This is a genomic window from Candidatus Nitrotoga sp. BS (assembly GCF_927797785.1).
Lineage (GTDB): Bacteria > Pseudomonadota > Gammaproteobacteria > Burkholderiales > Gallionellaceae > Nitrotoga.
On record NZ_CAKMLL010000103.1, the window covers coordinates 1 to 52,941 of the forward strand.

Annotated in this window: 44 protein-coding genes, 5 tRNA genes and 1 pseudogene; 12 read left to right on the forward strand and 38 right to left on the reverse strand. The window is 47.9% G+C overall.

Annotated elements, in window-relative coordinates; translation table 11 throughout:
* Nucleotides 1-189: 189 nt before the first annotated feature.
* The 3 genes from MJ769_RS12565 (at nt 190) to purT (ending at nt 3,842) form a co-directional block, all read left to right on the forward strand.
* A complete protein-coding gene (locus tag MJ769_RS12565) occupies nt 190-393 on the forward strand; it encodes a hypothetical protein (protein ID WP_239237490.1) in 204 nt (67 codons plus the stop codon).
* Nucleotides 394-633: 240 nt separating this feature from the next.
* Nucleotides 634-2,424 (forward strand): DUF262 domain-containing protein, encoded by a 1,791-nt coding sequence (locus MJ769_RS12570; protein ID WP_239237491.1) that lies wholly within the window; start codon nt 634-636, stop codon nt 2,422-2,424.
* A 206-nt stretch (nt 2,425-2,630) separates the two neighbouring features.
* Nucleotides 2,631-3,842, forward strand: a complete 1,212-nt coding sequence (gene purT / locus MJ769_RS12575; RefSeq protein ID WP_239237492.1) for a formate-dependent phosphoribosylglycinamide formyltransferase — start codon at nt 2,631-2,633, stop codon at nt 3,840-3,842.
* A 128-nt stretch (nt 3,843-3,970) separates the two neighbouring features.
* Here the strand turns inward: purT and MJ769_RS12580 are convergent, their stop codons facing one another.
* Nucleotides 3,971-6,844, reverse strand: coding sequence for an aconitate hydratase (locus tag MJ769_RS12580; protein ID WP_239237493.1), 2,874 nt, complete (start codon nt 6,842-6,844; stop codon nt 3,971-3,973).
* A gap of 385 nt (nt 6,845-7,229) precedes the next feature.
* Here MJ769_RS12580 and MJ769_RS12585 point away from each other — a divergent pair.
* Nucleotides 7,230-7,631: pseudogene (locus MJ769_RS12585) on the forward strand (helix-turn-helix domain-containing protein); the annotation flags it as partial.
* A gap of 626 nt (nt 7,632-8,257) precedes the next feature.
* Here the strand turns inward: MJ769_RS12585 and MJ769_RS12590 are convergent.
* The 14 genes from MJ769_RS12590 to MJ769_RS12655 all read right to left on the reverse strand — a co-directional run bounded on the left by MJ769_RS12590 (nt 8,258) and on the right by MJ769_RS12655 (nt 20,475).
* Nucleotides 8,258-9,193, reverse strand: a complete 936-nt coding sequence (locus MJ769_RS12590) for a hypothetical protein (RefSeq protein ID WP_239237494.1) — start codon at nt 9,191-9,193, stop codon at nt 8,258-8,260.
* A 50-nt stretch (nt 9,194-9,243) separates the two neighbouring features.
* Nucleotides 9,244-10,770 carry a TIR domain-containing protein gene (locus tag MJ769_RS12595; protein ID WP_239237495.1) on the reverse strand — a complete coding sequence of 509 codons (1,527 nt, stop codon included), beginning with the start codon at nt 10,768-10,770 and terminating at the stop codon, nt 9,244-9,246.
* A gap of 233 nt (nt 10,771-11,003) precedes the next feature.
* The gene (locus MJ769_RS12600) at nt 11,004-11,327 is read right to left on the reverse strand and encodes a type II toxin-antitoxin system PemK/MazF family toxin (protein WP_239237496.1); all 324 of its coding nucleotides are present in this window, start codon (nt 11,325-11,327) and stop codon (nt 11,004-11,006) included.
* Complete coding sequence (locus tag MJ769_RS12605) at nt 11,324-11,542, reverse strand: antitoxin MazE family protein (RefSeq protein ID WP_239237497.1); 219 nt, start codon at nt 11,540-11,542, stop codon at nt 11,324-11,326. The genes MJ769_RS12600 and MJ769_RS12605 overlap by 4 nt, the downstream gene beginning before the upstream one ends.
* 252 nt (nt 11,543-11,794) lie before the next feature.
* Nucleotides 11,795-13,042 (reverse strand): TIGR03862 family flavoprotein, encoded by a 1,248-nt coding sequence (locus tag MJ769_RS12610; RefSeq protein WP_239237498.1) that lies wholly within the window; start codon nt 13,040-13,042, stop codon nt 11,795-11,797.
* A complete protein-coding gene (locus MJ769_RS12615; RefSeq protein WP_239237499.1) occupies nt 13,032-13,217 on the reverse strand; it encodes a tautomerase family protein in 186 nt (61 codons plus the stop codon). Before MJ769_RS12615 ends, MJ769_RS12610 begins: the two co-directional genes overlap by 11 nt.
* A gap of 219 nt (nt 13,218-13,436) precedes the next feature.
* Nucleotides 13,437-13,793, reverse strand: coding sequence for an FKBP-type peptidyl-prolyl cis-trans isomerase (locus MJ769_RS12620; RefSeq protein ID WP_239237500.1), 357 nt, complete (start codon nt 13,791-13,793; stop codon nt 13,437-13,439).
* Nucleotides 13,794-13,850: 57 nt separating this feature from the next.
* A complete protein-coding gene (gene folD, locus MJ769_RS12625; protein WP_239237501.1) occupies nt 13,851-14,708 on the reverse strand; it encodes a bifunctional methylenetetrahydrofolate dehydrogenase/methenyltetrahydrofolate cyclohydrolase FolD in 858 nt (285 codons plus the stop codon).
* Between the two features lie 246 nt (nt 14,709-14,954).
* Nucleotides 14,955-16,982, reverse strand: a complete 2,028-nt coding sequence (locus MJ769_RS12630) for a sodium-translocating pyrophosphatase (RefSeq protein ID WP_239237502.1) — start codon at nt 16,980-16,982, stop codon at nt 14,955-14,957.
* Nucleotides 16,983-17,003: 21 nt separating this feature from the next.
* Entirely contained in the window at nt 17,004-18,263 is a 1,260-nt protein-coding gene (locus tag MJ769_RS12635; protein ID WP_239237503.1) for a 6-phosphofructokinase, read from the reverse strand.
* 252 nt (nt 18,264-18,515) lie between these two features.
* On the reverse strand, nt 18,516-18,845 hold the full coding sequence (locus MJ769_RS12640) for a type I restriction endonuclease (RefSeq protein ID WP_239237504.1): 330 nt from the start codon (nt 18,843-18,845) through the stop codon (nt 18,516-18,518).
* A gap of 546 nt (nt 18,846-19,391) precedes the next feature.
* Nucleotides 19,392-19,712 (reverse strand): hypothetical protein, encoded by a 321-nt coding sequence (locus MJ769_RS12645; RefSeq protein WP_239237505.1) that lies wholly within the window; start codon nt 19,710-19,712, stop codon nt 19,392-19,394.
* Nucleotides 19,713-19,808: 96 nt separating this feature from the next.
* Nucleotides 19,809-20,057 (reverse strand): hypothetical protein, encoded by a 249-nt coding sequence (locus MJ769_RS12650; protein ID WP_239237506.1) that lies wholly within the window; start codon nt 20,055-20,057, stop codon nt 19,809-19,811.
* Entirely contained in the window at nt 20,044-20,475 is a 432-nt protein-coding gene (locus tag MJ769_RS12655) for a putative toxin-antitoxin system toxin component, PIN family (protein WP_239237507.1), read from the reverse strand. The genes MJ769_RS12650 and MJ769_RS12655 overlap by 14 nt, the downstream gene beginning before the upstream one ends.
* Nucleotides 20,476-20,507: 32 nt before the next feature.
* Here MJ769_RS12655 and MJ769_RS12660 point away from each other — a divergent pair, with 32 nt between their 5' ends.
* Nucleotides 20,508-20,651, forward strand: coding sequence for a hypothetical protein (locus tag MJ769_RS12660; protein WP_239237508.1), 144 nt, complete (start codon nt 20,508-20,510; stop codon nt 20,649-20,651).
* 124 nt (nt 20,652-20,775) lie between these two features.
* Here the strand turns inward: MJ769_RS12660 and MJ769_RS12665 are convergent, their stop codons facing one another.
* The 9 genes from MJ769_RS12665 to MJ769_RS12705 all read right to left on the reverse strand — a co-directional run bounded on the left by MJ769_RS12665 (nt 20,776) and on the right by MJ769_RS12705 (nt 26,777).
* A complete protein-coding gene (locus MJ769_RS12665) occupies nt 20,776-22,026 on the reverse strand; it encodes a hypothetical protein (protein WP_239237509.1) in 1,251 nt (416 codons plus the stop codon).
* A 140-nt stretch (nt 22,027-22,166) separates the two neighbouring features.
* On the reverse strand, nt 22,167-22,691 hold the full coding sequence (locus MJ769_RS12670; protein WP_239237510.1) for a gamma carbonic anhydrase family protein: 525 nt from the start codon (nt 22,689-22,691) through the stop codon (nt 22,167-22,169).
* 3 nt (nt 22,692-22,694) lie between these two features.
* Nucleotides 22,695-23,096 carry a GlcG/HbpS family heme-binding protein gene (locus MJ769_RS12675; protein WP_239237511.1) on the reverse strand — a complete coding sequence of 134 codons (402 nt, stop codon included), beginning with the start codon at nt 23,094-23,096 and terminating at the stop codon, nt 22,695-22,697.
* Nucleotides 23,093-23,779 (reverse strand): adenylate kinase, encoded by a 687-nt coding sequence (gene adk, locus MJ769_RS12680; RefSeq protein WP_239237512.1) that lies wholly within the window; start codon nt 23,777-23,779, stop codon nt 23,093-23,095. Before adk ends, MJ769_RS12675 begins: the two co-directional genes overlap by 4 nt.
* Nucleotides 23,776-24,570 carry a 3-deoxy-manno-octulosonate cytidylyltransferase gene (kdsB, locus tag MJ769_RS12685; protein WP_445083098.1) on the reverse strand — a complete coding sequence of 265 codons (795 nt, stop codon included), beginning with the start codon at nt 24,568-24,570 and terminating at the stop codon, nt 23,776-23,778. Before kdsB ends, adk begins: the two co-directional genes overlap by 4 nt.
* The gene (locus MJ769_RS12690; RefSeq protein WP_239237514.1) at nt 24,570-24,758 is read right to left on the reverse strand and encodes a Trm112 family protein; all 189 of its coding nucleotides are present in this window, start codon (nt 24,756-24,758) and stop codon (nt 24,570-24,572) included. Before MJ769_RS12690 ends, kdsB begins: the two co-directional genes overlap by 1 nt.
* On the reverse strand, nt 24,739-25,731 hold the full coding sequence (gene lpxK / locus MJ769_RS12695) for a tetraacyldisaccharide 4'-kinase (protein ID WP_239237515.1): 993 nt from the start codon (nt 25,729-25,731) through the stop codon (nt 24,739-24,741). Before lpxK ends, MJ769_RS12690 begins: the two co-directional genes overlap by 20 nt.
* Before the next feature lie 20 nt (nt 25,732-25,751).
* The gene (locus tag MJ769_RS12700; RefSeq protein ID WP_239237516.1) at nt 25,752-26,165 is read right to left on the reverse strand and encodes an ExbD/TolR family protein; all 414 of its coding nucleotides are present in this window, start codon (nt 26,163-26,165) and stop codon (nt 25,752-25,754) included.
* Nucleotides 26,166-26,168: 3 nt separating this feature from the next.
* Nucleotides 26,169-26,777, reverse strand: a complete 609-nt coding sequence (locus tag MJ769_RS12705; protein WP_239237517.1) for a MotA/TolQ/ExbB proton channel family protein — start codon at nt 26,775-26,777, stop codon at nt 26,169-26,171.
* 293 nt (nt 26,778-27,070) lie between these two features.
* On the opposite strand from MJ769_RS12705, the gene xseA reads away from it, so the two are divergent.
* From xseA to rpmG, 3 genes are all read left to right on the forward strand, one after another.
* Nucleotides 27,071-28,432 (forward strand): exodeoxyribonuclease VII large subunit, encoded by a 1,362-nt coding sequence (gene xseA, locus MJ769_RS12710; protein WP_239237518.1) that lies wholly within the window; start codon nt 27,071-27,073, stop codon nt 28,430-28,432.
* A 168-nt stretch (nt 28,433-28,600) separates the two neighbouring features.
* Nucleotides 28,601-28,837, forward strand: a complete 237-nt coding sequence (gene rpmB / locus MJ769_RS12715) for a 50S ribosomal protein L28 (protein ID WP_239237519.1) — start codon at nt 28,601-28,603, stop codon at nt 28,835-28,837.
* A 13-nt stretch (nt 28,838-28,850) separates the two neighbouring features.
* The gene (gene rpmG, locus MJ769_RS12720; RefSeq protein ID WP_239237520.1) at nt 28,851-29,006 is read left to right on the forward strand and encodes a 50S ribosomal protein L33; all 156 of its coding nucleotides are present in this window, start codon (nt 28,851-28,853) and stop codon (nt 29,004-29,006) included.
* A 238-nt stretch (nt 29,007-29,244) separates the two neighbouring features.
* On the opposite strand, the gene MJ769_RS12725 is transcribed toward rpmG, so the two are convergent.
* The 4 genes from MJ769_RS12725 to MJ769_RS12740 form a co-directional block, all read right to left on the reverse strand.
* Nucleotides 29,245-30,411, reverse strand: a complete 1,167-nt coding sequence (locus tag MJ769_RS12725) for a DesA family fatty acid desaturase (protein WP_239237521.1) — start codon at nt 30,409-30,411, stop codon at nt 29,245-29,247.
* Nucleotides 30,412-30,476: 65 nt separating this feature from the next.
* Nucleotides 30,477-30,827: a SpoIIAA family protein gene (locus tag MJ769_RS12730; RefSeq protein WP_239237522.1), complete on the reverse strand. Its 351-nt coding sequence runs from the start codon at nt 30,825-30,827 to the stop codon at nt 30,477-30,479.
* A 21-nt stretch (nt 30,828-30,848) separates the two neighbouring features.
* Nucleotides 30,849-31,697: a DMT family transporter gene (locus MJ769_RS12735; protein ID WP_239237523.1), complete on the reverse strand. Its 849-nt coding sequence runs from the start codon at nt 31,695-31,697 to the stop codon at nt 30,849-30,851.
* Nucleotides 31,698-31,833: 136 nt separating this feature from the next.
* The gene (locus MJ769_RS12740; RefSeq protein ID WP_239237524.1) at nt 31,834-32,943 is read right to left on the reverse strand and encodes an aromatic ring-hydroxylating oxygenase subunit alpha; all 1,110 of its coding nucleotides are present in this window, start codon (nt 32,941-32,943) and stop codon (nt 31,834-31,836) included.
* A 650-nt stretch (nt 32,944-33,593) separates the two neighbouring features.
* Between MJ769_RS12740 and MJ769_RS12745 the strand changes: the two genes are divergently transcribed.
* Nucleotides 33,594-34,238, forward strand: a complete 645-nt coding sequence (locus MJ769_RS12745) for a DUF4254 domain-containing protein (protein ID WP_239237525.1) — start codon at nt 33,594-33,596, stop codon at nt 34,236-34,238.
* A gap of 46 nt (nt 34,239-34,284) precedes the next feature.
* Here MJ769_RS12745 and MJ769_RS12750 read toward each other — a convergent pair whose 3' ends face one another.
* The 8 genes from MJ769_RS12750 to MJ769_RS12785 form a co-directional block, all read right to left on the reverse strand.
* The gene (locus tag MJ769_RS12750; protein WP_239237526.1) at nt 34,285-36,594 is read right to left on the reverse strand and encodes a DUF5672 family protein; all 2,310 of its coding nucleotides are present in this window, start codon (nt 36,592-36,594) and stop codon (nt 34,285-34,287) included.
* Between the two features lie 136 nt (nt 36,595-36,730).
* A complete protein-coding gene (locus MJ769_RS12755) occupies nt 36,731-37,618 on the reverse strand; it encodes a cytochrome c (RefSeq protein WP_239237527.1) in 888 nt (295 codons plus the stop codon).
* A gap of 478 nt (nt 37,619-38,096) precedes the next feature.
* Nucleotides 38,097-39,080 carry a lytic murein transglycosylase B gene (gene mltB / locus MJ769_RS12760; RefSeq protein ID WP_239237528.1) on the reverse strand — a complete coding sequence of 328 codons (984 nt, stop codon included), beginning with the start codon at nt 39,078-39,080 and terminating at the stop codon, nt 38,097-38,099.
* 439 nt (nt 39,081-39,519) lie between these two features.
* A complete protein-coding gene (locus tag MJ769_RS12765; protein ID WP_239237529.1) occupies nt 39,520-43,392 on the reverse strand; it encodes a translocation/assembly module TamB domain-containing protein in 3,873 nt (1,290 codons plus the stop codon).
* Nucleotides 43,389-45,188 (reverse strand): autotransporter assembly complex protein TamA, encoded by a 1,800-nt coding sequence (locus MJ769_RS12770; RefSeq protein ID WP_239237530.1) that lies wholly within the window; start codon nt 45,186-45,188, stop codon nt 43,389-43,391. Before MJ769_RS12770 ends, MJ769_RS12765 begins: the two co-directional genes overlap by 4 nt.
* 552 nt (nt 45,189-45,740) lie before the next feature.
* Nucleotides 45,741-45,817, reverse strand: a tRNA-Pro gene (locus tag MJ769_RS12775).
* A 70-nt stretch (nt 45,818-45,887) separates the two neighbouring features.
* Nucleotides 45,888-45,961: transfer RNA gene (locus MJ769_RS12780), tRNA-Cys, on the reverse strand.
* Nucleotides 45,962-46,016: 55 nt separating this feature from the next.
* Nucleotides 46,017-46,092: transfer RNA gene (locus MJ769_RS12785), tRNA-Gly, on the reverse strand.
* A gap of 187 nt (nt 46,093-46,279) precedes the next feature.
* Between MJ769_RS12785 and MJ769_RS12790 the strand changes: the two genes are divergently transcribed.
* Together MJ769_RS12790 and MJ769_RS12795 are read left to right on the forward strand one after the other, a co-directional pair.
* Nucleotides 46,280-46,368, forward strand: a tRNA-Leu gene (locus MJ769_RS12790).
* Nucleotides 46,369-46,932: 564 nt separating this feature from the next.
* On the forward strand, nt 46,933-48,921 hold the full coding sequence (locus tag MJ769_RS12795) for a UvrD-helicase domain-containing protein (RefSeq protein ID WP_239237531.1): 1,989 nt from the start codon (nt 46,933-46,935) through the stop codon (nt 48,919-48,921).
* A gap of 94 nt (nt 48,922-49,015) precedes the next feature.
* On the opposite strand, the gene rlmB is transcribed toward MJ769_RS12795, so the two are convergent.
* Nucleotides 49,016-49,753, reverse strand: coding sequence for a 23S rRNA (guanosine(2251)-2'-O)-methyltransferase RlmB (rlmB, locus tag MJ769_RS12800; protein ID WP_239237532.1), 738 nt, complete (start codon nt 49,751-49,753; stop codon nt 49,016-49,018).
* Nucleotides 49,746-51,989 (reverse strand): ribonuclease R, encoded by a 2,244-nt coding sequence (rnr, locus tag MJ769_RS12805; RefSeq protein WP_239237533.1) that lies wholly within the window; start codon nt 51,987-51,989, stop codon nt 49,746-49,748. Before rnr ends, rlmB begins: the two co-directional genes overlap by 8 nt.
* Before the next feature lie 61 nt (nt 51,990-52,050).
* Here rnr and MJ769_RS12810 point away from each other — a divergent pair.
* Nucleotides 52,051-52,135, forward strand: a tRNA-Leu gene (locus tag MJ769_RS12810).
* The last annotated feature ends 806 nt before the right edge of the window (nt 52,136-52,941 follow it).

Sequence of the window (52,941 nt, forward strand, 5' to 3'; positions counted from 1 at the left end):
CGTCAATCATGGCTTCCAGCGATTTGACCATTCATTTAACCGGACAGCAGTGATTGATAAACCAAGAAAAGAGGTATAGGACAGTCATCTTAACGCTCATTTCATGATTGAGACGTTTGAGCATTAAAGACTTTACAACACACTTTCAACAGCATTTATAGTGGCCGGATCGAAACTATTGCAACCGATATGCTGATCAAGCTTGAGCTGCATACTGACCGGCAAGCATGCCGATGGCGCTATGGCAGCGGTTACAAAGTTGCTAAGGCCACAAATCGCAAGTACCACTCAGTCACGATTGATAACGGCCATGAGTTTGCCGAGCATAATGAATTGCTTAAAAATTGGAGATGGATGTGTACTTTCCTCATCCCTACTTTTCCTGGGGGATGAACGAAACTATCAATTAGTTGTTACGGCATTACTTCCCCAAAGGCACTTTGTTTGAAATCGTTACGGAAATAGAAGTGTAAGCGGCAGTCACTGCGCTCAATCATTGCCCTAGGAAAATATTGGGATTTAGATCGTCTTTCGAGGTATTCTTTAACAAAACCAAACGCTATGCCGCGTCAGCAAAGGCGGTTGCACTTCAAAGTTAAATCCAATCCGTCAAACATTAAAAAGGTTCTTGTAATGGCTTATCAAACACCCATCACCATTAAAAGCGCAATTGATCATATCAAAAAGCGTCATTATGTACTGCCATCAATTCAGCGTGAGTTTGTTTGGGATACAGATCAAATAGAGACTCTATTTGATTCATTAATGCGCGACTACCCAATAAGCACTTTCTTATTTTGGAAGGTAGATAAGAGCAAGATCAAAGACTTTCAGTTCTATGAGTTCTTGAAAAACTATCACGAGAAAGATAGTCGCCACAATCGTAAAGCAGATCTATCGAATGATGAAGACATCATTGCATTGCTTGATGGCCAGCAGAGAATGACTTCAATGTATGTAGCATTGACTGGTTCGTATTCGAAGAAAATTCCTTATTACCGATGGGAAAGCCCGAATGCGTTTCCTGCAAAAAAGCTATATTTAAACTTACTAAAGCCATCAGATGAGCTCGAAATAGAATACGATTTTAAATTCCTCACTAATATAGAAGCAGAGAAGAAAGACGGTTACTTTTGGTTTGAGTGTGGAAAAATGCTGGAAATCACGGACATGAGTAAGACATCCATGTATTTGATGAAAAACAAGCTTATGGACACCTCAGTCTATACGGAGAAAGAATCAGAATTTGCTATTAATACCTTAAATGAGTTCTTCAATGTCATTCACCAAAAAGGCACCATCAGCTACTACCTGGAGGAAGGTGAAGAGCTCGATAAAGTACTGCAAATATTTATCCGCATTAACAGTGGTGGTACCAAATTAAGCTATTCCGACTTGTTGCTCTCAATAGCAACAGCCCAATGGAAAGATAAAGATGCTCGCGAAGTTATCCATGAATTTGTTGATGAGATTAACAAAATAGGTGACGGGTTTTCATTCAACAAAGATATCGTGTTGAAATCTTGTTTAGTACTTGCAGATTTTGATGTGAAGTTCAAAGTAGATAACTTCACTAAAGAAAACATGATTGTCATTGAAAATAATTGGGAGCATAGCTCTGCGGCTATGCGGGCCGCAATCGAATTGGTTGCAAAGCTTGGCTATAACCGTGACAACCTTGCTGCTATGAATACTATTATTCCAATTGCATACTTTATTTATAAAAATGGATTCGAACAGAGTGTTTTGCATGCTGCTCAGCGAGAAAATGATCGAAAGGCAGTAAAGGAGTGGTTGGCTCGCGTACTATTAAAAGGTACGTTTGGTGGTCAGCCAGATTCAATCTATCCCAAGATGCGCGACCTCGTTAATGAGAATTTGGGTAAGTTTCCTTTGCAGGAAACCATAGCTCATTATCGCGGCAGTCGAAAATCAATTAGCTTTAGTGAAGACGACATTGAAAATATACTTGATCTGCGATATGGCAACGCAAAAACATATTGCGCACTCACGCTCTTGTACCCTGGTTTAAATTACAATTTTAAATATCATCAGGATCACATTCATCCGCAGTCCTTTTTCAATAAGAAGAATCTGCGCAACTTACACTTAGCGGAAGAACAAGTAGATGCCTATTTAAATGCCTGCAACGCCTTGCCAAACTTGCAACTGCTACAGGCCACTCAAAATATTGAGAAAAATGACAAGCATTTCAAAGAGTGGTTAACGCTTGCATATCCATCTCAATCTGATCGGGAAAGTTTCCTGTTGCAGCACTATGTAAATACGGGTGGTTCTCTTGCGTTTGAAGATTTTATCAATTTTGTGGCTACTCGCCGCAAAGCTCTCAAATCGCAGTTTATAAATTTACTTCAAGTGTCCACCGCTCATATGGATAATGAGGTCGAAAAATCAGCACAATAATGACCCAGCAAGAGCTAAAAAATATTTCTGGGGTGCAGCTACTGCCTTGCGGGGTACCAATATGGGCCTTTCGATTAGCCAGACCATGAGAAGCGGTACGAGGCAGACATTTCAACGCTCGTTTGAACGATTGAGTCGGTTGAGCTTTAAAGACTTTACAATATACTTTTACAAATACCCTTTATGAATATGAACTCGTATCCATTATGAAAAAACAACTCACTGTCGGTACCCCACTTAGTCCCTCCGCTACCAAAGTTATGTTGCTGGGCAGCGGCGAGCTCGGTAAGGAAGTTATCATCGCGCTGCAACGCTTGGGTGTGGAGACGATTGCCGTGGATCGTTATGCCAATGCTCCGGGACATCAGGTGGCACATCGTGCACATGTCATCAACATGACGGATGCGGGGGCATTGCGTGATCTGGTCGAACTGGAACAGCCGCATCTCATCGTGCCCGAGATCGAAGCGATTGCCACCGACATGCTGGTCGAGATTGAGCGGGAGGGATTGGCGCGGGTTATTCCCACTGCACGCGCCGCTCAACTCACCATGCACCGTGAGGGAATTCGCCGGCTTGCGGCAGAAACCCTTGGTCTACCCACCTCTCCCTATGCTTTCGCCAGCAGTCTGGAAGCGTTACGTGCGGCGATCGATGACGGGATCGGCTATCCCTGCGTGGTAAAACCGGTGATGTCTTCCTCCGGCAAGGGGCAGTCTAAAATCGACAGCGCGGCAGAGGTGGAGCAGGCGTGGAATGATGCCGCCAGCGGTAGCCGTGTGAACCAGGGACGGGTAATCGTCGAGGGTTTTATTAATTTTGAATATGAAATAACCCAGCTCACTGTGCGTGCGATGGGCTGCAATGGCGAAGTTGAAACGCATTTCTGTGAACCGATCGGGCATGTACAAATTAATGGTGATTATGTTGAAAGCTGGCAGCCGCAGGCTATGTCTGAGCTGGCTTTAAGGCGCACACGCGATATTTCCAGGAAAGTTACGGACAATCTCGGGGGCTTGGGCATCTTTGGGGTCGAGCTGTTCGTCAATGGCGATGATGTGTGGTTCAGTGAAGTCAGCCCGCGTCCGCATGACACCGGCATGGTAACGATGTGTACCCAGGTGCAGAGTGAGTTTGAGCTGCATGCTCGCGCCATACTTGGCTTGCCTGTAAGCACCGCTATGCGTGCACCGGGGGCGAGTGCAGTGATCTATGGACAAATGGAAGAAACGGCTATCGCTTTTACGGGTGTCGATGAAGCGCTGCGGGTTCCACAAAGTGATTTACGCTTGTTTGGTAAACCGGAATCGTTTTCCAAACGGCGCATGGGCGTGGCGTTGGCAAACGGAATCGATACCAACGAAGCGAGAATGCGCGCCAAGCTGGCCGCCAGCAAAGTGGTGCCAGTCAAGCTTTAGTATTGTCATTCCCGTCTAATCCGAAACAGCTTTGATTAGGCTAGTTGAAAGGGCGGATTCAGGTGATTAAAACGCTCTGAACCCGCCCTGACATGAAACATTTTTATTGTTGCAATCAAGCGTTGGCGTTACTGACTTACCAGCTCGCGCAGTACATAAGGCAAAATGCCGCCGTGGAGGTAGTAATCAACTTCAACGGGCGTGTCGATCCGCAGCAGTAACGCAACTTCTTGCGTGTTGCCGTCTTGGCGCTTGATGGTGAGCATTACATCCTGTTGTGGCTTAATGGAATTTGCGATGCCGGTGAGATCGAAAGTTTCTTCGCCGGTCAGTTTGAGTGTGGCCACGCTGTCATTCCCCTTGAACTGCAAAGGCAGCACGCCCATACCCACCAGATTGCTGCGATGGATGCGTTCAAAGCTCTTGGCCACGACCGCTTTTACGCCGAGCAGTTGCGTGCCTTTCGCCGCCCAATCCCGAGATGAGCCCGTGCCATATTCTTCACCGGCAAAAACCACTGTGGGCGTGCCATCCGCAATGTATTTCATCGCGGCGTCGTAGATTGCTGACTGTTCGCCGTTGTAAAGTGTGTAGCCACCTTCCACGCGACTGCCGTCGGCATTGGGAGGCAGCATCAGATTCTTGATGCGCACGTTGGCGAAAGTGCCGCGTATCATGACTTCATGATTGCCGCGTCGTGCGCCGTAACTGTTGAAATCCTTGATGGCCACGCTTTTGCTTTGCAGGTATTTGCCAGCCGGGGTGGTCGCTTTAAAGCTGCCAGCAGGGCTGATGTGATCGGTGGTCACTGAGTCACCAAAAATGCCCAGCGGTTTGGCATTGCGGATATCGGAAGCACTACCGACAGTCATGCCAAAGTCGTCGAAATAGGGTGGATGCGCAATGTAGGTGGAGTCGTCCCAGTGGTACTGGTTGCCGGTAGGGGCGGCAATGGCATTCCAAAGTGGCAGGTCTCGTGTAAGGTCACTATATAGCTTGCGATACACTTTTGGGTCGGCGGCAAATTTCATGGCTGCGTGGATTTCTGCACTGCTTGGCCAGATATCTTTCAAATAGACTGGCTGATTGTTGCGGCCCATGCCAAGCGGCTCACTATCCAGATTAATATTTACTTTGCCCGCCAGCGCGAAGGCAACTACCAGCGGTGGGCTGGCGAGGAAATTGGCCTTGACGTTGGCGTGGACGCGTGCTTCAAAATTTCGGTTACCAGACAAGACTGCTGCGGCGATCAGATCGTTAGCGAGTATGGCATCTTCGATTTGTGCTCTCAGAGGGCCGGAATTGCCGATACAAGTGGTGCAACCATAGCCCACCAAGCGGAAGCCAAGTTGTTCCAGATGGGGTAGTAGACCAGAATGGGTCAGGTAATCCGTCACCACGCGCGAGCCTGGGGCGAGCGATGTTTTGATATGTGGTTGCACGCGCAGGCCCGCTTCCACCGCTTTTTTCGCCAGCAAACCTGCCGCCAGCATCACACCGGGGTTGGAGGTGTTGGTACAGGAAGTGATGGCCGCTATTAATACATCACCATGGTGGAGCTGCACTGCCGGCAGCATCTTACCGGTTGTTTCGCAGCGCACGCTGGGTGTCGGGTGGTTGTCCATCATCTCGATTTCAGACACGGTGTTGGTGTTGCTTTGTTTGCCGTTGCCAGTGGGTGCAGATGCCTGATCCTGCAGGCCGCCACCAATGATCGGTACACAAACGTCATCGCTCAGATCAGGCAAATCGGTAATATAAGTTTTTCCCAGATTTTCAGCGAGCTGGTTGAAGCCATTCTCTGCTACCGACTTGCTGAACAAGGTATTGAAATTTTCTTTCATCTCGGAGAGCGGTACGCGATCCTGCGGCCGTTTTGGCCCGGCCAGAGAAGGCTGGATACTGTTTAAATCCAGCTCTACCACACTGCTGTAATCGATTGTACCTGCCTCAGGTATGCCATACAGCCCTTGTGCTTTGAAGTAGGACTGGAAGGCATCCACTTCTTCTTCGCTGCGTCCGGTATTGCGCAGGTAGTCCAACGTAACGTCGTCCACCGGGAAGAAGCCCATTGTTGCGCCATATTCTGGCGCCATGTTGGCTAGCGTGGCGCGATCCGGCAGGGTAAGCGCAGCGGTGCCTGCACCGAAAAACTCTACAAATTTACCTACCACTTTCTGCTTGCGCAGCAGTTCGGTGACGGTCAATACCAGGTCGGTTGCGGTGATACCTTCGCGCAGCTTGCCCGTGAGATGAACGCCCACCACGTCCGGGGTGAGGAAATAGACCGGCTGGCCGAGCATGCCCGCTTCCGCTTCAATGCCGCCCACCCCCCATCCGACCACGCCGATGCCATTAATCATAGTGGTGTGGCTGTCGGTACCGACCAGCGTATCGGGATAATAAACCCCGTCTTTTTGCAACACGCCACGCGCCAGATACTCCAGATTCACCTGATGCACGATGCCCACGCCAGGCGGCACAACCTTGAACGTATCAAATGCCTGCATGCCCCATTTCATGAACTTATAGCGCTCATTATTGCGCTCAAACTCCAGTTCCATGTTCAATCGCAGCGCGTCCTGACTATTGTAATAATCCACCTGCACCGAATGATCCACCACCAAATCCACTGGCACCAGCGGTTCAATGACCATCGGATCCTTGCCCATCTTCACAGCGGCATCGCGCATGGCGGCGAGGTCAACCAGCAACGGAATGCCGGTAAAATCTTGCAACACGATACGTGCCACTACGAACGGGATTTCTTCGGTACGCGGTGCATTCGGCTGCCAGTTCGCCAGTTGGCGAATGTGCGCTTCACTAATCTTCTTGTCATCGAAATTGCGCAGCACCGCTTCCAGCACAATGCGGATGGAAACTGGCAAGCGTGAAACTTTGCCCAGCCCAGCTGTCTCGAGTGCTTTCAAAGAATACAGCGTGCCAGTCTTGCCGTTGGCGAGAGCGAATGTTTGACGAGTGTTGAATAAATTATGCGACATGGTGAGGGTTCCGAATGAAAACTTATAAGTAAAGAGCGTCTCTAAAAATTCAAGTTTCTAAGCAAGACAAGGCACAAGTAAAAAGTTTTATCGCTGCATATGCTTAATATGTAAGCGATAGTTTTTTAGAGTAACGTCGTATTGTGACGAAACGGGGTATACAGGCAAGCCACAAAGCGGCTGCTCGCAAAATTAGATTTTTAGAGGTGCCCTGAAAAGAAAGAGCGGGATTATAACGCGACGAAGATGGATCGAACATTGATCAGTTAAAACCTTGTCAGCGCTAAGTAGTAATGTCCCCTTTCCCCCAAATAGAAATGTCCCCTGAGTGAGTAAACTCAGTGCCTGTAAAAACGAGAGGCGGGCAATTTTATTGGACATAACGATGAGTCAAAAAGAAGCAATACGAGCGCAAGTGATGGAGCACCTAACGGCAGATAAAGTTGACCAGAAGGAAGCGGGCAAGTGGCTGTCGGTCAGCGTGCGTCAGATCAGGCGCATCGTGCAGCGCTACCGCACAGAGGGCTTGCCCGGGCTGATGAGCAAGAAGCGAGGCACTCCCTCAAACCGTCGGTTGAATGAAGTGACCAAGCGACTGTCGATTGAACTGATCGGCACACACTACCGTGACTTCGGGCCGACGTTGGCCCGTGAGAAGCTCTTTGAACGCCACGACATTACCCTCTCGGTCGAGCGCACCCGCCAGCTCATGATTGAATCGGGCTTCTGGAAACCCCGCAAAGGTGTCAGGGTATGCGTTCATCCGATGCGCGAACGCCGTGCGCGCCCAACGCGGCGAACGGGGAATAGGGCAACGGCGATATTGGGAACACCTGATTCGAGATGAGCGAGATTATCGGGCGCATATGGATTACGTGCATATCAACCCAGTGAATCACGGCTTGATCAGATGTGTTGGAATTGGCCTTATTCAAACTTTCTTCGGTTGATCGAAAAGGGAATCTACCAGATGAATTGGGCGGGTGGTAATGAGGATGAGGTGAAATGTGATGATTAGCATCCGGTGCAATGCCCGTTGGTTATTGCACCCTACGTCATTTCAACAATGTAGGGCGTCAATAAGCAAAGCGTATTGCGTCTTACGCGGGTTGACCCTATTTCTACTTGAATCGAATCTGACCCTATTTCTACTTGCAATCTGTCCCCGTTGTTTTTTAATAAGAATAGCAACAACGCATTGAGGTAAAAGGGCTTTGACCCCTTTAACCGTGTTTTGACCCCTTTAACCGTGTTGACATTGCTGTCGCCGACCCAGAGTTCACTACCCAGTGCGCGGTCACGCTTGCTGGGACGGGATTCTCACCCGCTGGAATGTTCGACCTTGCCTAGCCGCACTAACCCCGTGATTCTCCTTCTTTATGTTCACGAAGTTTCTGTAGTCGCAATGTCTTCCTAGTTCAGCATTTTTTCCGTACGCCCTTCTATCTTTAGCAAAGAAGAAACTGCCTGTTTTATTGGTGCTCGTACTTTGTGAGTATTTAGATAATGTTGCGTACGTAAGGAAAGAATACGCTGAAGAAATTGCATCTCTTTACCCTCATACTTTTCTACGAGTCGCCGTAGCTCATTTTTTTGATGGTCATCGAAGGAATTTGCAACATCTAGAGAATAGAAATAGTAGATAACATCAAATGCGGGAGTGTCATTCTTGTCCCTGATATGCTGCATGATTTCTCGCAATTCCGGCTTGCTCAATGCTGAAACGATTTTCTCTATGTTATTAATTGTCAAAAGAAATATCGTGAATCTTAGGGCTTTAGATAGTCCTTGCCTATTTTTCTCATAATCATCGGTTTTCTTAAACCCAACTAGCCCGTCATACTTTTCTTCTACAAATTGCGTCAGGTCCTTTAGCTCTTCCTCATTACATAAGAATACACTTATTAGCCTAAGTCCAGCATCACAAATTATTTGTACTATCTCTTCGATCTTTGATTTTTCAAGAATGCCCGCTTTGTTTTTCAGAATTTGGCTAAGTATCTCAATATTTTTCTGAGACACATAAATACCATCTGATGAGTCGTTGGTGTCGTTGGTGTCACTGGCCACACTATCATCGTCCTGCTCTAATTCCTTACTATCCAGCTTATCTCTCTCAGCGGCCCTTTCCTCCTCAATCGATCTTTCAGAAAGTATCTGATTTGGTATAGCATCAAGGAGCTCATTGAATACTCTCGTCTCTTGACGATCTAACTTGGCTGGCTCGAACTTATCAAAGCTACATACTGTGTGCGTTAAAATATCATCGAGTATTTTCGAGTCTTGGGCATGATGTATTGCAAATGTCAGAGCCAAAGTATTCTCTCTTACGTAGCTCTTGCTCATCATCTCGAAAAGTCTCTCTTGATTTTTTTCGTAGGCTTGCGCTAAATACCTACCTAAAAAAAGTAGTAGCTGTATGGAACACTAAAGCAGGTAAACCCATTTCCATTATTACTAATGATACCGTTCGGACCACATAATCTGTTTATCAAAGATTGCTTTATTAAGTATTTATCCTTATAAGCTTCCAGAAAGCTAGCGTATTCAGCCATATCCAACTTGTATTCTTCATTCCCAGACAGATGGATCGCAAAGGCGAGATGACTTGCGAAATTGAAGCAAGGGTTGATGTTTTCGTCAGTTGGCTCTATCCCTGACTTAATCATATGAGCAATGATAAGCGCGTAGTAGCAGTGCCCATAAGCGGTAATCTGCATATCACGGGGCATGAAATGTTCATGCGTTTGCAGAATTGAGAGGATATAGAACGGATACCGGGGCACCACTTTATTGTTTATGAGCACGCTGTTCACATTACGTTCAATTTTGTCGACTCTAGCGTGCTCTATTTCACGAGACGCTTCACTTTTATCCGATGATAGCTCTATCCATTTTTTTATAAGTTCTTCTTGCTTACTGTGACCAAAGTGGCCGATTCGAACATTGATGAATTGGCCGAGTGATACCTCATCCTTAAAGTATGCATTATAGCTATCGGTGGAGGTTGCAACTATCACCCTAGAAAAATGCTCCTTTGCTAGCGCTACATGCCTTAGTGAGTGCCCGTTATGAGTCAGGTTGTCGAGTATTATTGTTGAGTCTCTTTGCTTCATCCATAATTCAAAATCTCCAGTAAATTCATCTCTATATTTGCTTTCGAAGACTTTTAGGTTGGGCGATTTCGACTTAATCTCTTCTAGATCTACAAAGAGCGCGGGGCTGCTAGCTTCCACCAAGTAGAGAAAAAGGTGTGCACAAAGCTTAGTTTTTCCGCTCTGATTTTCTCCTCGGATAAGAATCAGCTTATTCTCAAGAAGTTGATCTGCATTTTGAATTTGCTTTTCGGTATCCGCAAATCGAAAGAATGTATACAGCTGCGGAAATACAAATACATCTTTTAGTTGAGTAACATCTTTTGTCTGCGAACAGAATTCGATACGAGTTAGTTGTTGCTCAAACTCAATATCAAGGACGAAAGTCCTCTGCACCTCCTCTACCAGAGCTTTCAAACCTTGATAGACATCTTTCCAGGCTGTATCTCTATCATCCCAAAGCGCTATCGCTTTGCCGCCCTTTGGCAATACCTGGTAATCGCTCATTTCGTCAAAATCGGACCATGGACAATCTTTAGCTATAACCGTTACAAGAGTTATCTTGGGTATGGACTTCGCTATATTCCACTCCTCAACGCATGCTTCGGAATACAAAAAATTCGGAGTTACTATAAATACGACAATATCTGACGCCACTAACTCTTTCCGAATCTTTGCTGACCATTTTTCGCCCGCAATAATTTTGCGATCGTACCATTCTCGGAGTAGATCATTTCTTTTCAAAAGTACCAGTGACTTTTCCATTTCGTCTCTGATATCTTCATCAGCGTGGCAGTAACTGTAGAAGAGTTTTGCGCTATATTTTTTCAATTGATGTATCCTTCAATAATTCAGGGGACGTAACATATAATTGCTAGAGTAAGTAATGGCCCCTAGAGCTAAAGAGGTCAAAGCCGAATGGCACTAAGTTAAACTAAAGGGGTTGAAGCCCTTAAAGAGCTTTGCCCCCCCCTTTAGTTGACCCACTTTCTCTTCATCGTATTTGAGAGATCAGCAGGATCAAAGGAGCTATGTTCGAATTGTTGTTCAGCGCCACCACCGCCTCATGCAACCCCGATAAAGATTGCCAGCGCGCGGTTCACTGCCATCATCTTCTCATCATCCAGCCGACCAATTACCGCACCAACTTTTTCGCGTGCGACTGACTGCGGTTTATCCACCATGACCTGCCCGTGCTTGCTCAAACCGTTGCTTGCGCTGGGCTGCACTGGAATCCTGAACAGCGGCACATCGCGCAACTCGCCCGTCACCGGCAAAATGGTTACGGAAGGATGTGCATCGAATAAATCGGACTGGATAACCAAGGCCGGGCGCGGTTTGCCCAGATCACCCTGCAAGGCAATCGTCACCAGGTCGCCGCGCCTCACTGCCAGCCTTCTGTGTCCGCCACAGCGGCAAGCTGTTCCAGGGTCTTGCGTTCATGCGCATCGTCGAGCAAGCTGAGCGATTGACGGCGGCACTCTTCGGCGAAGCCCGCGCGTCGCGTATCCGGCACCCAAATCTGCACCGGACGCAGCCCGGAAGCCCGCAATGCAGCGCGGTGCTTTTGTACCCGTAGTGATGTAGCTGCACTCATCATCATCCTCTAAATTTAACCGTTACATGAAACGCATGGTAACCAGATTTTCTGTTACATGCAACAAAACAAAGGGGTCAGATTTATTATCCCCTCATATGTAGAAAGCGCCTGGCCGGTTCATATTTCGCCGCTTTTTTGACCAATAGAAATATCTATTGGCCTGCAAAATCGTCAAGTGGGGTAAGCAGGCATTTCGCCGAAAGGTGAAAGCTCGCAAAATCTGACCTCGCCCGGCCACTTTTTCGCTTCGATTCTTCAAGTCCGACTGCCTCCTAGGTGCGCCAGCGCTCCTAAACCTGCAGTTCGCCCGCTTGCAAAACAAGCGGTAAGCAGATAGCCGCCGGTGGGTGCTTCCCAGTCAAGCATTTCACCCGCACAGAAAACACCGGGCATGGCGCGCACCATTAAGCATTCATCCAACGCTTCGAAAGCAACGCCCCCTGCACTGCTGATAGCCTCATCCAGCGGACGCGGTGCAATGAGCCGCAACGGCAATGATTTAATCGAGGCCGCAAGGTGCTCGGGGTTGGCGAAATCGGATGGCGGTACCAGTTCGCGCAGCAACCCGGTTTTTACCCCCTTGATATTTGCCCGGCTCTGCAAATGGCTAGACATCGAACGGGAACCGCGCGGATGCGCTATCTCAGCGATAACGCGTGGCAAATCTTTTCCCGGCGTGAGATCGAGGTAAATGACTGCCCCGCCTGTGGCTGCAATTTCATCGCGCAGAATCGCAGACAAAGCGTAAATCAGGCCGCCTTCAATGCCGGTTGTCGTCACCATGAGATCACCTTGTCGGCGATGGAGGCATCCCGCTGCATCGGTAAAGGTCACCGTCACCGCTTTTAGCGGATGTCCGGCGAAGCTTGAGCTAAAGTGCTCGCTCCAGCCAACATCGAAACCGCAGTTTGCGGGTTGTAATGGCGCAACGGGAATGCCGCGCTGCGCGAGCAGCGGCACCCAAGCGCCATCGGAACCGAGCCGCGGCCAACTGCCGCCACCCTGTGCCAGCACTAGCGCATCGGCATTCGCGATGTGCTCGCCCTGTGGCGTGGTAAAGCGTAGCGCACCATTTTCATTCCACCCACACCAGCGATGGCGCATATGGAAATGCACACCTGCTTCACGCAGGCGGTGCAGCCAGGCGCGCAAGAGTGGCGCTGCTTTCATGTCTGTCGGAAATACGCGCCCGGACGAGCCGACGAATGTCGCGATGCCGAGGTTGTGCACCCATTCCCGCAGTGCCTCCGGCCCGAAATTGTCAAGCAACGGCTTGATCTGGGCGCGGCTTGCACCGTAACGCGAAAGGAATGGTTCAAATGGCTCGGAATGCGTGATGTTCATGCCGCCCTTGCCAGCCATCAGAAACTTGCGTCCCACAGAAGGCATGGCATCGTAAAGGTCGATCCGTACGCCGCCCTGAATCAATATCTCTGCAGCCATCAGCCCCGCTGGCCCTCCTCCAATAACGGCAACCGACTTGACGTTCAATTTATTTTTCATCCAACAATTGTCCTGCAACCGCCCAGTTTTCGTCCGGCAGTTCGTCAAAAGTAATGTAAGTGTAAGACTTCGGTTTATGTGCAATGCGTTCCAGAGTGTCGGTAAATTCTGCTGCTATCTTTGCTTTCTGTTCGCGATTAAGTGTTCCGGCAATGCGAATATTGACGTAAGGCATGGTATTTTCCTTAGTAAGTAAAAATTTTAAAGAGGAGATAAACCCCACAGGATTATTTAAGCGTAAAAAAAACCGGGCAATTCTTCAATTGTCCGGTTGCACATCGGTAATACAAAACATCAGATTTTAGAGCGGACTAAAGTTGCCACGCTATATCTATATTTTTAACCCTCGGCTACTTCGATTTGTATGCCAATACATACACGCTTTGTGAATCGATCAGCGCGCGTATAACGCTGACAACAACTCTATTTCAAACACCAGCGTTGCATTTGGAGGAATGGTGCGCCCTGCACCACGCACGCCATAGCCCAGTGATGGAGGAACAGTCAGTTTACGTACGCCACCGACCTGCATACCTCGCACACCTTCATCCCAGCCAGCTATTACTTCTCCTGCGCCGATAGTGAATTGAAAAGGATCGTTTATATCTTTGCTGGAATCAAATTTTTTGCCATCTGTAAGCCAACCGGTGTAATGCACAGTAACGGTGTGTCCTCCTTGGGCTTCAGCACTCTCAGTGCCAACGGTAATGTCTTCATATTGCAGTCCGGATGGGGTGGTGATTGTAGTCATTTCTTTCCTTGTGATTTGGTTTAGGTTTCGTCACTTCTGCTTGTGTTGAAATAACGGTTACTCTTGCTTTTTTGTACGTTCTGCTGCTTGTATAGTATTCACTATCAGCATGGCAATAGTCATTGGGCCGACACCGCCAGGCACAGGGGTGATATAGCCGGCCACTTCTTTTGCACTCTCAAAATCAACGTCACCCACTAGTTTACCGTTGGGCAGACGGTTGATACCGACATCAATTACGACCGCACCGGGCTTGATCATATCTCCAGCAATCATCTGTGACTTGCCAGTAGCGACCACCAGAATGTCGGCATCCCGCGTGTACTTGCCAAGATTCACCGTCTTGGAGGTACAAATGGTAACTGTGGCACTTTTGTTCAGCAGCATAAGTGCCATTGGTTTGCCGACGATATTGCTACGGCCAACTATCACAGCGTGTTTACCTTCGATTTCGATACCCGTTTTCTCCAGCAATTTCATTGTACCAGAAGGTGTACAGGGCGGAAATAAGGTGGTTCCGGTAACCAATGCGCCAACATTCATCGGATGAAATCCATCTACGTCCTTGTTCGGACTGATGGCTTCCAGCACCTTGTGACTGTCGATATGACTGGGTAAGGGTAGCTGTATCAGCAGACCATGGATCGCCGGATTAACATTCAATTCAGCAATCTTCGCCAGCAATGTTGTTTCTTGCGTGTCGGCGGGCATCGCAATATGTTCGGAGTAGAGGCCGATTTCGGCGCAGGCTTTTACCTTGTTGCCAACATACACCTTTGAGGCAGGATCTTCACCCACGATGATGACGGCCAAGCCCGGCGTAATGCCGAGCGTCCTTAGCGCATCCACACGCTCCCTCCACTCGGTGCGTAATTCCTGAGCGATGGCCTTGCCGTCAATGATATGAGCTGTCATTTTTCTATTCCTTGAAATTTAAAACGAATATCTTGTTGATGCACTTGATTGTTGGCAACCTTGATCATGATTTTGAGTAGGCTTATTCAACGAAAAAAATCCTGAATCTTGACCAACTCGAACTCATGATGCGAGTTTTTTGTGTGTATTGAAAAGATGCGAATTGTAACATTCAGTCCATAGAAGATCAGGGCGAGAAAAAGGGAACTTGGTGATAGCCCCCTGAATGGATTTGCTGAATGCGATTTATAACAATGGCACAATCATTAGCGCCACAATATTCATGATTTTAATTAACGGGTTGATGGCAGGGCCAGCAGTATCTTTATAGGGATCGCCGACGGTGTCGCCTGTTACTGCTGCCTTGTGGGCTTCGGAGCCTTTGCCGCCGAAATTGCCTTGCTCAATATACTTTTTGGCGTTATCCCATGCGCCACCCCCGTTGGTCATGGAAATTGCCACGAAGATGCCGGTCACAATGGCGCCAACGAGCACACCGCCCAATGCTTGTGGGCCAAGAGTTAAGCCGACGATTACCGGAACCACGACCGGCAACAATGAGGGCACCATCATTTCCTTGATAGCGGCTTTGGTCAACATGTCAACGCAGGTTCCATATTCAGGTTTGCCGGTACCTTCCAGGATGCCGGGAATTTCCTTGAATTGGCGGCGCACTTCTACCACTACAGAACTGGCGGCGCGGCCTACTGCGGCCATGGCCATGGCGGCAAATAAGTAGGGCACCATGCCGCCGATGAAAAGGCCGATGATTACCAGGTGATTAGATAAATCGAACGTCAAGCCCGGGTGATCAGCAGAAAGCGCATGAGTGTAGTCAGCAAACAACACAAGTGCCGCGAGGCCAGCTGAACCGATGGCGTAGCCCTTGGTCACGGCCTTGGTGGTATTACCTACCGCGTCGAGGGGATCAGTGATGTTACGGATGTTGTCCGGCAGCCTGGCCATTTCGGCAATACCACCGGCATTGTCGGTGATCGGGCCAAAGGCATCAATCGCCACGATGATTCCCGCCATAGAAAGCATTGAGGTCGCGGCGATAGCGATTCCGTACAAACCGGCCAGTTCGTAGGCACTCCATATGGCCATGCACACCGCCAATACTGGCGCAGCGGTAGATTTCATTGATACGCTCAGGCCGGCGATCACGTTGGTGCCATGGCCGGTGGTGGAGGCTTCAGCAATATGTCTTACCGGGCTGAACTCAGTCGCTGTGTAGTATTCGGTGATCCACACCAGTGTGGCCGTCAGCGTTAGTCCTATGAGTGCCGAACCATACAGCGCGTTAACAGAATAAACGCCATTGTCGCTCATTAGCCACTGGGTGATGGGATAGAAGGCAATCAGCGCCAACACGGCAGTTACTATCAGGCCGCGATAGAGCGCGTTCATAATCTTGCCACCCTCTCGTGCTGCCACAAAATAAGTGCCGACGATGGAAGCAATGATTGAGAACCCGCCCAATGCCAGTGGGTAGATCACCGCGTTTGAGCCGGCATCGGCCATCAGCAAGCCACCCAAAAGCATGGTGGCGATGATGGTCACAACATAGGTCTCAAAAAGGTCGGCAGCCATGCCAGCGCAATCGCCAACATTGTCGCCAACGTTGTCGGCAATCACCGCCGGGTTGCGCGGATCGTCCTCGGGGATGCCCACTTCGATCTTGCCCACCAGATCTGCGCCTACGTCAGCCCCTTTGGTGAAAATACCGCCGCCCAGACGGGCAAAGATAGAAATCAGCGAACCGCCGAAAGCCAGGCCAACCAAGGCATGGGTCGCTTCCATAGGGGTATTGCCCATTGAAATAGTGAGGAAGGCGAAGTAACCCGCCACGCCCAGCAGACCCAAACCGACGACCAACATGCCGGTAATGGTTCCACCCTTGAAAGCCATGTTCAAAGCTGCGTTGAGGCCGGCATGTGCAGCTTGCGCGGTGCGCACGTTGGCGCGCACCGACACGTGCATACCGATATAGCCGGTTAGACCAGACAGAATCGCGCCGAGGGCGAAACCTATAGCTGTTTTCCAACCCAGCTCCGGTATAAACCAAATGACCAGAAACAAAGTGACACCGACGATACCTATCGTTCTGTATTGCCGGTTCAAGTAGGCAGAAGCACCTTCCTGTATTGCAGCAGCGATCTCGCGCATTCGATCGTTGCCGCTCGACTGCGCCAAAATCCATCTAATAGAAAGCGCTCCATATATGAGCGCCGCCATTACGCATAACAGCGTAAATATCAGACCATCAGACATAAGCTTCTCCTTAGAGATGCCCTATATTTTAAAGTCGTCCAGTTTCTTGGGTATCGCCACATTCTTGAGCCGAACATACTGTGGCAAACCGTCTTTGTAAGGGGGGTAATCTTCGCCCTTGATTAGCGGAGCGAGGTAGGCACGACACTTGTCGGTGATGCCAAAGCCGTCCTTGGTGATAAAGTTGCGCGGCATCATTTTTTCTACGTTAGCCACTTTTTTGAGCGGGGCAACGCCAATTTTCCACTTATAGGGCCTGTCGGTGAGACGATCAATGGTTGGCATGACGGCATTTTCGCCCTTCAACGCCAATTGCACCGCAGCCTTACCGAGCGCATACGCCTGTTCGACGTCGGTCTTGGAAGCGATATGGCGCGCGGCACGTTGCAGGTAATCAGCCACCGCCCAATGGAATTTGAAACCCAGCGCCTCCTTCACCATGTTGGCCACCACCGGCGCTACGCCCCCTAACTGAGCATGACCGAAAGCATCTCGCAGCCCCTGGTCGGAGAGAAATTTGCCGTCTGCACCTTGCACGCCTTCTGACACAACGACTGAGCAATAACCATGTTGCTTCACCATAGCATCGACTCTGGCCAGAAATTTTTCTTTGTTGAAGGGGATTTCGGGAAACAGGATGACAATCGGCAACTCGCAATTCACATCCGAGGCCAAACCACCGGCAGCGGCTATCCAGCCGGCATGTCTGCCCATCACTTCCACCACAAATACCTTGGTTGAAGTCTTGGCCATGGAAGCAACGTCGAAACTGGCCTCGCGTACCGATACGGCGACGTATTTGGCGACCGAGCCGAAACCAGGGCAACAGTCAGTGATGGGCAAATCATTGTCGACTGTTTTGGGTATATGGATTGCCTGAATGGGGTAACCCATTTTATCAGCCAGCTGTGAAACTTTTAGACAGGTATCAGCGGAATCACCGCCGCCGTTATAAAAGAAATAACCAATGTTGTGCGCCTTGAAAACTTCAATCAGCCGCTCATACTGCAATCTGTTTTCTTCAATACCTTTCAGCTTAAAGCGGCAGGAACCGAATGCGCCGGACGGAGTGTAGCGCAGTGCCGCAATGGACTTGGCGGTATCCTTGGTCGTATCGATCAGATCTTCAGTCAGCGCGCCGATGATGCCGTTACGGCCAGCATAGACTTTACCGATTTTGTCCTTATGGACACGTGCCGTTTCGATCACACCGCAAGCCGATGCGTTGATTACTGCGGTTACGCCACCGGATTGTGCATAAAATACGTTTCTTTTTGTCATGTGATTGATAACTCCCTATGAGTTTATTGATTTTCCAGCCATAGATTGGTAATGCAGAAATTTATCTTACTCCCTTTTTAAGGGCTCAGATAATCAAATAATGTTCTTTAAAACTTGGTAGAGCGTTTATTTTTGCTTGTGGCCCTTATTTGATATTTGCTCAATGAGCAAGCTTCTTGCCGGTAATTGAGCGCAGCGATCACTCTGAATTTTTTATTCTCTGGATTCGCAAAGTCGATCAGCTATGCTTGATCAGCCGCGCTGACCTCGCATTTTGTTGCGATTAATTTTCACGACTTCGGTGAGCAAGTGATGAAAGATCACGTCATTCGCCAGCAGCTCAGGTGCGCTGATGCGCTGCACCTCTTTGAGCGCATCCTGCAACATCGCAGGCGACAGCTTGGGGTTGATGCGTTTTAACGCCTGCGTCAGCCGCCCAGTCAGCAACACTTCACCATAATGACTGCGCTCCGGGTTCTCACCATCGGGCGCGATGTTCGGTGCATAAACATAGCTGTAGCCCAGGCGTTCAAATAACTTGATGGCGAAATCTTCGATGGCGGATTCGGTGAGCTTAGACATAATAGGTGTCCTCTTCCCAACGCTGGGGGATTGGTCTGGATGTATTCCGCTATTTTCAAATACGCCTCGTCATTGCGGATGATGTGCTCGTAATAATTGCGCTGCCATAATTTTCCGGGAAATGGTTGCCAGCCATTTTGTTTAACGCCATCCGTATATTTCTTGGTGGTCATAGTCTTAAACCGGTGCACGACATCAGATAAAGAATACCCCGTAGGGGCAACCCCCTGTGGCTGCCCTTCAACTTCAATCTGTGGTTGCCCAGCACCATCAGGGCAGGCACGGGGGCCTGCCCCTACAAGGGTGATAACTCCGTGGATGTGGTTTGGCGTCACGACAAACTGCTCGATTTCTACACCTGCGTAATGGGCCGGAATTTCATCCCATGTGGCGCGTACCATTTTTCCCGAATCGTTTAAATTCATCACGCCATCCACAATATCTCAAAACAGGCACGGGCGATCTTGCGTGCAAATAGTCACGAAATACATCCCAGTCTGCGAATAGTCATATCCGCGCAACCGGATGGAGCGGCGATGATGAATGTCAGGATTGAATGCCATGCCGCAGCTGCAACCAAAGAAAGGTTTGCGTGTAAGGGCTGACAATTTCCACCAGCCCACTGCCCTCCTCGGCGGACATTTCAGGCGAGCGCGCCGCCTTGCGGATCAACGCCAGTGCCTGCTGTGCAAGCTCTCCCGTATCGAAAATTTTCTTCAGGTGTCTGGAGATAACGGACTTGTCACGGCCAAACAACTCCGCCAGTTGCAGCAAGTTCAGCCACAGCGTGTCTTGTTCAAGCCGCACCTCGATCTGGGGGGAACCATCAGCCGTTTGGTAGATGGTGATCTGACTATTTTCGGTCATGGCAAAAACCTCTCATAGCACCACCCGCACTTCTCCGCTCATCAGTTTGATGACGAAATCTTCGATGGCGTTTTTGGTCAGCTTATGAGGCATAGCCTATAAAATCTCGTCGCCTGCTTGCGGCGGCACGCCGCCCGTGCGGTTCAACAAGGCCAGCGCCGCATCCAGATTACCGCTCTTTGCACGTTCCTGAAAATAATCAGCCGTCTTGATCGCTGCCAGTTTCTCGGCAATCGCAGTCACAATAAATTGGTTGAGCGAAGTGCCATCATCCCGCGCGACCTGCTCAACGGACTGCTTGAGTGAAGCGGGCAATCGCAAAGCGTAATTGCTAGTGGTTCCCATCGCGTAGCTCCTTTAAAAAATCACTCGGCTTCAACACCCTGATATGGAATTTTTCCGCCGAGGGCAAAAACTCCCTGGTATTAAACGTCACAATGGCATCAGCCTGTCCGCTCACCGCCGCCTCCAGCACCATGTCATCGTTGGCATCCTTGAGCTGCGGACGCCACAGATAAAACACCTCAACCGGCACAACCACGCCAGCCAACACATCCAGCAAATTATTCACGTCTGCTGCCGATACCCGCGCCGCCTTTAAATGAACGGGGCGAAGCAACACCGCCTCATACTCCATAAACAACGGCACGCTTGCGACCGTTTTAATATCGCCCTGCAAGATGCGGCGCATGATTTCCGCAGCAGCCCCGGTGGGACTGCGGACAGCCGCCACTAAAACATTGGTGTCAAGAATTATTGTCATATTGCCAGCAATATTATTCTTAAGCGGTAAACATGGCAACCATCCTGTTGTTGATCACCCTTGAACTGTCCGGAATTACCGGAAAGTTGCCTCTATTACTTACAGTCTGCCGCAGTTATCCGGAAATTCCGGACAACCGCATCCGCTTGCAATTCGTCACTGGCATTTTCAGTTAACTGCCTCCTATTTCAAGCGCGTCTTGAGCACGCTATGCCACCACCCTCACTTCTCCGTTCATCAATTTGGGCAGCAGGTTGCCGCGGAGGGTTTCGAGGGTTTTAACATGCCTAATCCATTTGCTCACCACACCAACTCCTGAGATTTCGTTTGCCAAGCCAGAACCAACGCTCTATTGCCGTTGGCAACCTCAGAAATAATCGTGGTCAATGCTTCGGTTTCCGCTCGATGAGTGCCGACATACCCGGAGCGGATCAGGCTGATCATGTCGGCATCGCGCAGATATGTTCCGTCCAAGGCATCATAGCTAAGACGAATTCCACCCCTTGACCCTTTGGCCTCAGGTGAGGTCAATATTTGATTCAGGTGATCCAGTGAAACCAGAAAGGACTGATGCGAGTCATCTACGATTTTTCGCTTCACAAATTTGAAGAAGAAGGGATTACGACTTAGGCGGTAATCTGTGATTTTTCCTTGAAAAGCTGGAAGTGACATTCTTTTGATTTCAGAAGCAAAATTTTTGTCGTTATGGGGTCTAAAAATCCAGTCTCTATTCCCGCTATTATTTTGTGGTTCTTTCAGTATTTTGTATTGGATCATAACAATATTGCCCCTGGTTTCGTTGATGTAGATCAGATCAACTCCAAGCATCTCTTCCAGAGGAAGCCTGTTTGCGGTGTAGATCACCAGCCGCTCATCACGTTTTTTAAAAACTGCCCGCCCCGTAACGTCCGGCGCAATCACATCAAAGCCTGGTAGATAGGATGCATCCGCATGAATAACATTATCTTCATAGAGGTGAGCGCCAATTAGACCGAGGCCGGATGAGGCGCCCCGTTTCAAAGTGACTTCATTCGGGACTTCATTGAGCCGGATGCCGAAAGCAGTCATGGCAGTATTAATAGCATCTTCCTGAGCCCAATTGATATGGGGTGTTCGTCGCAACCCAGGCAGCAAAGCAAGCGCAGTATCAAGCGCGGCATGTTTGTCGGGAAATTGCGCCAACAACTCGATGAGATAAACGCTGAGTTTCGGTGATAGGTTTGAGAAAGCACCATCGACGGGGATTCTGCTAGCGAGAAGTTGTTTCATTCGCTTATCGGTAACTTTTGCCTCGATCTCCTGTAGCGAAGAAGGCGCAATGTAGCGAAGCTTCTTGATGGTTAATCTGGAGTCGAATGTGCTGACGACGGTCTTTCTGGTCGCTGTGCCCAGGTAGCACTTGGTTTTAGCGTGGTCTTGGATTTCGAGCAAACAAAGCGTAGGCAGCTTGAAATCTTGTAATACCGAGTGTGGTTTTACAATCGTAAGATGTTCAAACCCTTGTCTAGCATTGAGCAAGGACTGTGAAAACGCCTCATCGAAGCGGATCAAGATTAAGGGTTTTTTTCAATCCAGTTGGCGATTTTGACTGCTGCACTCATACGGTAGCCGACTCCATTGTTTCCACATCGCCAACTTGAACTTCGCCGCTTATCAGCGAGGGCCGAAACTATTTTGTCAGCGACGCGGGATTAGCTAATGCTCACCAACGAGTCCCGATAGCGACCAAGATTCTCCACGTAACGCCCAGCATTGGCATGCAGGGCTGCGATTTCTTCTTCTCTCAGGCTGCGCATTACTTTGCCGGGAGAACCGACCACCAGTGAATTGTCGGGGATTACTTTGCCTTCGGTAATCAGAGTATGCGCGCCTATCAGGCAGTTGCGCCCGATTACAGCGTGATTAAGAATGGTGCTGTGGATGCCGATCAGGCTGCCGTCACCGATGGTGCAACCGTGCAGCATCGCCATGTGGCCGACAGTGACGTTGTTACCAATTGTGAGCGGTGCACCGGGGTCGGTGTGCATTACTACTCCATCCTGAACGTTGCTGTTGGCGCCGATGTGGATGGGTTCATTGTCGCCACGTATCACTACGTTGAACCAGATGCTGACATTATTTTCGAGTATGACCGAGCCGATGACGCTGGCATTGGGCGCGACGTAATGCTGTTGTCCGATTAATTCCGGCGTACGGCCTGACAAGGTGTAAAGCATGAATCAGCCGAGCGCCGCTGCGCCAGCTTGCGCGATCTGCCCGTCCTCAGGCGAGCGTACGCCGCTGACGCCGAGTCCACCGATGATCTGGTCGTTATGCATGAGTGGTATACCGCCTTCAGCGGGAAGTGCGCCCGGCAGGACAAGGTGTACCAAGCGACCATTCAGCACCGCGTCATCGGCAACCTTAGTAGGCTTCTGAAAGGCAACCGCTGCCCGCGCTTTCTTGATGGCGATTTCCACACTGCCAAACTGGGTGTCATGGTTGCGTTGAAGGTAGAGCAGATGACCACCATCATCCACGACAGCAATCACGACTCGCCAAGCGTTGCGCAGTGCTTCGGCCTCGGCAGCCGCAGCTATTTTTTTGGCATCGTCAAGTGTGAGAATGGGTTTGCTGATCATGGCTGATGTGCTGCCAATGCGTTGAATATTCGGTCACGTATGCTATCCACACTGCCGATGCCGGGAATGTTGATACAGTGCGGCGCGTTTGATTTGTCGCATTTGCCCTTGGCTGATCCACTTTTCTCCCAAGCCAAATAGTACTCGACGAGTGGTTTGGTCTGTTCGTGATAAACCTCAAGACGTTTTCTGACGGTGTCTGCGCGGTCATCCGGGCGTTGTATCAAGTCTTCACCGGTGATGTCATCCTTGCCCGGTACTTTGGGTGGATTGAATATTATATGGTAGGTACGCCCCGAAGCGGGATGGGCGAGGCGGCCATCCATGCGCTGAATGATGTCGCTATCCGGCACTTCGATTTCCACCACGAAGTCAATGTCGATGCCGGCATCTTTTATTGCTTGAGCTTGCGGTATGGTGCGCGGAAAACCATCCAGCAGGAAGCCATTGGCGCAATCTGCTTCTTTGATGCGTTCTTTCACAAGGTTGATGATGATGTCGTCAGATACCAATCCACCTGCATCCATTATCTTTTTGGCTGCTTGTCCCAGCGGGGTATCCGCCTTGACTGCCGCGCGCAACATATCTCCGGTTGATATTTGAGGGATATTGAATTTCTCTTTAATCAAGTTGGCTTGGGTGCCTTTACCGGCGCCAGGTGCGCCTAGCAGAATAAGTTTCATAATGGTGCTCCGTTAATTTGGTCGTTGATTATACGCTTGCTGTCAAACAGCTTGCGGGCAGTATGCAGATCTTGTTCGGTATCCACTCCACTGGGTGGTGCTTCTGCGCTAACGGCAACTCCAATTTTGTAGCCGTGCCACAACGCACGCAACTGTTCCAGCGCCTCAATTTGTTCAATGGCGGCAGGGGCGAGTTCGCGAAAAGCACGCAAAAAACCGGCACGGTAGGCATAAATTCCGATGTGGCGCATTACCATAAGATTTTCCGGTAGCGCAGCGCCAGGGGTAAGCGCATCACGTGGATAAGGAATGGGGGCGCGGCTGAAATACAGGGCATTGCTCTGTCTGTCCAGCACCACTTTGACAATGTTGGGATTGCGCATGGCCTCGTCATCATGGATGGGATGGCAGGCAGTGGCGATGGCGCACTCCGGGTGATCGTGCAGGTGTTGCGCTACGGCACTGATCAGTGCGGGTGGCATCAGGGGTTCGTCGCCCTGTACGTTGACTACAATCGTGTCGTCGGGCCACTCAAGTTGCTCCACCACTTCGGCAATACGGTCAGTACCACTGGCGTGGTGAACATGGGTCAGGCAGACCTTGAAGCCATATTCATGCACGGCAGCCACGATGGACTGATGATCGGTGGCAATCCAGATTTGTTGCGCGCCGCTCTGCGCGGATTGCTCGGCAACTCGTACCACCATAGGCTTGCCGGCAATCGGCAGTAACGCCTTACCCGGCAGGCGAGTAGAGGCGAAGCGTGCCGGAATGACGACATGAAAAGCGATCATCGAAGCTGTTCGATTTCTTCCGGGGTAAGTTTGCGCGCCTCATCTGCCAGCATCACGGGAATATCATCCTGTATAGGAAATGCCAGGCGATCCGCCTTGCAGATTAATTCCTTTTCGGCTTTGCGGTAAACCAGTGGGGATTTGCACAACGGGCAAACCAGGATTTCAAGCAGTTTGGCGTCCATCAGGAGTAACCTTTTCTAAGATTTGTTGGGTAATCAAGGAATCCAGCTGTGCATCCACGCGCAGCACCCAGCATTTTTCATTAGCGAATGTTGCGCATTTTACCGCATCTTTTTCCGTCATGAGTATTGCGTCTGCCTCAATGTAGTCCAGATCGGCGGGCGTGAAGCGATGGTGGTCTGGGAAAGGGTGGGCTTGTACTTTCAACCCAAGGAGGTTTAGATGCGTGAAAAATCGCTGCGGGTGGCCGATCCCGGCAAGGGCATGCAGACGTTGGCCGAAAAAATCGGCAGCTTGTGCGGTGGCATTCGAATTGAGCAGATTGTAAAAACTTTGGCCAAAGAGTTGCATGCTGTGTTGGTCTTCGGTGGCTGCACCTCCGTGAACGACTATGGCATCCACCTGAGTCAGGCGTGAAAGTGGTTCACGCAACGGACCCGCTGGTAGCAAAAAGCCATTACCAAAGCGACGCACACCATCCACTACTGCGATTTCGAAATCGCGTTGCAAGCGGTAATGTTGCAGGCCATCATCGCTCAGTACGATATCGCATTCGGGATGAGCCTTTAGCAGCGCGCGAGCTGCGCCAACGCGGTCGCGCCCGATCCACACCGGACACAACTTGCGTTGCGCCATCAGCACTGCTTCATCGCCAGCCTCAATGGGGCTGCTCGACACATACACGGCCAGCGGAGATTTAGTGGTGCCACCGTGGCCACGACTGATGATGCCAGGATGCCAGCCGCTATCGATTAATTGCTGTGCCAGCCATAGTGTAAGCGGTGTTTTACCGCTGCCACCAACGGTAATATTGCCCACCACAATGATAGGTACCGGCAGCTTTACGCTCGTTAAAATGCCGCTACGGTAAAGCACACGGCGGGTTGCCGCGAGCACTTGGAATATGAAGCTAATAGGCAACAGGATGAGATGGAGCGGAGTGATGCGATACCAGTGTTGCTCTAGCCCCTGCATTCCTTTAGCCTGGCCGCCCGTTATTTCCGGCTGGTGGTAAAGGTAATGCGGCCATAACCAGCAAGACGCGCTGCTTCCATGATGTTAATTACGGCTTGGTGCGGCGCCTTGGCATCAGCGTTAATAATGATGACAGGATCTTTTTGCTCGCCTGCTGCTGAGCGCAGCGCTTGAGACATATTTTGTACGCTATTGAATGTTGTGGCCGCATTGTTAATAGCGTAGTGCTCCGAAGCATCGACTGACACATTGATTTGTGTTGCTTTCGAGTTTGTTTCCTCACCACTGGCCTGCGGCAGGTTAATCTGTAGTTCTGAGAATTTTGCGTATGTGGTAGTCACCATTAGAAAAATTATAACTACCAGGAATACATCTATCATTGGAATCAGGTTGATTTCTGGTTCCTCACGCATGCGACCACGTTGAAAATTCATGGCTTAACCTCGGCGTGCGCCATGTATGGTTTCAATCAGCTTGATTGCTTGCTGTTCCATCTCGATGGTAAGGCTAGCCACTTTAGCGCGAAAATGGCGATAGAAAATCATACTCGGGATAGCCACCATCAGGCCGAATGCCGTGTTGTACAAGGCTATCGAAATGCCATGGGCGAGTGCGGCGGGGGCATTTCCTGCGGAATTTTGCACGCCGAAAATTTCTATCATTCCCACCATGGTGCCGAACAGCCCTAACAGAGGGCTGATTGAAGCAACTGTGCCTAATGTGGTTAGAAAGCGTTCAAGCTCATGCGCTGCGGCGCGCCCTGCTTCCTCGACAGATTCTTTCATCACTGTGGATGGGCTTTTAATATTCTTAAGGCCAGCGGCAAAGATACGCCCGAGCGGGGATCCTGCCTCCAAGCGGGAAAGCATGGCATCGCTGACACCGCGCTGCTTAAGTTCATTGATTACTTCATCGAATAGCTCTGCTGGTGCGATTTTTTTGTTGCGTAGGTTCACCAAGCGTTCTCCAATTATCCCAACGGCAATCACAGATGCAACTATCAAAAACCAAATCGGCCAACCAGCCGCTTCTACAATGACATACACTGAATTTCTCCAAACATGCTTAAATTAATAAAGCGGAACTGTATCTGGTCGCTCTTGTTTGAGCAAGATTTCTCCAGACACGCTAACCCGAATGTCCCTGTAACTTTGTATATCAATTATGTTGATATGCTTCATAGCGTCATTGTGAATGAATTGTGATACTAAATTCATTCACTTTTATAAAATACAGTAAAAACAGATAGATACTATAAACCACAAAAGTGTTGCGCTATAATTTTGGTGTTGGATAGGGCATCTTTTTCAAATCACGGATTATTCAAAGATATGTCAATATGATTTTTAAATTAATTGAAGATGAAAAAAATCATATATTCAGTGTACAAGAGCTCAACAAGGCAGCTAAGCAACTATTGGAAAATGGCTTGCCACTGCTATGGGTGCGCGGTGAGATTTCAAATTTTGTCTGCGCCACATCCAGGCATTGGTATTTTTCCCTGAAAGATGAGCAGGCGCAAGTGCGCTGCGTGATGTTCCGCCACAAAAATCAGTACCTTGACTGGCTACCAAAAAATGGTATGCAAGTAGAAGTGTTGGCTCTGGCCACGCTGTATGAAGCTCGTGGTGAATTTCAATTGACGCTTGAACAGATGCGGCCAGCTGGACTGGGTGCGCTGTATGATGCATTCGAGCGCCTAAAACACAAATTGGAAGTCGAAGGCCTGTTTGATGCTGCACGAAAACGGCCACTGCCCTTTTTTCCTAAGCAAATTGGCATTATCACCTCGCCGCAAGCAGCAGCATTGCGCGATGTGTTGATTACCTTGGCTAAGCGTATGCCAAGTATCTCGGTCGTGCTGTATCCCACACCGGTACAAGGAGAGGGAGCGGCGCAAAAAATCGTACAAGCCATTCGCTTGGCTAATGAGCGCGCGGAGTGCGACGTGCTAATGTTATGTCGCGGGGGTGGCAGTATTGAAGATTTATGGGCCTTTAACGAAGAAATTGTCGTGCGTGCCATCTTCTCCAGCCGTATTCTGATAGTGAGCGGCATTGGCCACGAAACTGATTTTACTATCGCTGATTTTGTCGTTGATCAGCGCGCAGCGACACCCACTGCGGCAGCACAACTGATTGTGCCGGAACGGCAGGAGCTGCTGCAACGCATGTGTCATTTGGCACAGCGATTAGCACGTGGCAAACAGCGTCAATTCGAAAATGTGATGCAGCAGCTTGACTATTTGCAGCGTCGTCTAGTTCATCCCGCTCAGCGAGTGCAACAACAAACTCAGCACCTCGACAATCTGCAGCGACGCTTGCAAAACGTGCTAGTCAATATGTTGGAGCGCCAGCAATGGTGTTGGCAGTCGATGCAGCGGCGTTTACGTGCGGTGCGCCCAAACATTGAGCAGCTTGGTGCACGACAGACAACTTTGGCGCGCGACCTGCTTGAAGTCATGCAACGCTTACTGGAACGCTACGATGCGCGGCTAGGTAGCCTGCAGCAACATCTTGACCATCTCGATCCACAACAGGTATTGGCGCGCGGCTACAGTATGGTGCGTGATGCGCGCGGTGCAATTATTATGGACAGTACTGCTTTGCCTTTAGGCGCGCGCCTCGACATCACCTTCGCACATGGTTGGGCACAAGTAGAATTAATAGAAAAAGGTGAAGGCTTTCCCAATACAGATTAAGTGTGTAAACAAAGAATAGGAATACCGAGTTGGTATGCCTTGAAAGGTATACCATTAAAGGAAATGGGCAATGCAAATCCCGCTAACTTGATACGATAACGACAAGTTGATCAGGCAGGAGGTTTTAGAGTAGAATTACGGTTTTGCAAACTAGTTGGAGAAATAGCTATGGCTCGCGTCTGTCAAGTAACGGGGAAACGCCCGATGGTGGGAAACAATGTATCTCACGCCAATAATAGAACAAAGCGTCGTTTCCTGCCGAATTTGCAGCGTCGTCGCTTGTGGGTTGAAACTGAAAATCGCTGGGTATCCTTGCGCCTAACAAATGCTGGGTTACGTACCATTGACAAAAATGGTATCGATGCGGTGTTGTTTAAAATGCGCGCTCGCGGCGAAAACGTTTAAGGAGTAACGAAAGATGCGTGAAAAAATCAAGCTCGAATCCAGCGCCGGCACTGGTCATTTCTATACTACGGACAAAAATAAGCGTACTACGCCGGAAAAGCTTGAGATCAAGAAATTTGATCCAGTAGTACGCAAACATGTGATGTACAAAGAAACCAAGCTAAAGTAAGCTATTCGCTTTGTTAAGACGCATAAAAAACCCGCCTAGGCGGGTTTTTTATTTACTTTTTATTTACATCTGCACAAGAAACCTTCTAAAGGATGAGGATGCAAGAAAGACCATGCTTTTGGATGCACTGACGAGCGCATTGCGTCATTTTTCCTCGCTTTTGTGTGCTGCAACTCAAAACACCTAGGCGGCATCTCGACAGTACCCAAAAAACGGAATATCGGCCACTCTCTCATCCCTAAGCGTAGCAACGTAGTCGTTGAGAGAACTCCTGTAACGCTGCAATACCGCTGCTTTCCGCACGATGACACCAGTCTTCCAGTTGTTTAACTAACTGCTCCTTGGTGGCCGTAGAGCTTTGCCAGATGGCGGTCAGCTCTTGGCGTAAGGTATAGGTTGTCCGTAGGATACCGCTGGCTTTAATTACCACACCTAGTTTCGTTTTTTGTTGTTCAGTCAAAACGCTTTCATCCAAATGCAGCCAGTGTTTGATACGTGCCACATCAATTTTATCTGTGGCTTGCAGTTTGAGTTGGACTATTTCCGTCGAGTAGGTTTTTTTCAATAATTTGGCATATCTGGCTGCAACTTCGTAGCGATTAGCGATAACGGCGTGCAGTGTCTCCATATCACAAGAGGTCTTGGCTTGGTTCAGGCGAACTCGCGGGGCACGTTTCTTCACTTGTGCTAGACCGAATGTTTCTAAAACACGGATGTAAAACCAACCGATGTCGATTTCATACCACTTGCTGGAAAGCTTGGCGGAGGAGGCATAAGCATGGTGGTTGTTGTGCAGCTCTTCACCGCCGATGAAAATACCCCATGGCACGATGTTGGTGGACGCGTCCTCTGTCTGAAAATTGCGATAACCCCAGTAGTGTCCAATACCGTTGACAATACCAGCAGCATTAATAGGTATCCATGCCATTTGTACGGCCCATATGGTTAAACCAAGAGGGCCAAATAACAGCACGTTGATGATCAGCATCAGCGCGATACCGACCTCGCTGCGCTTACTGTAAAGATTGTTTTCCAGCCAGTCGTTCGGTGTGCAGTGGCCGTATTTGTCTAATGTTGCCTGATTCTCGGCTTCTTTACGGTAGAGAGCAGCACCTTCCAATAGCACTTTCTTGATGCCAAGAATAACCGGGCTATGTGGATCTTCTTCTGTCTCGCATTTAGCATGGTGTTTGCGGTGGATGGCGACCCATTCCTTCGTAACGATAGAGGTGGTTAGCCACAACCAGAAACGAAAAAAATGACTGGGAATAGCATGCAAATCCAGTGCGCGATGTGCCTGATGGCGGTGCAAAAAAATGGTGACCGATGCAATAGTAATATGGGTTAAGGTCAGTGCAACAACGATATAGCCCCACCATGGCAAATCAATAAAACCTGAAAACATTTACTATCTCCTGAAATATCGGCTGTAAAGTATAACTTGGAATTTTAGCATAATTTAAGAGCTTATTAAGCTGTAGCCGCCCAGATTTTTGCCTGTTCATAATCGGTAAATACGCGTATATCAGCATCCACGAACATGCGCGATAGCCAAGTCTGCCATGTAATCCACTGATCGTCGGTAATAACCGCAATCTTGCTGAAGGCATGCAGGTGTTCACGGTTGAAAAACTTGATCTCCTCCCATGCGACATCCACCGTGTAACTGATCATGTCACGTAGGTCGAATAAAAGATTGACCGTGCCGGGTGATTTAAGCATGTAGAGCGCGTGTTCCTCGAACTGCTTGAAATCGGCCAAGGTGAATTCTCCCAGCACAGCAACATTGAGCAGGGTGTGGGTTTGTTCAATTGTGATCATATTAAGTCTCTTCGTTGTTAGTTATGCGCCGCCGTGCTTGGGAGCCAACTTCAAGCTTAACACACCGCCTGCAATGATGAGTCCCATGCCTATCCATCCCATCAGTGGCAATGTCTCACCCCATAAGATCATGCCGAATATACTCGCGAATATAACGGTACTGTAGGACAAACTGCCCGCCACTAGCGTTTTTCCGGTGTGATAGGCGCGGGTCATGGCTAGCTGCGCTAACGTGGCAGTGCTGCCGAGTCCAAGCAAGATAAATAAACCAGGCGCAGTGATCGGGTTAATGGTTCCGAATAACATGCCGACACCGCTACCAATAGTGGCAATCAGACTAAAATAGAACACCACACGCCATCCAGGCTCCCCCCCTAACCCAAGCTGTTTGACATTGAGGTAAGCGATACCAGCCAAGAGGCCGGAAATTAGTCCGATTAGACCGGGGATGAGTTGATCTTGAGCCAACGTCGGATGCAGTAGCAATATTACACCACAAAATCCCAGCAGGATGGCGCCGGAGATAGCCGGGCGGAAATGCTCCTTAAAGGCTAGCATCGTCAGGATAGAGAGGTAGAGTGGTGCAGTGTAATTTAGCGTTACTGCGGTAGCCAGCGGCAGCACGGTGATGCAGTAAAAATATAGCATCAGCGCAATAGTCCCTGAAATGCCGCGCCATAAGTGCAGCTTCAAGTGATGGGTCGACAGCGACAGCCCTCGTTGGCGGATGACGGCGTAGATCATCAATAACCCAAGAATAGAACGATAAAATACTAACTCAATATGAGAAAAATATTCTGCGCCAAGTTTGACAAACACCCCCATGCAGCCGAAAAGAAACCCGGCAACCAGCATCCATAGTGCGCCCATTCTTACGGATTATATAAGCGGGAGCTTAAAAAATAGCGAATCTCGCGCAAAAGGGAATCTGACCGTTTACCTAAATAGGAGTCTCGCCCGCACGGGCAAGACAATACGCGGAATTTTCTAATGGCGATTATGATGATCACTCTCCTAAATGCGGATCAAGCTGGCGCCGCAGAAACTCATGGAAATGCAGCAGGCCATCCTCGGTCGGAGACTGATACGGCCCAGCATCTTCGATACCATGCTGGTGCAGCCATTTGCGCCCCTGATGCATTTTCAGGCAGATGGTGTCATCCTCAAGCGCGGTTTCTCGGTAGGCAGCCTTTTCCGCTTCGACATAATCACGCTCGAATAGCACGATGTCTTCGGGGTAGTAAAACTCCATAATGTTAGTGCAGGCATCGACACCACGCGGAATAACAGTGCTAACCACCAATGTATTGGGATACCACTCCACCATGATGTTAGGGTAATAAGTGAGCCAGATCGCGCCATATTTGGGTAACGTGCCGTTGTTATAACGCAGTACCTGCTCCTGCCATTTGCCGTAGGCAACACTGCCAGCTTTGCGCAGGCCATGATTGATGCCTACAGTTTGCACGCTATACCAGTCACCGAATTCCCAATGCAAATCGTCACAATTGACGAACTTACCCAAGCCGGGATGAAACGACGCTACATGGTAGTCCTCCTGATATACCTCAATGAAAGTCTTCCAATTGAAAGCATATTCATCTATCTCTACACGATCCAGTTGATAATTTGAAAAATCCAATTCCTTTAGAACAGGTATATCCGCCAGATCTTTGGTGATATCGCGTTTACCAGCGAATTGCAAACCATTCCAGTGTTGCAACGGAGTTTTATCTAGGTGCAGACAGGGGTTCTGTGGAAAGTGCGGTGCGCCCAACTGCTGACCATCCAGTTGGTACGCCCAGCGATGCAGCGGACACACAATATTATGTGCGCTACCACGGCCTTCAAGCATGATGGCCTGACGATGGCGACATATATTGGAGAGCAGCTCCACCCCGTTTTTATTACGCACCAACATTTTGGCATTATCCATCCAGTTCAGAACATGGTAATCGCCGAGGTTTGGAACCAACAGTTCGTGCCCGATATAGCCAGGGCCATTATCGAATAATATGCGCTGCTCAATCTCCAAAATTTTCGGATCGAAATACCAACGCAATGGCGGTTGTGTGAGAGCTTGAGTAAACTGATAGATCTTGGCGATCTCGGACATACCAACATTTTCCTTGCAAAAAAATAAATACGTTACGGGCAAACATAGTCAAATTGTCCCTTAAAATTGCAGGGGGGGGCAACAAAAACTGTCATTCTGTAGCGAGCAATATACTATCAGCACTTGTAGCACATGAATTGTCGGTTTACTTAGCCCACAAGCGAGCCTATCGGAACGGTATATTTTCAATCGCCATCACTGGCTTAATGTTCCATACAAAGTCGGCCGGATTCCATTCATTGCCGATCGGTTTCAAACCCCACACCACAACTGCCGAAAATTAATCACATACTTGATGGTGTCAAATACTATCTAAATCATTTGCTACGAATCAGTAATCGGCGCATCAGCTCTTCATCGGCAGTCCATCATCCACATACAGTTACACTACTTGTTCCTGAAGTTTCCTAGATAAATAAACTTAAATATTAAATTCATATTACACATTATTTTTCAATATCTTATATAAATATTTGACCTCATTATTTTTGGTTCACATTAGAAAGAAGATTCTGTTTAATCGCCGATAATTAGTCTACCCACAAAGTTTCCCGTAGTAGAATTACAGTGTGCTTGCCAAGCACTCGCGCTTACAAGCGAACAGCGAAATCCACTCAAATATCCTTCTGCAAAAAACAAAGAAAATTAATATGTACCTGATTACAAGTAACTTTGTCGCCACGTTTCACGACTCTTACTTGGCTAACCCATCTTGTTCTGAATCTTCACTCATACATAATACTGATGGAACTGAGTTATGGAAGTGGATCATCAAGAATCATTTCAACAATTGTCTGCTTTGGGCGCAGGAAGATTTGGCTCGCCGTGTTAAGGTCAGCGACATTGATATCGCCAACAATAAACGCGCTATTGATCGCTACAATCAAGCCCGCAATGATGCCATTGAATGTATTGATGAACAGTTATTAATCGCCCTTGAGCTGGTGGATGCTGCCTCTGCACGAACTGATTCGCCGATCAGCAAAGTAACAAATAATGCGCGTTTGAATAGCGAGACCGCTGGCAGTATGATCGACAGAATGTCGATCCTCGCACTGAAGATATGCGCCATGCGTCAGCAAACCGAGCGTTTTGAAGTTGATGAAGCTCATCGTTTAACGTGTCTTAGAAAATTAGAACGGTTGAATGAGCAGCGCAGCGACTTGGGTGCTTGCCTGGACGAGTTGCTAGTTGATACACAAGCGGGCCGAGCATACTTCAAAGTTTATCGCCAATTCAAAATGTACAACGATCCGCAGTTGAATCCGGCGTTGGTGGCAGAAAGTAAATTGTGAGTATTTTAATTTAAATCCAGAAACGAAATAAAATTCTCATGAGCGATTACGCTGCCATCTTGCTCAAGGCGTCTCGCACTCTCGCCACTACCTCTTCCCAATTGCCAATATTGCATTGTCGGAACAAGCGAAGAGATGGGTACCACGGACTATCTTCCCTCTCCAGCAACCAGCGCCAGTCTGCCGCAAATGGCAACAACACCCATGCCGGTTTGCCAATAGCACCCGCAAGATGCGCAACCGATGTATCGACACAAATCACGAGATCAAGATTGGCAATTAATGCCGCTGTACTCGCAAAATCTCCGATGTCTTCCGTCAAGCCGATAAAATGGAGATTGGCAAGCGGATCATTAGCTTGAGCCTCTCCAAAGCCCTTTTGCAGGTTAAAAAACACCACATTTTCTACGGTCCCCAGCAAATCAAGTTGACGGAGAGATATGGAGCGATTCTGATCGTTCTTGTTTCCGGGACTACCAGCCCACATCAACCCCACTTTTAATGCTGATCCTGTATTTGGCATGCGCTTTCGCCAACCTTCAACCAAACCTTCATCCGGGAAAAGATAAGGAGCCGCTGCTGGTATTTCCCCCTCAGCTATGCGTAGCCTGGATGGCAGGCTGAGTAATGGACAATGGAAGTCGTATTGGGGTAGAGGGTCGCCTCGTAAGATGATTTCATGTATGCCTTTTACCCCTTTAAACAGGCGTTTCAGGGCAGGCTTGCATTCAAACAAGATGTGCTCCCCAAGCGAAGCCAGCAGTGGCGCATATCGAATGAACTGTATCGCATCGCCAAAACCCTGTTCTGCGTGCAAAAGTAATTTCTTACCGCGAAGGTCTTCGCCATTCCATAACGGGCGCGTAAAACGATTTCCTTCACCAGCCAATTCTGGCGTCTTCAGACGCCACTCATACTCATCCCAGCCACGCGAAAAATTACCCGTTACGAGTAACGCGAGTGAAAGGTTCCAGTGTGCCTGAGCAAAATCGGGCCGTAAGGCTATAGCTCTTTCGTAATACGTAACTGCTTCAGCAGGACGTCCTGTGGCTTCGAAAATCAAGCCCAAGTTGTTATATGCGTCCACGTAGTTGACGTTAAGAGCGATTGCTTGACGATAACATTCAGTAGCTCGTTGATGATCACCCATGGCTTGAAACACCAATCCTAGATTATTATGAAAATCCGGAATCGAAGGCTGAATCTGGATGGCTTGCTCAATCAATTTCAAGGCTTTTTCGTGGACACCTGACTGATAAGCAATGACTCCCGAATATTGCATCGCAACTGCATTTTGCGGCTGTTCGTGCAAAATCAAGCCATAAATTGTGTTGGCATGAACGATACGACCCAGCTGATGGTGCTTTAATGCGACGGACAACATCCATTGAATGTCCGCCTCGCGTGTTGCGCCGCGTGGCACAGGTGTCACGACAATTTTTCCGCAGCAGTTCTTGTAACGTTCACCGCTACCACACGGACATGTCTCATTTCGACTTATCGGTTTTGAAGCAGGCAGGCTTGCCATTGCCGTCAATTGACTGCGAGCCTCCGAATGCGCAGGATTGTATTCAAGGATGCGTTGAAAGACTGCCTCAGCGAAACGAAACTGCCGCAGATCCCGGTAATTTATTCCGAGTTGAAAAAACTGGATGGAATTTGTAACATTGGATGGCAGGCTATTAATAAACTCTTCCACTTCATTCGGAGCAAGGGCCATCCACATGTTAAATAAGCCATGAAAACCGAAAGTCTGGCGGGTAGGATAAGTTGTTTCGTAGGAAAATTTTTCTGCCGTAGATTCTGGCGCGAACCGCACTTGGTATTGCTCCTCCAGCATGGGGCGATATTTGCGGCCAATTAGTTCATCTTCTACCAACTCTTCATCTAACGGAATTTCCCGCGTAGCAAGTAACAATTTACGCGACCGCAGCGAAAAACCACCGTTACCAACTTTGAATTCATCTTTGTGATGACCCCACACCGCACCGATATAGTCAAAATTCAGGAATTCATTCGTCCATGCGTTGGGGTTAATAATGTAGCCATCCCACTGAACAAGAAGCACGAAATCACTATCAATATAATGATGTAACTCATGCAGTACAAACATCGAATATTCCTGCCGTGAGCGAATCGGTGGAATTTCGACTGTTTCAATACCTGGAAGGGCAAAATCTCGGTTCGTCAGGAAAAGTACGCGGTCAAAGTCAAATTTTTCTTTAGATTTATTCAATGCCTTGATGGCAAGTTCATGATTGACGCAGTCCACGCAGCAAAGCGTGATAGTGCTAATTTGTCCTGTATCCATCGCAAAGCCAGTTAATTTTGAACTTGAAGAATCGACATTTTTCATCGTTAGCTTTTACAGTTGTGTATTTTCAGTATAACTTTAAATAAGTTCTTGGCATGCTCGACAACAAGATCAGCTGAGAAGAAAACTCGTTCTACCCGGGGTTTACTTCTCTCGTTCCATAGAATCAAGCTGGCGCTCAGCGGATGTCTTGTCGCTTCGGGCTTCGTTTTGTTGTACTCATTGCCAGGAGATAGGCAACAATTTCTTTTGTGACTTTCGCTCTATTAGGAATCTCTTGTGCAAGCCCCGGCATCAGCGTGTTGTATCGAATACTCGATGGATTCTCGATCCAGCGTGTCAGGTATTCAGGCTTGATGTACTCGATCACACTTGTCGGGTAATTAAGTTCAGGTGCTTTGTTGCCGCCTTCACCATTGATCATATGGCATGCCATGCAATACTTGCGAAAGTGCAAGAAACCACGCTGCACTTCTGCAGATGCCGTGGCTGGCGGGGCAAGATTCGGAAAGCGAGTCGCAAACTCTGTGAGTTCGATACTCTTTACCTGATAAGGCATGTCAGACGCGCCATCCTCAAGTAATATTTTTGATTTTATATTGTCCCAGATTAAGTAGAGTGGCCCGAGTTGTACGACCTCGTTATTTTGTAGTACGTTGGTCATCGTAAATGGCGAACCATCGTCGTGAGCAAAAGCGAAATAGGCATCATGGGAGAGAAATTTTGTTACCGGAATACTCGCCTGATATCCATCCATGGAAATGAATACGATCTCCCCTGCTTTCTCCCAATCTTTGCCAAATGTTTTGTCAAAGAGCGCTTTGGCGGAATATGCCTTGTAAATATGCTCTTTTTTCTCGTGGATCTCGAAAATTTTTAACGAAACTGCTGGAGCAACAATAGCAATATCGCTTAAAGACAACGTATTAACAATTCGACCTTTGTCCTTGAACTCAATGCCGATGTTGCTTTGTGAGAATGCTGGTGCAGGTAAACAAATGCTGCCGCAAATTGCGATAAGAATCAGAATAATATTCAGCAAACTGCTTTTGTTTCGATTAATCATATTATGCCTCCATAGTCGGCAGTAAATGTTCTTAAAAAGATGCCATCACTCAGAATGCAGCACAGCTCGTCGACAAGCAATTCCTGTGTCGGCATCAGTGTTGTATTTTGAGTATGTGCGAGCAATAAGAACGATCCTGAAAGTTTTCGCACCCTTTCCACTTGCGTACTGTGGCAACAGTGACGATTTGCAAATAGGCCTGCCGTGACACTTGCAGGCGAAGTATTGATTCAGATCGCGTTCAAGGATTTGTTCGTGCGCATGGTTGGTCTTCACTCAAGATTATCTCTCTCTGTCATGACTCAATCTTGTCTCGCATCAACAGACGGACTCTAATTAGTGGCCAGCCACGGACTGGGATATGTCCATACGGGTCGGGACACTCCCAGTGTTGCGAATCATTCCGTGCAGCGTCTCGTCCCTAGCCGTGCAGGACGCCAGCACTCGCGCGCGGCCCAGCAATTCTCGACGTCGCTGTTCATTTATCGGTCTCATTCCGCAGGATTTCACGACTCAGCTGGTACACAGCCATTGCATACATTGCGCTGTGATTATACCGAGTGATCACATAAAAATTGTTCAGCCCGAGCCAGTACTCGTCGCCGTTCTCACCTTCAAAATGAAATAAGGCCGCCATTTCATCGTCGCCGAGTGACTGCTGCGGCTTTACGCCTTTGTTTTTTAACACACTGACGCTGGTATGCGGCTTGAGTGTATTAATATTATCAATGCCGTCGGGGGTGGCGACGCTGGCGGGGCTGGCGACCGGTTCGCCCTTGCTCCAGCCGTGAACGCTGAAATAGTTCGCGACACTGCCGATCACATCGGCCGGATTGTTCCACAGATCGCGTTTACCATCGCCGTCGAAATCAACAGAGTACTGCCGATAGCTGCTGGATATAAACTGTGGCATACCCATCGCGCCGGCATAGGAACCCACAATCTCACCGGCATCGATGTTTTCATCGCGCGCAAGCAGCAGAAACTGCTCCAGCTCGGAGAGGAAAAAACGGCTGCGCGGCGGGTAATCGAAACCGAGCGTCGTCAGTGAATCCAGAACCCGCGTTTTGCCACTGCGCTGACCGTAGTAAGTTTCGACGCCGATGATCGCAGTGATAATCTCTGCCGGCACACTATACGTCTTTTCAGCGCGTGCCAGCGTATCCCGGTGTCGGCGCAGAAATTCCCTGCCCTTGTCGATGCGCTTGTCGGTAATAAAAATTGAACGGTATTGGGCCCAGGTCATGGTTTTCTCGGCCGGCCGCGCGATGGCTTCAAGCACCCAGTCTTTTTTCTCAACCCGCGAGAACAGATCATGCAGCTTCTGTTGGTCGAAACTGTGTTTTTTAGACATTTGCGCGATAAACTCCTGCACATCAGCGCGTTCGTCATAATTCGCGAAAACCGTTAAGGGTATTAGGCACAGCAGCAGAAGTAGTGAGCGATGTTTATTGATAGTCATTGATTGAGGTTGATTGAAATTAATTGAAGTTGGTTGTTATTGGTTGTCACTATTATTTTGACAATAGCCGACAATGCGAATTGATCGACACCAGCAAAAGACCGAAACTGGCCTGCGAGGTCGGCGAAAATAGCCCACGCAAGATGATGAACGCACACAGGGACAATAACACCACAGCGCCCATGATACCAAACTCCCCTGTTCATTGACCACACTCAACATTGCACATATTGAAATCGTTTTAGGATCAGTTATTTGGGGGTATGGTGACTGTCTTTTCCAGTCATGTTCCTAATAAACATGGTTAAACTAAGACTACGAAAATAACGGGGCAATGTTGTATTGCTCACGCGACTTGACCCGTTAAACTCTGCTTGATCTTGTTTCAATATTCGACAGAGGCACTTATCACTTCAGTTTTTCCTGGGAAAAATTTCTATCAATCAAATTTAATTACATAAAATACATCAACCGCGCTATCTAATCCGGCTTGAGTGACAACGTTAATTTTGGGCGTGAGATTGTAAGTGAGTTTTGTAATACCAATGTTTGCGCTGCTGAGGCCACGTTCATAGCTAAGATAAGCGCGTGAAGAAATGCGCTTGCCGACGGTGCCAATTTGGCTGGTGAGTGGGTTACTACTACTGCTGCTACTGTCTTGTCTGAAGGATATTTCATCAACGCCTAATGTTCGGCTTAATTGTTGCGTGAATCCTTCGCCTGATGGTTGACCGCCGAGAATAGATTCAGCGGCAGTGAGTAGCAGTGCTGTGTCTACATTGCCTGAATTGATTGCGCGTCCAAATACAATCCAAGAAAGTTTTTCTGCATCCGATACATTGGGTGTGGAGACCAAGCGAATGGCAGGACGACGTGCTGAACCCGAAATTTCAACGCCTGCTTCAATAGTGAGCCCTTTACGCATCGCAAGAATATTCAATCCGGGATCATCCAAAGGGCCATTAAAATTCACAATACCGCGTTCAACGGTTAATTGCTGCCCGTAAGCCAAGTATTTTGCTTTGTCAGTTGCAATGGCGCCTGTCGCCGTTAGCTTGTTCTTGTCGTTTGTTTTTAGATGTAATGCACCTTTTAGTTGCCCCTCAAGTCCTGCCGCACGTAGATAAAACTGTTTACCCAGATCAATGGTCGCATCTAAATTAAGGTTAAATTTCTGTGTAGCTTGTGATGATTGGCCGCGTATAATAATGTCATCAGCTAACTGTGGTCGGTCGCTGGGTGGTCGTATCAGAAAACCAGCGTCTGCAATAATGTTGCTGTCTAATGTCAGTGTATTGTCACTGAGCTTGGCCTGTCCATTTCCTGAAGCAATAATCCAATGGTGTGATTTTAGCGCTAAGGGGAGATGGTCGAGTTTAATTTTTAAATGGCTAGCATTGCCAACTAAACCAATCGTGCCAGTTATATCAAGGTTGCCAGGTTTCTTTGGGACATTTACTTTCGCCAGTAAGTTATCACGGGGATTGGGTACGAAAGGTGATGTAAATTTAAAAACATTGATATGCAGTTCGTTGCGGTCAAAATTGGCATCAAGTTGGCCCTGCTGTAGCTGCAATCCTTGGTCTAATAATGCAAAGGATAAAGCTGTTCCTTTAACATTGCCTGAGAACAGCGGGCTCTTTAACGTGCCGCTTAATTTTGCTTGTAAGTCAAGCTGACCGCCACTTTTTATATTGTCATCCAGCATTGCGCCAATGCGCGAAATATCATCCATTTCGATGGCGATCTGACCTTTAAGCGCGGCGTCAGGTAAGATGGTCCAGCCCGAGTCGGATAACGTGAGTGGCAATGCGATGCTGGCACGGCTGGTGCCAATGTGTTTGCCTTTGGCGACTAATTCACCCGTCAGGATGCCATTATTTGCATGGCCGGTGATTTGTAATTGTTCCAAACCCAATGGAAACGGGAGTTCTCCTGGCAGAATCCAGTCGCCTTTTTCACGTGTAATTTGTAAGCTGCCGGTCAATTGCTTGGCCGCTTTCACATCCCATTCGCCGCCAAGCTCTAGCGTTCCTTGAGCTTCTTCAGTATCACTTCCATGGCGTAAAGAAATTCCGGTAAATCGACCCTGAGTATGCCATTTATCGGGCGTCCATTGGGTGGTGTTCAATCGTATCTCACCCTTCCCAATAGATAACTGAGCGGCGTCTAGTGATGCGTGCTTCGTGCTGACATCGAGTTTTGTTGCAGCTTGTAAATTTAGGGGCAGGACACCGCTTGAAGACAGTTCAGTTAACTTACCCGCCCAATAAAATGTGGGATTAATTTGATCAGTTTGTAATAATCCACCAGCTGCTTGCAAAGTTAATTTATTATCGTCATTAAGTTGTAGCATGGCTTTAATCTGATGATCAGATTGCTTACCTGCAATGGTGATGTTCAGCTGTTGCGCAAGCGTGTTATCTGACTTGCGATAGTTATTCGCCTGTAGATTAAGTTTAATGGCAGTATTTTGTAGATTTCCTTGCGCAGTTATATGGTTGAGATAATGTCCGCCTGGTAGAGAAAACTTATCGCCCGTGAGATCAAACTGTAAGGCGGGTGACGATAAAGTACCGCCAAAATTAGCTTGTAAGTTGAGTGTGCCGCCGATTCCAAAGCCAATTTGAGCCAGTTCAGGCGCCCTTATTTCTAATTGCATACGGTCATCTGGTGCACCGATTTTGCCATGTGCACGAAGATAATTTGAACCAATGGAAAACTCAACAGCCGCTTTGGCTCGGTCAATGCTGTCAAAATCAATATCGCCATGGCCTGCCACTGAATGCTTGGCAAATTGGCTTTTTTCGAATTTAAAACTTAATGAACCGGCTGGCTGTGGACTGAGATTACCAGACAGGGTTAGTTGCGCATTGAGATCAGATTCAGGCGCTTGAATAAATTCAGCGAGATTGAAATGCGCTAGCTGGCCGTTAAAATTAAACGGTTGTTGATCGCCAAGGCCAAACTCACCCTGTCCGGTCAGTATAGATTGGTTGCGACTTAGCTTGAGTTGCTGTAAATGGATGGTTGCTGCCGCATGTGTTAATTGTGCGTTCAGATTGAGTGTTTCGTCTTTAAGTGCAATGATGCCATGTTGTTTTTCTGTATTGCCCTCCAGCTTGATATGACCATTAAGCCGTGCAACTTTTAAACGCGTATCCAACGCAAGTGGGTTAAGTTGTTTAATCTCTAAATTTGCTGAGCCGGAAGATAGGCTAGTGTTCCATGCAAAATTACCAGAGATTATTCCTTCGTCTATCAAATGTAACAAAAGATCGTCAAATTGTAGTGAATCTCGGGATATTTTTAGACGCGCTTTAATATCATGTACCGGCAAGCCTCCTTGATCTAAAGCCTTTGCTAATTTATTTTTAATCAGTAAATTGCCAGCTAATTCCGACTGATTGTTTTTTTGTAAGTCAATAGACAGCAATAAATCAGCTTTGGGTGTTTTGGATGAAAACTGTTGGGGATCAAATCCATCAACAGATAAACGCAATGCGCCGACCGGAAATGATGCAAAGGGCTGTATTAATATATCACCGTCACCATTAAGAACATCGCCCGCTGCTGTAATGGATAAATTTAGTTGAGATAAGTTGCCATTAATAGCTGCGTTGATACGGGTCTCTGATAATGATGTTTGTGCAATTTCTGTTAAGCCAACGAGCTTAGCCTGAGCGGTTAGATTAAAGGGCTTATTTCCTTCTAGATTAGCTGAAGCAAAGAATGATCCAAATTCTGAATTGAAACTTAAATGAGGCAGGTGATGTTGCTGTCCATCGCTTTTTAGCGCTGCTTTCAACTTTGATATGGAGAAATCAGCATTTTTTTTAATTTTGGAGAAAAAACTTAAAGAATCTACTTCAATATTTTGTATTGAAATAGATAACGGTAGATTCATGTGCTCAGGTAACAATGATGGGTCTGAAGAAGGCGGCACGAGTATTTCGACTTCTCGCGCAGATAATTGCTTGACCAATAATTTCTTTGAGAAAAGTGCGCTCGGTTGCCAGTCAAATGCAAACTCGGTAAGTTTGAATTGCTTATCTCCACTGGCGATACGAACTGATTGAATCTTAATAGTGCTGAAAGTGCCACTTACACCTGCAAACTTGTAATTTCCTAAGCTGATGGATGAGGCCGTAGCAAGTAACCATTGCAAGCCAGGGGTGGTGGTAAATACCCAGATACCAAAGGCTGTGCCGCATAATGTCATAACAAGCGATACAGCAACAATCCAGCGCAGTATTCTGCGTTTCTTTTTGATAGGGGCTGGACTTGTGGTTATTTGTTTTGCCAAAATCAAAAAGAAACAGCAATAGAAAAATGAACTCGAAACATGCCTGTGTCATGCCCTCGAGCTAAATCCAGTGCCAATGGACCAACCGGACTACGCCAGCGTAAACCCACGCCATATCCAACTGAAGGATTGAATTTTTTCCAACTATCTGCAGCGCTACCAATATCGGTAAATACCGCACCACCCCATTGGTCAATTAGCCAGTGAGTGTATTCTATGGTGCCGGTTGCTATTGTGCGTCCACCCACGATGGCATTTCCTTCATGGACGCCTAAACTCAGGAAATCATAACCACGCACCGAATTAATTCCACCTGCCCGAAATAGATATTCCTGTGGGATACCAAAACGTGAGCCAGCCACGGTAAAACCTGCTTCGCCACGTATGAATAGAACATCACGTTTAGCAAAAGGCCACCAGAGTTGTTGGCGCGCATAGGTGCGTAAAAAATTCTGGTCAGACAAAACCTGTCGACTGGCACCACCAATGCGTATTTCTGAAATATTCCCTTGTCGAACATTGAGTGGGTTGTCGACTTTGTTTTTTCGCCACTGCCAATCTATGACGAGTGCTTCGTTGTTTTCCCTGATACCACTAGAAGGGAGTCTTTTTTCTCGTTGCCAGCTTAAGCCTAGTTGACGTTGAGTAGTTTTGGTTACATACCTTCTTGTCAAGTTGATACTTTGATTGATGGTTTCCAGATCCTCAATGTCTGTTCGTTGTAGGCGTGAGCCTAAAGAATATTGGATGTTATCTTGGTTTGGCAAGGTATCAATACCCGCAAAAAATGTTTGCTGCTTTTGTTCTAAACGCAATGTGGAGTTGAGATTTAAATTGCGATCAAGAAAATTATAGTTTTGAAAGTTGATCTCGCCTCGCCCACCATTGTTTGAGCTGTAACCCGCGCCTAGAGCTATGCTTTTTGATTTTTTTTCACTAAGCTGGACGAAAATAGGCGCAGCTTTGTGCAATGACCTGTCAGGATTAATACTGACAGAGACAGAGCTAAAATTGGGCACTTTTTGTAGCGAATCTTGAAAAGAAAAAAGTAATTCTCTGCGATAAGGATCACCAGGTTTAAAAGGTGAAAAATTCTCGATTTTCGTATCTTTATAACGCTCCAGACCGGTAACTATTAATTCCCCAAAGTAAAACGCAGGCCCCGAATCAACTACGACGATAAGTTGTGCACGTTTATTTTCGGGGTCTACAATAGCCTGACTATCCATGATCTCTGCTGCAGCATAATCTTTATACTTTACTTCTGACAGTAACTTGGCTTTAGCTTCTTCCCAATCGTGAGAACGAAAAGGTTTGCCTGTTTTTAATGGCCATGCCTTACGTAACTGTGTTATTCGTTCTTGTTGTGCTTTTGTATTGACCGTGATTTCGCCCTTGAACTCAATGGTTACTTCACTGACGTGTGTGCGTGGCCCAGGTTTAATAATAAGTTCTAAGTCTTCCGACGATTTTCGGCTTAGCGCTACTGTAGGCGAGAAGTAGCCCTCTGTAGCTAACAATCCACTTATCTCACGTTTAGCTCGTCGTAAAAAAACTTGCTTTGATGTTTCATCAACGAGTGGTGCATCGGGTAGTTCAAAATGTTCGAGGAGCAAGGCATTAATTGAACTTGGTGCTGACAGTGTGATTTTGGATGGATTATTTTTTTGAAATAAGGGTTGTGTTAATTCTTGCAGAAATGATTGTGCTGATGCAGGCTGATTAGTAAACGTAATAATAGTCAAGAATAATAGTAATAAAAACCAGCGACCAAAAAGAAAATGATTAGGCAATTTTGCCACAGATATCCTTATACGATTTAATCATAAGCTGTTGAAGTTAAAAAACTGTTTATTCGCTAAATTTTAGTTATCAGAAGGTTGAAAAGCATCTGTTCGTATTCTACTACTAAAAGAGTGCGCATCATGTCGTCCATGCTACCGATGAATTTTCTTTAATGTAATCGATCAGCAACATTTCTAGATGTCGTAAAAACGAGATTTTCGGATTTTTATGCAATGCCAGTTCCTGTTTTTGGCGATGAGAAATTAATATAATTAATCATTGGGTTGGAGCCTGGATACATGGAGCTGAACGAACTGGCAAACCTTTTCAGGTGAATATACAGACAGTTAGTTTTACTAGACATTACATAAATTTTGTTAACGAGTCACCATGAATCCATATCAGCAGATGATGATTTAGCGATGATTCAGTATCGTAATACCAATGTAGTTAATTACTTGCCGCTTGAGAAAATGCACCAGCTAAATTTGTTATTTGTACCCATAGATAGAAAAGAGACAGAAAATAAAATGGTTTGCAACCGTTAGGTTGCAAACCATTTATTATGTTGGTCGGGGCGAGAGGATTCGAACCTCCGACCACTTGGCCCCCAGCCAAGTACGCTACCAGGCTGCGCTACGCCCCGAAGATGAGAATTATAACAGAGCAAAAATATCAACAAATAAAAGTTTTCATTAAGTACACTTGCTTGAAGATGGAGGCGGGGGTCGGAATCGAACCGGCGTACACGGCTTTGCAGGCCGCTGCATGACCACTCTGCCACCCCGCCATTTTGCGCGTACTCTAGGGAAAAAATGGGAAAGCAAGATACTCTCCCAAGAAGTTGGAGCGGGAAACGAGACTCGAACTCGCGACCTCAACCTTGGCAAGGTTGCGCTCTACCAGCTGAGCTATTCCCGCAAAAATCGAAGTCCGCATTATAGTGATATTGCTATCCGTGTCAAGAAAGTGGCATAAGTAATCGCGAATTAGCCAGCTTGATTGATGAGGACTACGATGTTTTTGCTAACGTGATATGCATATCTGTATAATGCGCATTGTGAAATGAATTTGTTCGCATCACTCATTCCAAACTTGTTTTAATATCGCCCGGGTGGTGAAATTGGTAGACACAACGGACTTAAAATCCGTCGGCTGGAAACGGCTGTGCCGGTTCAAGTCCGGCCCCGGGCACCAACAATCAATTAGCTATAGCGATACTTTGATAACTAGTAAATAAGCTTTGCTCCGCCAAATCTATTTGACTGACGGTTTGGAACGACTGGGGTTTATCCGCGCAGGCATTTTAAAGTGCACTGATTACTTTTGGCTCAGACAACACAAGCACAGCAGCACCACCGAATTGCCACAGCGCATCTCGATGATGCGACAACCCTAACTTGCGACATGCCATCTTCTAGCAGGATATGCCGGTATATTTATCAGCCCCATTACGCTGATTCTGCCCCACAAGGCTGCACCTAATTAGCTGATAGTGCATCATGGATTAGCTATACCTTCGTTGTATCGGGTAGTTTGTGATGTTGGGTCGCTTACACTATCCCACGCGTAGCCAAACTTGATTACAATCGCCCGCTGTCTAGAGTTATTCACTCAGTTGATGCTTAATTTATAGGCATGAGCGAATATGAATAGCTAGCGTCTCTTCCAGCTGGCATTTATTGCCGCCCCTGAAATACGCTTTATTGTCCATTTTTCACAGAGTCAACGGGGATGAGTTTAGATTTTTAAGGTATCCTAATGCTGAGTAAACTCAATCCTTCACAATACGAAGCAGTTAAGTATCTGGATGGCCCCCTGTTGGTCCTGGCTGGCGCAGGTAGCGGCAAAACGCGCGTTATCACTCATAAGCTGGCCTATCTGATCGAGCAATGCGGCTATGCGCCACGCAATATCGCCGCAATCACTTTTACCAACAAGGCCGCGAATGAAATGCGTGAGCGTGTGGGTAAGCTGTTAGCCGGGCGCAACACGAAGGGGCTAACCATTAGCACCTTCCATGCACTGGGCATGCAAATTTTGCGTGAGGAGGCTGGTCTGCTCGGCTACAAAAAACAGTTTTCTATCTTCGACAGTGCTGACACAGCAAAGATTATTAGCGAGCTACTGGGTGCACCAGATAAGCAAGATATCCGTATCGCACAAAGTGTCATGTCCAAGTGGAAATCCTCTTTCACCTCGCCGGAACAAGCGTTAAGGCTAGTAGAAAACGAGGCAGATCAACGCACAGCACTACTTTATGCGCGTTATCAGGAAACATTACGCGCCTATCAAGCAATGGATTTTGATGACTTGATCCGTTTGCCAGTAGATTTATTTCAGGATTTTCCTGAAGCCCTGTTGCGCTGGCAGCAACGTTTTCGTTATTTGTTGATCGACGAATATCAGGATACGAATGATTGCCAGTATCAAATGACTCGCTTGCTGGCGGGTAGTCGCGCAGCACTGACGGCAGTGGGCGACGATGATCAGGCGATTTATGCCTGGCGCGGGGCGAGTATCGCGAATTTGCAGAATTTACAAAATGATCACGTGAATTTGCGCGTAATTAAACTGGAGCAAAACTATCGCTCTTCGCAACGCATTTTGACCTGCGCCAATCATTTAATACGCAACAACACCAAGTTATTCGAGAAAAAACTGTGGAGTGACCATGGCCCGGGCGACGCTATCCGCATTTTCGCAGCCAGGGACGACGAGAACGAAGCAGAGTCCATAGTCATGCGTTTGTTGGCACATAAATTTGAACACAATACGCGCTTCTCTGACTACGCCATCCTATATCGCAGCAATCACCTATCGCGTACTTTTGAGGAGCAACTGCGTGGACAGAAAGTGCCATATACCGTCAGTGGCGGCAGCTCCTTCTTCGATCGCGCGGAAATCAAGGATCTCACTGCCTATTTGCGCTTGATTGCAAACACGGATGACGATCCGGCTTTCATTCGCGCCATTACCACGCCTAAACGCGGTATTGGCAACCAGACACTGGAGAAACTTGCGGGCTATGCCGGTGCACGCAACATCAGCCTGTTCGCAGCGGCTTTCGAGAGCGCCATGGCACATCAGCTTCCTGCGAGACAACATGAAGAGTTACTCACCTTTTGCAATTTCATTAATCGCATGGAAGCACGTGCCAACAAGGAAGCGTGCGTGACGGTGATGACAGATTTAATGAGCGCAATCGATTACGAGGCATGGCTGTTCGACAGCCATGAACCACGTCAGGCGGAAAGTAAATGGGCGAATGTTACGGATTTTGTCGCTTGGATTAACCGCAAATCGGAAGCTGACGACAAAACGTTACTGGCGATGACACAAACCATCGCGCTGATGAACCTGCTTGAATCTCGCGAAGAAGAAACAGATGCGGTCTCCTTATCAACTCTACATGCTGCCAAGGGTCTGGAATTCGGCCATGTATTCATGGTGGGCGTGGAAGAAGGTACCTTGCCGCACCACCAAAGTGAGCAACCGGAACAGATAGAGGAAGAACGTCGCCTGATGTACGTAGGCATAACTCGCGCAGAACGCTCGCTGCAAATCAGCTACTGCACCAAACGCAAACTTGGAAAAGAATGGCGAGTATGCGAAGCAAGCCGCTTCTTGCAAGAATTACCCGTAGATGAACTAATTTATTCGGGTGTATTACCAACAGGCAGTACAACCGAAGTAAGCAAAGATGTGGGTATGGCGAAATTAGCGCGATTGAAAGCGATGTTAAGCTGACCAAATATTGAAAATAAGGATATAACTGGATAATGAGGCTCAGAACTTTCAGTACATACTCTGCCCTGCACTATTCCGTCTAGTTTTTTCTACTTTACGCCATTCGTTGTCTTCTCGCCTCAAACAGACACACGCCTGCACTCACAGATACATTCAAGCTTTCTACGCTACCCAGCATGGGGATGCGCACTAGTTGGTCGCAGGTTTCTTTGGTAAGCCGACGCAGCCCCTCCCCTTCTGCTCCCAGCACCCAGGCCAATGCGCCGGCATGCCGAAATCCATGCAGGTCAGTTTCGGCCTCACTATCCGCACCGACAACCCAGATATCGCGCTCCTGTAACTCGCGCAGGGTACGCGCGAGGTTGGTGACGGTAATGTAGGGGACAGTTTCCGCCGCGCCGCAGGCAACCTTTTCCACGGTCGCATTCAGGCCAACGGCGCGATCTTTAGGTGCGATGACAGCATGTATGCCAAAAGCATCGGCACTGCGCAAGCAAGCGCCCAGATTATGCGGATCCTGTACACCGTCCAACACTAGTAATAACGCGGGTTCGGTTAAGGTGTCCAGCACGTCGTCCAGATGCCGCACCTTTTGCGCAGCATCTACGCGAGCGGCGACCCCTTGATGACGAGCATTGCCTGCCATGCCATCAAGACGCTTAGCATCAACTGGCACCACACGCACGTTGTTACTTTCCGCCAGCTTCAACAGATCACGAACACGTGGATCGCGGCGTTGGGTGTCTACATAAAGTTCCAGCACGCTATCCGCATGCTGGCGAATGCGCGCAGTGACAGCATGAAAACCATGAATTACGCGAGTTTCAGCCATGATGTTCTTTAGCTTTTTTGGTTTTCTTGGGTTTCTTGGTTTTAACATCCTTAGCTGGTACTTCCCCAGCTGGCAGATCTAGCATAAAGTCAAGCTTGGTATTTTCCATGTCCACTCTCACAACCGTGACGCGCACGCGATCCCCCAGACGATAGCGCTTGCCAGATCGTTCGCCTAACATCTGATGTTTGGCAGCATCGTAATGAAAATAATCCGCCCCGAGTTCTGATACATGAACCAAGCCTTCGATGTAAAGATCGTCCAGTGCAACGAACAGGCCAAATCCAGTCACTGAAGATATGGTGCCTTCGAAGCTGCTGCCGAGATGATCCCGCATGTAGAAACATTTTAACCACGCTTCAACATCACGCGTAGCGTCGTCAGCCCGGCGTTCTGTCATGGAACAATGTATACCCAATGCATCCCACTTCTCTTTTGGTTTGTATTGTTCGCTATTTAACACAGCCTTAATAGCGCGGTGCACCAAAAGATCTGGATAACGGCGAATGGGCGAGGTAAAGTGTGTATAAGCATCGTAGCCAAGACCGAAATGACCATTATTCTCCGGGCAATAACGTGCTTGTCGCAATGAACGTAACATCACAGTTTGCAATAAGGCTGCATCAGGTCGCCCCTTGACCTGCTTGAGTAGCTTGGCGTAATCGCCAGCCTCAGGTTTTTCGCCACCTCCAAGGTCAAGGCCAAATTCCTTAAAGAACTCGCGCACGGCTTCCAATTTTTCAGGTGTGGGACCTTCATGCACACGATATAACACCGGGTGCTTACGTTCGCTGAGGAAATTAGCAGTGCACACGTTGGCCGCCAGCATGCATTCCTCAATCAGGCGATGTGCATCATTGCGCACCAAGGGCACGATGCGATCTATCTTGCCCTGATCGGTAAATATCATCTGGGTTTCTATGGTTTCGAAGTCAATCGCCCCACGTTTCTCGCGAGCTTGCAGCAAGGTTTTGAATAAGGTATACAAATGATTGATTTGCGGCAGAACGGCGGCAAATTTTTGCGTTTCTTCACCTTGTGGGTGAGCCAGCATATCAGCTACCTGGTTGTAGGTCAGGCGCGCCTGCGAGAACATCACCGATGGATAGAAGCGGTAAGCTTCAATATCGCCTTGAGCGCTGATCTGCATATCACATACCATGCACAGGCGTTCGACATGTGGATTAAGCGAACAGAGGCCATTGGAAAGCTCTTCCGGCAACATTGGAATAACGCGACGAGGGAAATATACCGAGTTACCTCGATTCAGAGCTTCCTTATCCAGTGCATCTCCGGGCTGTACATAATGACTTACATCGGCAATTGCCACCACCAGGCGGAAGCCATTGGCATTCGGCTCGCAATACACCGCATCGTCAAAATCCCGCGCAGTTTCGCCATCTATGGTGACAAGCGGCAACTGACGTAAATCTTCGCGTCCTGCATAATCTTCAGGCAACACTTGGGGCGCAATTTTTTCAGCTTGGTGTTTCGTGTCGATTGGAAACTCATACGGCAGATCATGCTTACGCAACGCAATTTCAATTTCCATGCCGGGATCGGCATAATTGCCCAAAATCTGCACGATGCGACCTATCGGTTGAGCTTTTTTGCTGGGTTGCTGCAGAATTTCCAGCATCACCACCTGCCCCGCCTTTGCCCCGATGTGCTCACCTGGAGCAACAAGAATATCCTGACTAATGCGACGATTTTCCGCCACCACGAACTGAATGCCATGCTCCTCATACAAACGTCCAACCAAACGCTGGGTAGCGTGCTCCAGCACCTCAACTATACTGGCCTCGCGACGTCCGCGCCGGTCGGTACCCGTTTCACGGGCCACGACAGTATCTCCATGCAACGTCTTATGCATTTCCTTGGCACTCAATACCAGATCGACGCTGCCATCATCAGGAATCAAAAAACCAAATCCATCGGGATGGCCTTGTACCTTGCCCTTAATCAGGTCAAGTTTATCCATAACGCAGATTGCCCGCTTTCGGTTACGCATTATCTGACCATCGCGCTCCATAGCGCGCAGGCGGCGCGTGAATAGTTCAGCCTCGTGTTCATCAATGTGCAACATGTGGCACAACTCTTCTTCAGCAACCGGCACGCCTTGCTTTTCCAGTAATTGCAGAATGTACTCGCGGCTGGGTAATGGGTGCTCATACTGCGCGCGCTCTCGATCCAAGAATGGGTCGAGATCACGGATGTTTTTTTTCTTATTTGTCATTGACAGAAAATCCTATAACGATTAACTTGTGCGCCCTCAAGAAGCAACGATTTATTTTATTGCCCAGATGGCGGAATTGGTAGACGCGCACGGTTCAGGTCCGTGTGCCGTAAGGTGTGGAGGTTCGAGTCCTCTTCTGGGCACCATAAAATAAATTACCACTATAATTCATTATCTTACAAAGTGCCCGTTGGGGCATTTTTTCATTTATTGTCATATAGCTAATGTAATTTATTCTTATCAGAAACTCTTCTGAGAACTTTAAACAGGCATTTGCATAATACAAATGCCCTCACAGCAGTTTTAATTAAACTCAATAATTACACCAAAACTCTGGGTATTTAACACGATGCTCTTAAAGCATTTGAATATGAAGTAGATATCATTCTTAAATATATAAAATTATGGAATGGTATTTATTTTCATAAATTTTGCATCATGATGTGCAAGACTTTGTTCGATAGATCACTAGTATGAAGCATACGGGTAGCAGTTAACCCGTCAAAATAAGGTATTGCAGAGCGAATATAAATCAAGCACAAATGTCTTATTACCAAAATAAAAAATTTAACTAAGTAGAATAATCCACAGCCAAATTTATCGTCGATGATAGCAGGAAAGCTTGATGTCTTGTGAAAAGACGGCGGACCCATGAGTAAAATTGCTTAACACTAAAAAATTTTTTGATCGCTGAAAATATGAATCGCTGTCTCTGAGCAACCTGCGAAAGTGGAATATTTATATACTTGCAATTGAATCAAATTCCTCAGGAATATTTGTTCCGGCTGAGACTGATCAGATAATGAATCAACACCGAGCATTGTACAATTCGGCAAGTCAGCTTGGCTAAAATAGGGCAGATGAACTATTGTAATTTTGACAGGAACAATATTTGACATCACTGCTGTCCGGTTAATACGCGAATAGATTCAATTGATTACTGGGGGTGACA

Coding starts and splice junctions, on each gene's coding strand:
- MJ769_RS12570 (WP_239237491.1), top strand. CDS start 634: ATGGCTTATCAAACACCCATCACCATTAAAAGCGCAATTGATCATATC.
- MJ769_RS12640 (WP_239237504.1), bottom strand. CDS start 18,845: ATGTCTAAGCTCACCGAATCCGCCATCGAAGATTTCGCCATCAAGTTA.
- MJ769_RS12745 (WP_239237525.1), top strand. CDS start 33,594: ATGTACCTGATTACAAGTAACTTTGTCGCCACGTTTCACGACTCTTAC.
- rnr (WP_239237533.1), bottom strand. CDS start 51,989: ATGACAAATAAGAAAAAAAACATCCGTGATCTCGACCCATTCTTGGAT.
- lpxK (WP_239237515.1), bottom strand. CDS start 25,731: ATGCAGGGGCTAGAGCAACACTGGTATCGCATCACTCCGCTCCATCTC.
- MJ769_RS12590 (WP_239237494.1), bottom strand. CDS start 9,193: ATGATGAGCAAGAGCTACGTAAGAGAGAATACTTTGGCTCTGACATTT.
- purT (WP_239237492.1), top strand. CDS start 2,631: ATGAAAAAACAACTCACTGTCGGTACCCCACTTAGTCCCTCCGCTACC.
- MJ769_RS12565 (WP_239237490.1), top strand. CDS start 190: ATGCTGATCAAGCTTGAGCTGCATACTGACCGGCAAGCATGCCGATGG.
- MJ769_RS12755 (WP_239237527.1), bottom strand. CDS start 37,618: ATGATTAATCGAAACAAAAGCAGTTTGCTGAATATTATTCTGATTCTT.
- folD (WP_239237501.1), bottom strand. CDS start 14,708: ATGACAGCTCATATCATTGACGGCAAGGCCATCGCTCAGGAATTACGC.
- MJ769_RS12795 (WP_239237531.1), top strand. CDS start 46,933: ATGCTGAGTAAACTCAATCCTTCACAATACGAAGCAGTTAAGTATCTG.
- MJ769_RS12660 (WP_239237508.1), top strand. CDS start 20,508: ATGGCAACCATCCTGTTGTTGATCACCCTTGAACTGTCCGGAATTACC.
- rpmG (WP_239237520.1), top strand. CDS start 28,851: ATGCGTGAAAAAATCAAGCTCGAATCCAGCGCCGGCACTGGTCATTTC.
- MJ769_RS12670 (WP_239237510.1), bottom strand. CDS start 22,691: ATGCTTTACACCTTGTCAGGCCGTACGCCGGAATTAATCGGACAACAG.
- MJ769_RS12645 (WP_239237505.1), bottom strand. CDS start 19,712: ATGACCGAAAATAGTCAGATCACCATCTACCAAACGGCTGATGGTTCC.
- MJ769_RS12610 (WP_239237498.1), bottom strand. CDS start 13,042: ATGAAAAATAAATTGAACGTCAAGTCGGTTGCCGTTATTGGAGGAGGG.
- MJ769_RS12700 (WP_239237516.1), bottom strand. CDS start 26,165: ATGAATTTTCAACGTGGTCGCATGCGTGAGGAACCAGAAATCAACCTG.
- adk (WP_239237512.1), bottom strand. CDS start 23,779: ATGAAACTTATTCTGCTAGGCGCACCTGGCGCCGGTAAAGGCACCCAA.
- mltB (WP_239237528.1), bottom strand. CDS start 39,080: ATGACTATCAATAAACATCGCTCACTACTTCTGCTGCTGTGCCTAATA.
- MJ769_RS12620 (WP_239237500.1), bottom strand. CDS start 13,793: ATGACTACAATCACCACCCCATCCGGACTGCAATATGAAGACATTACC.
- MJ769_RS12650 (WP_239237506.1), bottom strand. CDS start 20,057: ATGGGAACCACTAGCAATTACGCTTTGCGATTGCCCGCTTCACTCAAG.
- MJ769_RS12630 (WP_239237502.1), bottom strand. CDS start 16,982: ATGTCTGATGGTCTGATATTTACGCTGTTATGCGTAATGGCGGCGCTC.
- MJ769_RS12730 (WP_239237522.1), bottom strand. CDS start 30,827: ATGATCACAATTGAACAAACCCACACCCTGCTCAATGTTGCTGTGCTG.
- MJ769_RS12675 (WP_239237511.1), bottom strand. CDS start 23,096: ATGATCAGCAAACCCATTCTCACACTTGACGATGCCAAAAAAATAGCT.
- MJ769_RS12655 (WP_239237507.1), bottom strand. CDS start 20,475: ATGACAATAATTCTTGACACCAATGTTTTAGTGGCGGCTGTCCGCAGT.
- MJ769_RS12740 (WP_239237524.1), bottom strand. CDS start 32,943: ATGTCCGAGATCGCCAAGATCTATCAGTTTACTCAAGCTCTCACACAA.
- MJ769_RS12635 (WP_239237503.1), bottom strand. CDS start 18,263: ATGACAAAAAGAAACGTATTTTATGCACAATCCGGTGGCGTAACCGCA.
- MJ769_RS12615 (WP_239237499.1), bottom strand. CDS start 13,217: ATGCCTTACGTCAATATTCGCATTGCCGGAACACTTAATCGCGAACAG.
- MJ769_RS12725 (WP_239237521.1), bottom strand. CDS start 30,411: ATGTTTTCAGGTTTTATTGATTTGCCATGGTGGGGCTATATCGTTGTT.
- rlmB (WP_239237532.1), bottom strand. CDS start 49,753: ATGGCTGAAACTCGCGTAATTCATGGTTTTCATGCTGTCACTGCGCGC.
- MJ769_RS12690 (WP_239237514.1), bottom strand. CDS start 24,758: ATGGACGCCAAACTGCTTGAAATCCTGGTTTGCCCGTTGTGCAAATCC.
- MJ769_RS12605 (WP_239237497.1), bottom strand. CDS start 11,542: ATGATGATGAGTGCAGCTACATCACTACGGGTACAAAAGCACCGCGCT.
- MJ769_RS12735 (WP_239237523.1), bottom strand. CDS start 31,697: ATGGGCGCACTATGGATGCTGGTTGCCGGGTTTCTTTTCGGCTGCATG.
- rpmB (WP_239237519.1), top strand. CDS start 28,601: ATGGCTCGCGTCTGTCAAGTAACGGGGAAACGCCCGATGGTGGGAAAC.
- MJ769_RS12750 (WP_239237526.1), bottom strand. CDS start 36,594: ATGAAAAATGTCGATTCTTCAAGTTCAAAATTAACTGGCTTTGCGATG.
- xseA (WP_239237518.1), top strand. CDS start 27,071: ATGATTTTTAAATTAATTGAAGATGAAAAAAATCATATATTCAGTGTA.
- MJ769_RS12580 (WP_239237493.1), bottom strand. CDS start 6,844: ATGTCGCATAATTTATTCAACACTCGTCAAACATTCGCTCTCGCCAAC.